The following is a 55,796-nucleotide window of genomic DNA, read 5'->3' as shown; positions in this document are numbered from 1 at the left end:
ATAATTTAAATTTGTATTTATTGTTAAAAAATTACGATTTGTTTAGAACAACTCACTAAATAAAATTATTTAATTTTTATCATTAAATCTAAAAACATAGAGTTTTTTGTCCCCAAACAACATGGTGATCTGTGTTGCTGAGTGCTAAAAATTGTTTAATCAACTTAATTAGTAACTACATATTGGGTAACGTATATGATCATGGAAAATCATCAAATTAAAGCTAGAAAAGTGCATTTCGATTTTTCTGAATCATCAGTCTGTTGGATGCCTAATGATCCGCTATGTTCACACATCGCTAACGGTATAAATATGCTTCTTCCTGTAGGTGAATTTTGGTTTTGTAGAGTGTTTAACAAAGCCCTACCATATATTAAAGATCCGAAATTAAAAGATGATGTGACTGGATTTATTCGTCAAGAGGCTGCTCATGCCCGCGCACATGAAAAAGTACAAGACTTTCTTAAAGAAAATGGTTATGACATTCAAGATTCATTAAATCGTGCCCACCTAATTTTCAACGTTTTGTTAGGTGATAAACCTTTAGGTATTCCCTTTATAAAAGGTGAAAAACTTGATGAATACTGGTTGTTGTTCCGTGTAGGTGTAATTGCCGCCATTGAGCACTTTACAGGTACAATTGGGCAGTGGACACTTGAAAGTAAATCTTGGGATAAAGCGGATCCTGCGATGAGTGATTTATTCCGTTGGCATCTTGCAGAAGAAGTTGAGCATCGTTGCGTAGCTTACGACCTATTTGAACATTTGTTATCAAATAAACTTGGTTTTTATGTCTCACGCCAAGTCATTATGTTAGCGATTTTCCCGCTCTTTATTTATTTTCTAGCAGACTTCGCTCGTAATCTTGGAAAACAAGATCTAGATCATCAAGATATGCAGAAGTTGATGCGTCGAGGATTTTTTACTTTTATTCGGAAATTTGAAGAAACCGCAACGAAAACAGATCATCTACCTACCATAAAATACTTATTTAAAGCCGCCTTACGTTGGGTATCACCACACTTTAATCCTATTCATGAAGGGAATACAGAACAAGCCTTAGCATATATAGCACACTCCCCAGCAGTACAATTTTTTGAAAATGTAGCACAGCAAAAATCATTCAAAGTTTCTACATTTAGTTGACACAAAACGATGATACAGCGCCACTCCTCGGAGTGGTTTTTATTTATTTTAAATTTCAATAAGTTTGATAATTATAAGCTATACAATTTCTATATATATTTTTCTAAAATTATCGTTATATCTTCAAAAATTTGAATGCGAACTCACAACAACATCATTTTATGAATGAATTATGGATAAAAATTACACTCCAATAATACAGTTTCATTGAAATTTCATTGATAAACCGTATATTAGTAGTTGAACTTAAGTCAAATCGTGAAAATAAACATATTTTCTTAATTTATTTGAGTTCATGCCTTTTAACTAGAGGAATACCTCATGAATAAGTTTGCGGTTGCAGTTTTTGCTGGATTGGTAAGCCTTACAGGTTTTAACCTTCAAGCAGCTACACCAGAACAAGAATGTAAAAAGTTGCAAGATGACTATAACCTCATCTATGCATCTAAAGGATTTTGTTTTAAAGATGCAGATGCCAAAGCTAAATATGGTAATGAAAACTGCCATACAACAAAGCCTAAATTTTCTGACAGAGAGCAACAACGCTTAGATGAAATTAAAGAGCGTCAAAAAGAATTAAATTGCAAATAAAAACTTTATCTTTAAGTCTTAGCAATTTATTTTCTATTTTTGTCTGAAAAGCAAAACTTCTCATCTCATTATATTAAAGGACTAATCATGGCGTACGATGACCAAAATATTTTCGCAAGAATCTTAAGAGGCGAACTACCTGCAATCAAAATCTATGAAGATGATCAGGTCCTCGCTTTTATGGATATTATGCCTCAAGCAGATGGTCATGCTTTAGTTATTCCTAAAATACCTGCTGTTACTTTGATGGATTTACCTGCTGATGCAGCAGCCTATACGATTCAAATTGTTCAAAAGATAGCTAAAGCAATTGAAACCGCTTTAGATGCTAAAGGAATCGTACTAATGCAACTTTCAGGAGCTGCTGCTGGGCAAACAGTTCCACATGTGCACTTCCATTTGATTCCTAGCTCAGTTCATGAACTTGGTCGTCATGCAGCACAAATGGGTGATCAGGAAAAGATTAAAGCCTTTGCTGAAAAGATTAAAGCAGTGCTGTAAGCAAAAAATTATCTAAATGATGGGGCTTTTCGCCCCATTTTTATTTATTAAATATATAAAAATCAATAACAAATATAATTATTACTAAATATGAATCGTCATCAAACTGTCATTTTTCTTTCACTTATCTGTCACAAAGTTTGCCGATACTGCATACAAGTCAGTGAGCTGTGTAACTTTATGTACACAAGCAAGCTTATAACAGTAACTAAGGCATCAGCCATTTACAAAAAGTGTTTGGAGAAATCTCAATGAAAAAATTGCTTCTTGCTGCTACTGTAGCAACTTTAGCCATGAATGCAGCGCAAGCAGCACCTACATTGTATGGTAAGCTCAATGTGACTTTAGATCAAATCGACAAAAATGGCTTTAAAGATGAAAGCGTAACAAAAATTAACTCAAATGCTTCTCGTCTTGGTGTGAAAGGCGAAGAAAAACTTACTAATAACCTTTCAGCAGTGTATTTAGCAGAATGGGGCGTTTCTACTGATGGATCTGGTTCAGATACTGACTGGAGTATGCGTAACCGTTTTGTTGGTCTTAAATCTGATGGAGTTGGTACTCTAAAAATTGGTCAATATGATTCTTATTTAAAAACTGCTGCTGGCAATAACCAAGATATTTATAATGACCACACTGAACTAGATATGACAAAAGTTTTAGTTGGTGAAGATCGTTTAAGCAATGTTATTGGTTTTGAAACTGACAAAAAATTATTAGCTGGTTTAGCATTTAATATCATGTTCCAGCAAGGTGAAGAGTCATCAGCTGTAAAAAATGATGCTAAAGGTCAAAAAGGTAGTCGTGATAGCTTTGGTGATGGAATTTCAACATCTATCACTTATGAAAATAAAGATATTGGTTTAGCGGCAGCTGTTGCTGGTAACTTCGGTGTAGCATCAACATTTAACGCATATAATAAAGAACTTGGCGGCAAAATTTATTCTGATGCAATCCGTGTAACTGGTTCTTTAGACTTATCACCAGCTGGCGTTGATGGCTTAGTATTTGGGGCTTTATGGCAAACTGCACAACCTACTGATGATACTGTTGTTGTAGGTACACCAGCTGTTTCATATAAAGGCTTAAAAGAAAATGCTTTCGGTGTAACTGCTGCGTATATCATCCCTTCTACACCAGTGAAGTTAAAAGCAGAATATATTTCTGCTAAAACAGAAGTTGATGGTCTTCAAGATCGTAAAAATGATTTATACGGTGTAGGCGCTGATTACAACATTAATAAACAAGCTCGTTTCTATGGTATTGTTGCTCAACAAAAAATTGACTGGCAGAAAGACAACAACAAGAAAACTGTTATTGGTTTAGGTATGGAATATAACTTCTAATCAGAAGTTTATTTCAAATGTTAATAAAAGGGCGTTTCGCCCTTTTATTTTTATATACTTATCTTTTTAAAAAACCACTCACCAAATTCAATACTTGTTGAATATCTTGATTTGCTTCTTGGGGATTGGTATTACTTCCTTGCGGAGTCAAAGAATCAATCACTTGAGGTAATACAGACGCAATCGCACTGTAAATTTCTTGCTTTGGAGCTTGTGCTTGTTGAGCAACCTGTTCGATATCTTGATCATCAAATAAGCTTTGAATATTTTGGGTTGGAACATCTTGAGCATTTGCTTGTTGAGGATCGACCCAGCTCTGTACCTGATTGGATAAACCTGTACTTTTTAGTTTATCTAATGCCCCTTGTAAGCCCCCCTGTTTTTGAATCCAAGCAAGAACCAACGGCAATACGGCTATTAATAATGTTTGGGCTGTGTTCCCACTAGTATTACTATTTGTCTGAGATGTATTGTTATTCGGACTACCTAACTGACCCAAAACTGAACCTAGGATACCACCTAAACCACTTTGCGACTGATTTTGATTATTTTGTTGTTGACCACTAAGTTGCCCTAAAACTGAACCTAGAATTCCACCTAAACCACTATTTTTCCCAGATTGTTGCTGACCACCTAAGGCCTGTTTCGCTAAAATCTCTACGATATTTGTCAAATCTGTCATGATTTTTATATTCCAGTTAGAATTATTTATTCGAAAAGCATACGCTGCTTTTCAGCATGAAAACAAAGTTAAAGTGTTAAAATTTGCAAGAACATTTCATCAGTTTATTATTATTTTATAACTGCGGCTTATTCAGAGCCGCAGTAAAGTCTAAGAAATCACCAACGAAATTTATTCCAATTTTCTGGATTTGCCCAAAATTTAGAGTTAAACCAATCAGGAACATATTTGTAAGTTAAAATATTGAATTGCCATAGAGCAAAATCACTATCATGAGTAGTCTTATCAATAAGTTGAGTAAAACCTAGTGAACGTAATAGCTTTTCATCGTTTCGTTTACTAACAACAACAATCCTTTTTGCCATGAGGTCGCGTAACTTCACTAAAAGCTGCGCTTTATGTGTTTCAGTGATGTTTTGCATTTGCTCTGTATCAAATAATACAAAACCTAAATCATAACGTTGTGTAAATGGCAGATTTAAAAAGTCAGTTACGTTAAAATGATGCCATTGAATTTCAGCATTTTGATCAATTTGCTGACCGATACAAAGTGCAGTATGAATGGGCTGTTCTTTAGATAAATCGTCTAGCATAGAAGTGATGACATTTTGTTCAGCCATAACTGCAACCCTTGATTGAGAAAGATGAGAGTTTATTGATGGAACTACAAGGCATTTGTCACAAAATGCACGCAGCGCTCAAAACGCATAGTGTAACTGATCAACCAACCAGCAAGGCAAATGTTGAATATAAATTTATATTAGATCGTTCAGAAACTGATCTACCCTTCATATTAGGTCAAGAATTAGAAATTGAATGGACTGGAAATATTTTTTGTACTTCGTGTGGTGCAAAGACTCCAAAATCATATTCACAAGGTCACTGTTTCAAATGCTTCAAGACCAAAGCTGAATGTGATCTTTGTATTATGAAACCTGAGACTTGCCATTATCATCTTGGAACTTGTCGTGAAGATGAATTTGCACATAAGGTTTGTTTCCAACCTCATATTGTGTATCTAGCCAATTCAAGCGCACTAAAAATTGGAATTACTCGTATCGTTAATATGCCGACCCGATGGTTAGATCAAGGTGCGACCCAAGCGTTACCCATTTTGAAAGTTGGTTCTCGCCGCTTATCTGGTCATTTAGAAACTTTATTTGGTACACAAATTGCCGATAAGACGGATTGGCGTAAGCTCCTTAAAGGTGAAGCTGAACCATTGAATTTAATTGAGCAACGTGACCAGATTTTGGAAGAATTTGCACCCAAAATTCAAACGATCCGAGATGAGTTTAGCCAAAACCTAGAATTCAATGAAGAACTTGAATTTTTAGAACATGAATTGCCTAAAGAATTTATTTACCCAGTTGAACAATATCCAGAAAAAATTAAGTCTTTAAATTTGGATAAAACACCCAAAATTCGTGGTGTTTTACATGGCATTAAGGGGCAATATTTATTACTCGATATTGGTGTCATCAATATTCGTAAATACACAGGCTATGAAATGATTCTAAGAGCGTAAATTATAAGGTGGCATTTGAAATGCCACCTTTTTTAACTTAATTTGTTTTTAAACAATTCAGAATTGCATCAACAGGATTTTCAGTATCTCCTGAGATTAATTGTTTGTGCATACTTAAATGTTGCATCATCTGAATATGTGCTGTTTCATTATCCATTAATTTTTCAATTTCAGAAGCAAGGTGTTCTGGTGTCGCATCAGCTTGAATTAATTCTTGGATGACTTTTTTACCTGCAATGATATTAGGTAAAGAGTAGTAAGGAATCTTAACGAGAAACTTAGCGATCATATAAGTTAACCAATGCAACTTATAAAAAGTCACCATTGGGCGATGCAATAACATCGCTTCAAGCGTCGCAGTTCCTGATGCTAGTGCGACAATATCACTCGCATTCATGACCATACGACCTATTTTAGATTCAGCATCGGTATTTTCTAAAATATAAATTTTTGATTTTAAAGTTACATCTAAATTTTGAATACCATGTTCAATTTGTTGTCTTCGAGCATCATTGATTGCTGGAATCAGAAACTCTAGTTCAGGATATTTCTTATGTAGTATTTCCGCAGCCCCAATTAACAAAGGCAATAGTCTGTCAATTTCACCTCTTCGACTTCCTGGTAATAAAGCAACATGCATTTCATGTGCAGATAGACCAAGCTGATGTTTTGCTTCTACAATTGGATTTTTTAAAGGTAATTGTTTGGCTAGTGGATGCCCAACAAAAGCTGCTGGAACATCGTAATTTTCATAAAATGTTTTTTCAAATGGGAATAAACACAACACTAAATCAATACTACGTTTAATGCCATGTACACGTCCTTGACGCCATGCCCAAACAGATGGACTTACGTATTGAACTGTTTTAATTGGTAAATTCTTTTCTTTTATTGTTTTAGAAAGACGTAAATTGAAATCAGGTGCATCAATTCCAATAAAAATATCCACTGGATCTTCAGTCCAACGTTCAACTAGACCATCACGTACAGCAAATAACTTCTTTATATCTTTCAAAACCTCCACAATGCCCATTACTGATAAAATTTCCATTGGATAATAACTATGGAAACCCTCAGCAATCATTTGTGGACCACCAATACCTTCAAATTCAGCATCAATTCCTTGTTCGCGAAAACTGCGCATGAGTTTCACTCCTAGAGTATCTCCAGAAACTTCTCCCACCACGATACCAATTTTTAGTTTTTGCTTTAACAAGACCAATGCCCCACTGAAATATTTGAATGATTCTAACAAAATGATTTTACATCGAATCATAATAAGCTATCCAATTTGTTCAAGATTGGTGAATATGATTTTTGATCTAAAATTCCATTCATTGTTTTAAAAATTATCTTGATTAACGATAGTTAAATGATTGCGAGTTTACTGCCAATTTATTAATATTAACAATAATCATTTTCATTTGAAATTTATTCTCCTATTGGCTACTTAAACATCACTTATGGCAAAATCAACATCACTTACGCTCATCTATCGCCTAAGTATTTTTTACCGCTTTACCTTGAGCTTTGTTGTTGGTTACGTCTGCATGATGTATTTGAGCTTATGTCTGACTGCATTATTTCTTCATTCATTCGCTAAAGCTGAAGCCATTTATTTGGCTGCCTTTATTTCAATAATTTTTTATTTACTATTCATCATTGTTAGTTTCTGCACGAATTCTTTGTTAAAACTCACTTGGATTAGCTTGATTTTGGCAGGTACTTTATTCGGCTTATCTGTAGGTTTAAGTTAATAATGCAAAACAAAAGTGTACGCCAATCTATGGCATGGCTACATACATGGACAGGTTTAATTTTTGGATGGCTTTTATTTGCTATTTTTCTGATGGGAACGAGTGCCTATTATCGTCATCAGATTAATTTATGGATGCAGCCACAACTATCGCAATATCAAATTAATCAAATAACGGCTATTCAAACAGCAACAGAATATTTAGAAAAAAATGCAGCTGATGCTAAATCTTGGTATATCAAAGTTGCGAACAAAGAAGAACCTATCAATAAAATTTATTGGGAAAAAAGTATAGGTGGTTATGAAAGCCGAGACTTGGATGCAAATACTGGTCAAGAACTTAAACTTTCTGCAACACAAGGTGGTGACTTTTTTTATAATTTCCACTTTCAACTGTACGGATTACCTGTCCTTATTGGACGCCTAATCGTTTGTATCGCAGCTTTTATTATGTTGGTTGCATTGGTTTCGGGCATTATTACCCATAAAAAAATCTTTACGGATTTCTTTACATTGAGAACTTTTAAATCACAACGTTCTTGGCTCGATTTTCATAATGTTTGCTCTGTACTAGCTCTTCCCTTTTTCTTGACGATTACTTTTACTGGCTTAGCTATTTTCTTTTACTTATATTTACCGTGGGGTATGAAACAATTATATCCTGACAAGCCATTTCAATATTTCACGGAGATCAGAACGATCTCTCAAACAACTAATATCGATTCTCCCCCAACCCAAACAGATATGCAGCCAATCAATGTGTTATTAGAGAAATTACCACAGCAATGGGAAAATGAAGAATTAGCAACGATTGAGGTTAAAAATCCAAATACCAATCAAGCAAAAATCACTTTTAAACAATTAGAAGATCGTTCCATTACCTTAAATCAAACACAAATTACCTTAGATGGTGCTGGAGAAATTTTAGGCAACACGAGAAATAATAGTCCTGTAGCAACCTTAAATGCAGGCGTTTATGGTCTACATATGGCTACATTTGCGCAACCACTACTACGATTTTCTTTCTTTTGTTCAGGAATACTAGGTTGTTTGATGATTGCGTCAGGACTACTACTATGGAGTCTGAAGCGCCAAATCCAAAATAAATCTGAGAAGTTTCATCTTGGTTTTTATTTAGTGGATCGTTTGAATGTTGCGACGTTTATTGGCTTACCAATCGCCATGCTAGGTTATCTTTTTGCAAACAGATTGATACATATTACTGAAACCACCCCAAATTATGAAATTTATACTTTTTTTAGTGTGTGGATGCTGAGCTTGATTATAGCCCTACTCACCCCTAAACAATATTTATGGAAATCGCAAGTTTTCTTTTTCGGTTTGATTGCAGTTGTTTTACCAATATATAACTTAGTGTATCTCATCAATCATCGATTAATTTCGGACCTTTCAAGTTATTGGTTATTTCTGCGTGTTGATTTATTCCTGCTCATTTGCGCCGTATTCGCTATTTTTATTTTTAGAAATATTCAACCTATTCAGGAAAAGTCCATACAGAAAATTAAAACAAAGTTAGCGCAAAATAAGGTGAAAGCATGATTTTTTTGAGTCTAATTTTGATACTGATTGGGATGACCTTCTTATATAAATGTAGTTCTAAGCAAATCAGCAAAACGAAGCAACTATATCTCATTCGCTATAAAACTCTCTTCAAAATTTTTGCTTACCTCTGCTTTTTAATTGCGGGAAGCCTACTCTGTCTTGAATATGGAAACGCTATAGGATTTGTAAGTTGGTGGCTATTTGCGACACCAATTACATTTCTACTTGTGTTATGGGTTAATGAATTAAAACCTAACAAAAATAAAGTTTTAGCAAAGTAGAGAATTTTTAAATCACTTTACTTTTCAATTAATTATTTTACGTCACTTTGATCAAGCTAAGATTTACTCGACGAACACATAGGGGCAAATTAATGAAACATGGCTGTGTAATTCAGTCAGCTTTTATAGTTTAATTGATATTCTTTAGCTTTTTTTTGCATAAGTAAATCACTATTCATCACAACGAGTTATCTAAAAAAAGCATAAGATATGCTGGTTTTTGCATATTTAGGCATATTGATTATGTTTGGTCCTGTTGAATTTATTCTAGCTGGGGTGTTGGTTGGTTTCTGTGTAGGAATCACTGGTGTTGGTGGTGGCTCATTAATGACCCCTATTTTGATTAGTTTATTCAAAATTGAACCTCATATTGCAATCGGTACAGACCTGTTATATGCCTCTATTTCTAAATTTTGCGGTTCAATGGTGCATGCTAAAAAACTAAATATTGTATGGCCAATTGTACTTTGGCTTGCACTTGGAAGTATTCCTGCATCTTTTGCCACCTCTTGGGTTTTAGAACATTATTTAAGCCAATCAACGCATTATAAAGCTGTGCTGACTATGGTCTTAGGCTTTATGTTGACTTTGACAGGTATCTCGATTGTATTTCGTAGCCAAATTGAAAAGTTCTTTGATCGTTTCCGTAATCGTGAACAAGCAAATATGGAAAGTGAGCAACATGCCCTCCAGCATAAACGCTTATATATCGCAATCATGGGCATGGTTTTAGGTATTTTCGTTACCCTGTCTTCTGTCGGTGCTGGTGCTTTCGGGATTATGGCACTCGTAATTATGTTTCCTAACTTACCGATGATTCGTATTATCGGTTCAGATGTCGTACATGCTGTCTTATTAACAGCTGTTGCTGGTTTAAGTCATATGTCTTCAGGTAATGTCGACTTTCATTTATTAATGTGGTTACTTGTTGGTTCTATTCCTGCAATCATTGTCGGAACTTTAATTAGTTCGCGTATGCCAGAAAGACTTATTCGTAGAATCTTAGGTATTACATTATTTGCCCTTGGTGTTAACTTTATGGTTAATCCAGTTAAGGCAAAACCTAAACCAGTTGAAACCCATAAAGTTGCTGTTGTTCAACAAACAAGCCATTCATCTAGTATGGTTTAATTCTAAAAAAGCCGGTTGTTTTCCGCAATTTTTGCGAATCGATAGTTAATCAATCGGCTTTTCATGCTATATTCGTAGACAAAATAACCTCTTCTTTCGATTGAATTTGTGACAGCAATGAATACTCTACAGTCAAATCCAGTTTCTCAGCCAGATATCGACGACGTTAATATTAAAAGCATTCAAACCTTAATTACCCCTGCGGAACTGAAAGCTGATCTTCCTTTATCTGAAGCTGCATCTCAAACTGTGTTACAAGGACGTGCAACTGTACGTAATATTTTAGACGGCAATGACAAACGTTTGTTTGTGGTGATTGGACCTTGTTCAATCCATGATGTTAAAGCTGCAAATGAATATGCTGATCGCTTAAAAGAATTAAGTGAAAAAGTAAAAGATACTTTATACCTTGTGATGCGTGTATATTTTGAAAAACCACGTACGACAGTCGGTTGGAAAGGTCTAATCAACGATCCAGATATGAATGACTCTTTCAATATTGAAAAAGGTTTACATATTGGTCGTGGGCTTTTACTTGAATTAAATGAAAAAGGTTTGCCATGTGCGACTGAAGCGCTTGATCCAAACTCACCACAATATTATCAAGATTTGATTTCTTGGTCTGCGATTGGCGCACGTACTACAGAAAGCCAAACACACCGTGAAATGTCTTCAGGCTTATCATCTCCTGTTGGTTTTAAAAACGGTACAGATGGTGGTTTAACGGTTGCAACCAATGCAATGCAATCGGTTAAGCACGGCCATAGCTTCCTTGGCTTAAATGAAAATGGTCAGGTTGCAATTATCAATACCAATGGTAATCCTTATGCACACGTTGTTTTACGTGGTGGTAATGGTAAACCAAACTATGATGCTTCATCAGTTGCTGATGCAGAGGCCGCTTTAGCTAAAGCAAAAGTAAGTAACAAAATCATGATTGATACCAGTCATGCGAACTCAAATAAAGACCCATACTTACAACCATTGGTTCTCAAAAACATCACAGAGCAAATTCTTGATGGTAATAAATCAATCGTAGGTATCATGGTTGAAAGTCACCTTAAAGGCGGTCGTCAGGATATTCCTGAAAACCTATGTGATCTGGTATATGGTCAATCTGTGACTGATGGTTGTATCGATTGGGATACAACAGAAAAAGCATTATTGGAAATGCATGAAGCATTAAAAGATGTTTTGCCAAATCGTTAATCTTTAAGTAGATTCAAAAACAGGCTCTCATGAGCCTGTTTTTATTTTTAAATTTTCCATTAAAGTTTCATGACTCACTAGATCTAAAACTACTTTTTCAATATTCGCCCTATTTACGTTTGGGATTACAATTAAATTTTGTTCTATAAAATATTGACTGGAATGCAAATCATCATTTATGGTTTGTATCAAACGAACAGGGTCATAGAAACTTAATTCATAATTTTCATTTTTATAGGTGAATAATAAAATTATCTACCCTTTAGATTCTATTCTCCATTCTTCGTCATCGAAAAAATCTGGAAAATTTATACGGTAATCTGCCATATATTTGTGTTCTTAAATATCTGATTTGTTTTGAACTGTAACATTTTTTTAATTATACTGCTGCCACATTTCCCCAACGACGTATCGCTGATATGAAGTCCAGTTTTCGTCAACACTTGCTAAAGTGGCGTGCCTCATTCGGTGCGATTACTTTGCTTTGTTTACTCTGGCATATCTTCTTACCAACGATGGTACATACTGGCGTCGTACCTGCACTCTATGCAATGCCTACACATTGCCAAGTCACAGATATTAAAAATAGTTTGATGTTGTCTGAATCTCATTCAAGTCACCATCACGCTATGCATGAAATGCATCATCAACAGCATTTACAATCGACTGCGCATGATCAACTGAGTGACTATGCAAAAGAGGTTTTTGCCCTTGCTAGTCAAATCATGAAGCATTGTCCTTTATGTACACATGGTTTAGATGCAGTTGCAATTATTCCTTTAATTGCATTTATTTTAATCTTTGTACTGGCTTGGTTTAGTCGTGTGCGATGCCTATGTTATACGTGGTCAGAAGATCTGCAAATTCCACGTATCTTCTATATCTTTCCAATTAAACAAGCACCACCGCTCGCTCTATAAAAATGCTTTTTTAACATTCCGTATCCAGTGTCTCACTGCGGTACTGCCTCGTTTATTGCTTTTATAGAGTTAAATATGAATACTCAATTTCGTTTGTCAGTATTAACGACTGCATGTCTATCGATTACCTATAGCTCCATCACTCTGGCTGAAACAGCTTCTGAAAATGAAACAAAAACCCTAGCTACAATCGTAGTCACGGCAAGTCGTGAAGGAGAATCGATAAATAATACTCCTGCTGCGATTAGCAAAATTACTAGCCAAGATATAGATGATAAACATGCCACATTTATTGGTCAGTTAGTTAATCAAACCCCAGGTGTGTTAATGAATGACTTGGGCAACGAACAACATATGATGTCGATTCGTCAACCCATCACAACTTCTGCTGTTTATCAATATTTGGAAGATGGCATTTCGATCCGTCCAGTCGGTGTGTTTAACCACAATGCTTTATATGAAGTAAATTTAGCTGGAATTGATAGCATTGAAATTTTGCGTGGCCCAGCAAGTAGCTTGTATGGAAGTAATGCAATTGGTGGCACGATTAATTTTCTAACCAAAGCACCGAGTTTAACCCCAACTGCTGATTTAGGTTTGAGTGCAAGCTCTGAAGGTTATCGCCGTTTAGACTTTGGTGCATCGAATACATTTGATACTGAGTACGGTGAACATGGTTTAAGACTGTCTGCCTATGCCAGTGATCGTGGTGATAGCTGGCAAGATCATGCTGAAAGTAATAAGCAAAGTGTGACTTTAAGACATGATTGGCGTATATCAGATGCCACTCAAATCAAAAATATTTTCAGCTATAACCATTTAAAAACCGATATGACGGGTAGCCTTAATGCTGAAGATTTTAGCAAACGTCCAGGTTATAGTTATCAAACATTTACGTATCGAGAAGTAGACTCAACCCGTCTTTCATCACAGATTAATCATCATTGGGATGATCAGCAGCAAAGCCAATTAACCGTGTATTATCGTGATAATACGACAGATCAAAATCCAAGTTATAACATTCGTAAGGATGCTGATAAGAATGGTATACCTACAGGAACTTATAGTGGGCAAACCACCTATAACGCTTTTCAATCTTATGGATTAAATTTACAGCATTCTATTAATTTGGATCAGGTGAAATTGATCATCGGAGCAATGGCAGATCATTCGCCGAACCAAGCTCAAACCAATGATATTCAAGTTTTTCGTGATCCAAACACGCTAGTTTATACGGGTTTCAAGCAACGTCAGTTGTTACGTGATTTCAAAGTTGATGTCAATAACCAAGCATTGTACACACAAGCAAATTGGCAAGCTTTGCCAAATCTAAATTTGGTTGGTGGTGCACGCTATGATTGGATCGGTTATGACTTTGATAACAAGCTTATCCCCTCTAAAGTTACAGGTGCGCCAGATGAAAAACGTAGTTTTCACAAGGCAAGCCCTCAACTTGGTTTTGTATGGAATATCTCACCTGAATTAGATCTGTATAGCAATTGGTCACAAGGTTTTGTGCCACCAGAGGTTAGTAGTTTATATGGCGCAAATCTGGTCACACCAAACTTAAAAGAAGCTACATTTAATAATATTGATGCGGGTTTACGTTTCAAAGTTTTAGATGACCGACTGGATGGAGAAATTACCTTATATCGTTTACAAGGTAAGGATGAAATAATTAGTTATACAAAAATTGAAAATACACGTGAAATACGTGAACCTCGCAATGCAGGCAAAACCTTACATCAAGGCATCGAAATTGGTGGGACTTGGAAAATCAGTGAACTGTATGACCAGCGTTTGAAGCTATCTGGAAGTTTTGCAGAACATAAGTACAAAGAATGGCAGCCATCTTCAACACTTAATTATAGTGATAATACGATGGCAAACTCTCCAAAAAGTTTTGGTACGATTGAGTATCAAATCAAACCTATTCCAGCATTATTACTTTCGGCTGAAGGTGTTTATGTCGGTTCATATTGGATCGATGATGCTAATACTGAAAAATATGATGGGCATACCATTCTAAATTTACGTGCAAATTATCGTAAAAATGCTTATGAGGTTTATGGGCAAATTCTTAATGTAGCTGATGTCCATTATGCTGACAGTACTTCATATAGCAGTAATCAAGCTAGTTATACGCCTGCAGCACCACGAACCTATTTATTAGGTTTGCGTTATCATTTTGGAAAATAAACAATGAATGCCAATCAACTCAAGAAGTTACTGAAATTTCATCGTAGCTTTGGAATGGTGCTTGGCATTCTGATTTTGATGTGGTCTTTAACAGGTGTGTTGCATCCAATTATGAGTGCAACACAACCTCAACCCGTCAAACGAATGCCTCCACCTCAGCAACTGAATTTAACAAATGCTTTGCCTGCACCTTTGGTTTTACAGCAGCATAAAATTGAAGAATTTTCAGGATTACAAACCATTCAGCTACAACCTGAACTTGTGGCTTATCGAGTTTTACAACCAAATCAAAACATTGCGGAGTATTTTGATAGTCGATCGGGTCAACTCATCACAGATGCAGAGCAACAAGAAGCAAAACGTCTTGCAATTTGGTATACAGGTTTAGCCAAACAACAGATCGTTTCGACTGAACTGATCACTGAGTTTAGTGATGATTATCCAAGTGTGAATCGTTTATTGCCTGTTTGGCGTGTAAGTTTTGACAATGGTTTAAGGGCTTATATCGATCCATCACAATCTCGATTAGCCACGCTATCCAATGACCAAAAAAAGTGGATGGCGAAAATATTTCGTTTAGGTCATACATGGACTTGGGGCGATCAACCGTGGATAGGACAAAGTATACTGATGCAAATTGCCTTAATTGGCATTTTAGTGCTGACTTGTATGGGATTTGGATTGTTTTTTAGGATTCGTAATCGCCAGAACCATCGTTTAGCTCATAAGCCGATTCGCTTTTTACATCGCTATTTGGGCATCAGTTTAAGTGTATTTATCTTATTGTGGGTGTCGAGTGGTTTCTATCATGTTTGGCATAAAAAATCTGAGATTGTGAACATTCAGCCGATGTTTTATACACAGAATTTAAGTGCAGCCGCATGGAAAACTACTGTTCAACAGCCAATACAACGCCTTAACCTTGTACCGATCTCCTTTGATCAAGATCATGCTCAAGCAGGTTGGATGGTTCAATTGTCAGGTAAACCACAGCTACAAGGCAGCATGACCGCAGCCAAAGAACATGATCATAATCATCATGCCAAAAGTGCTGCCCCTGCAATTGAATTGATCGATGCGAATACTGCTACAAAATTAAACACACTTGAACAAAGTAAGCAGTTGGCTGCCGATTATTTACATTTACCATTGCATCATTTTACTCAAAGCTCTTGGGTCACCAGTTTTAGTGGTGAATATGGTTTTATCAACAAACGTTTACCCGTAGTTAAAATTGAAAGCAATTTAAGCGATCAACTTAGGTTGTATATTGAGCCAAGTAGCGGTGTGATTGCAGCGCAAGTCACTCAACAAGATGCTTTAGAAGGTTTTAGTTTTGCATATCTACATAAGTGGACATGGCTACCCCTAGATAAAACACTCAGAGATATCTTGTTAGGTAGTATTGCTGGACTCATCGCTTTATTTGTGATCTTCGGTTGCACATTAGCAGCTCGAAAATCGTCCTAAGTTCTTTGTTGACCCTCCTGAATTTAAGAAGGGTCAATTTTTTAGAATTAAATCCATCAAATATAAAATGAAGCCACCACAAAACTTAGCATTAATCCTGTCTCAATCAACTCAATTGCAGCCCCAACAGTATCGCCAGTAATCCCACCAATTCTTTTGATAAATAAAGCTCTTAAAAAAAACAATACAGCAATAAAGCAGATAAAAGTAACCAATCCCAACCACTTAAACACACAAAGTAATGTAATTGTAATGACAGAAACAGTCCATGTAAGTTTCTTTGGAATAAAATCAGTAATTGAACGTCCTAGCCCTTTATCACGAACATAAGCTGTGGTTAAAAATAAAAATAATGGAACACTACGCCCAAGCATTGGAACGAGAATCAAAAAAGTATTGAGATGCTGCTCAAGCAGTACATACAGCGCAGCAAACTTGAGTAAACAAACCACAACAAGACTCAGCACACCGATTGGACCACAGTTTGGGTCTTTCATAATCCTGAGTGTACGCTCAGGATCACCAAAACCACCCACCCAAGCATCGGCTGTATCGGCTAAACCATCAAGGTGAAGCCCACCTGTGAACCAAATCCATAACACTAAAATGATACTGGCAATCAATAAAATTGGCAGTTTGACTAAAATCAGAGACACACCAAACAGAATGAGTCCGATCAACAAACCCACAAATGGATAAAATAAGATCGCTTGACCATTTTGCTTTGCACTTGGCATTGTTTTTAATTCAATGGGCAAAACCGTCAAAAATTGCAAAGCAATCCAAAAAGCTGTCATGCAAGAAATCTCAGTCAAACAATATTGATGATTTACAGATTATGAAGAAACAAAAATGGGAATAGAACCCTATTCCCAAATTAAAATAATGAATCAACTAGATTATTGAATTTGATAACATTGTTTGAGCTTCAGATAATCATAATAAAAACTGTTGGTACTATATTGTGCATATTTACATGATGATTTAAACAAGGTCTCTTTTTCATTGTAGAGCATTTTTACCAAAGTTGTGCCTTGAGCATTTTGGTAAATATCCCACTGTAAATTCGCAGCCATTGGCGATACTACTTCACCTCTCCACGTACTATTGCTGTAGTTATAGGTTTGACGTAAAAGTAAAGGCTGCATCATGTCATGTAACTCCAAACTGGTCGCCAGTGGAATAATGATTTCTGCATGTGCGAAGCGTAACACAGCGCGGTGGGACTGTTGTTTATCGACAATTGCATCTACTTGCTTAAACAAATCTTGTTTTAGACCTTGAGCAATGTTACTTGTGACAGCATTTGATTCTTGAAAGCTTGGCCCTTTCTCATAAAAATCATTTGCATCGTTAAATTCAGCATAGAATTTTGCTGCATCTACAGGCATATATTGATCAAAATTTACATCTTTTAATTCAAGCTGCATACCACCAGAAATTGAATACAACTCATAAAGATAAGCTGCTGCATCCACAGCACTTGCAATGGTATTTTTCCCTTTCCCTTTTTCTGTAATGGTTTCACCTTTTGGCGATGTCACGGTATAAGCGCCGCTATTACTAAAGGTATAGCCCGTTGTACCTAACTTTTTGATAAATTCAGGTTTAAAAATTGGGTTAAGCACACTTAGCGCAACTTGTTCTGCACGAGTATCTTTTTCAATTTCTTTGAGTTTATTGGCTAAATCGGCATTTTCTTCTTCAAACTGCTGATAAGCTTGGCTAGCATCATAAATTGCTTGTTGCTTAGTTGATAATGGACTCACCAAATCTTGATCTTTATTCAAGCTATGGAAATAAAGTTTAAAACGATCTACGCCACCATCTTCAATAGATGGAATACTGGTACTGACCAAACTTGTATATGACGTAGGTGTAATTTGATTCTTCAATTGCGGTTGTTGTTGAATCAATTCAGCAGTAAAAAACTTGGCGCTATCAACCGCACGATCTACGCCTGAGCTTTGAACTAAGATAGATTCAGGTTGTGTCGCTGCTGTTTTAAATAGATCAGGTAGACGTTGTAAAAGACGGTCTGCGATACCTCGATGTTCTTGAATACCAAGCATCGTTTCATTGCCATATCCATACTGGCGAATCCCATCTATGCCGTAACCCAGCAAAATATTTGCTTTCATCATATTTTCTAAATCAGCACCTAGCTTTTCACCTAAAGGTGTTAAAGCATTCTCAGCCTTGGCTTGTTTCCATAAATTATAAAGTGCCAAATCATATTTAATGCTCGATAACCCTCGAGAACCATGACGTGCGACTAACTCTGTAAAAACAGGTTTGAAACCCTGTGGGATTGCTTCATATTTTTTTAGATCTTGTTGTGGTTGGTATGGAGTTTTAGTCTGATAATATTTTGATACCGTGTTATTTTCTGGGATTGTTTTTGATTCTGAGTGATCGTCGTTATTACATGCCGCCAATAAAATGCTCATGCATAACACACTGCTTTTCAATAATATATTCATAATGAATTAGCTTATAGGTCAAGAAATGACATGTATCATAGGCAGTAGCAATGACAGTTCGATTACATGACCTTAGCAAATACTGGAAATAGAATAAGATTTTATAACTACTAAATTGCTGTCTTTTCAGAAAAATGAATTTGATTATCAACTTGAGTTAGGTTTAAAGCATATAATTTCCCTAACTCTGCGGGCATGGTTAATAAATCATCTAAATTCTGCTGCCGCGCCAAACAAGTCAACAATTTAATCACCCCACCATGCGTCACAACCAATGCCTTGTTCCAGTTGTGTTGCTGCATTTGTACATAAATTTCATCAAAACCATGCATGACGCGTTGCTTGAATTGAAGCAAAGACTCTCCTTTAGGAGCATGATATTGCGTTGGAAATTGCCAGAAATTAGCCAATAGCTCAGGTGCTGTTTCATAAATAGTTTGAGTCGCAATACCTTCCCAATCGCCAAAATGCATTTCTTTAATTTCAGGATAGAGTGATAAAGGCAATTTTAGTTGTTTCGCTAATGCTTGTGCAAATTTATGGCAACGCTGTAAAGGCGAACTAATGATGACATCCCATTGTGTCTGAGTATCTAAATGATGCTGAATAGTTGATTGCATCTGCAACCAACCTTTTTCAGTCAATTCATCATCTAAGTGCCCACGTAAAGTATGACTGAGTGTTGTTTCACCATGTCGTAGCAGTTCAAGGTGCAACTTTATCACCTGTTACAGCAGCTTCAGCAAATGTTGCCATTTGATTATGTAAGACACAGGCAAGCTGAATCATAGATAATGCTGATCCTGCACCACTGCCTTCTCCTAAACGTAAATTCATCGTTAAGATTGGTTGGGCATCCAATTCTTTTAGAACACGCTGATGACCATATTCCGCTGATTGATGTCCAAAAAGCATCCACTCACGGCTTTGTGGTTGAATACGTACTGCACATAAAGCTGCGACCGAACTAATAAAGCCATCGACGATAATAGGTAAACCAATTTGCGCACATCGTAAATAAGCCCCTGTGATTGCAGCGATTTCCAAACCACCTACAGCAGCCAGAATTTTTAATGCATCATTGGCCACATTTGCTCTATGAAACTTTACTGCTTGATCAATCACTTTTATTTTATGTTGTAATTGCTCAATATTGATTCCTGTTCCTAAACCTGTCAGTTGCTGAGCTGATTCACTCAACAATAGACAAGCCAGTGCTGAAGCTGAACAGGTATTACCAATTCCCATTTCACCTGCAATAAAAATATCCGCATCTTTCGCTTTAGCAAGATCAGCGCTATTTTTACCCAACTCTAACGCGGCTAAACACTCTTGATTGGTCATTGCAGCTTGCTCTGCAAAATTTGCAGTGCCAGCACGAATAGTATGGCATTCAACCCCAACATAATTGTAACTATCGCCTACTGTCCCACAATCAATCACTTGTAAATGGGCATGATGATGTTTGGCAATCACACTAATTGCTGCACCACCCGAAGCAAAATTTTGCAACATTTGACGAGTTACTGCTTGAGGATAAGCTGAAATATTTTCTGCCACAACGCCATGATCACCAGCAAAAATAGTAATCCAAGGTTTATTAATTTTAGGGAAAACCGTTCTTTGTAAAGCAGATAAATTAATCGCAATTTGCTCTAAATCACCTAATGCGCCTGTTGGTTTGGTCAATTGAAGTTGACGTTGCTCAGCTTGTTGTTTTACATCTAGATCAGGTTGTTGTACTGCGGCTAAAAACCATTGCGCTTGTTCAGTCATATTATTTCTCATCTTTTAAAATCATTGGAAAGCCTGCCACACAAAACACAACTTTATTGGCGAGTTGACCTAAGTTCTGGTGTAAACGACCTGCTTCGTCAACAAAGCGACGGCTAAGCTCACCCATAGGCACAACACCTAAGCCCGTCTCATTGCTAACCAAAATAATCTTGGATTTTAATTGTGGTAATACATTTAATAATTGCTGTATTTGTTGCTGCTGCAATGCAGAGTCTTCAGCCAATAACAAATTGCTCAGCCACAAGGTCAAGCAATCGACCAAAATTAGCTGATTCGCTTGATCGCATTGCAAGAGTCGATCTGCCAGATAAGTTGGTTCTTCGAACACTTGCCAATGGGCTGGACGTTGCTGCTTATGATGCGCAATACGCTGCTGCATTTCTGTATCTAAGGCCTGCGCCGTTGCAATATAAATGACCGATAAACCTGTCTCTTTGGCTGTTTGTTCTGCCAAACGACTTTTACCTGAGCGCGCCCCACCTAAAATTAGTTGCAACATATCTAACCTAGTTCAATTTGCTGATAAGGATATAGGAATCCTTGTAAAATCTGTGCTTTATAATAACCAAAAGTCAGTTTTTTGACCTCAATATTTATAGTTTTTACCGAAAATTGTTGTATCCGTTCAAGTACAATATCACTCAGCCAAGCTTCACGATACAAGCCTAAAGTAATATGCGGACAATATTCGAGTGCTGCAATTTCCCCAGATACACGAGCAAATTGCTGACGAATTTGAGTTAGTACACCCTGCTGATCTTTAATCTGTAGAAACAAAGCACTACTAAAGCTATCGATCTGTGTGATTTCAAGCTCAAAAGGTTTGAGCTGTAATGCTTCAACTAGCTTGATCTGCTGCTGTAATTGTTGAATCTGAAAATCATCGTCGTATTGCTTTACGGCAGGCTGCAAGAAACCACACACAAATAAAGTAATGTGATATTGGCGTTGCTGTGCAGGAAGTAATAAATCAGAAAATTGTGCTTGAATTTCATCTAAATATTGAATCAGCTCAGGTTGATCAATCTCAATATACCAAAGACCATAATCTGAACGCCCCTTGTACCATTCAGGATAATCGCGTATTTCGGTCGCAATCAACTGGGTGTCTGCTTGTAATAACACAACTTCAGCATTCTGTTTTAAGGTTGTGTTATTCAAACATAAACCCAGATAGAAGTTAAGGTACATTCACCCTGAGCACTGATGTTTATGCAGTTAGAGGTTTCAACTCCTCCAATTGTGACATGAATGCATTATCATTGAGTTCTGCCTGAATCCCGTGATAGAGCTGGTTTAATAAGGCTATCTTCTGATTTTCAGTGATGTCCATATGCTCAATATTAGTCTGGACATGCTTTACAATCTTAATCTCGTCCAGTCCAAGCATTGTCAGTGCATAGGCATAGCCATAAATTGCACCTTGTATTAACTTCTGATAAGGAAGTTGTTGCTGTACATGAGATTCTAAACTGTCTAAAACACGCTCATTCAGATTGAGTTTTCTGAGCGGGTCACGAGCTACACGTTCACAAGGATCTTTATAAGCAGCTCGACAAGAATGCAGGAAACTTTCCGCCATACGATCTAGTTCTTTGGCTTGGTTGGGAATCATATTGGCCAAACCCAATTTAACTTCGTTGACCACCTGCTCTGCATATTTCATGATTTTTAGATCCGCCATAGCAATACCAATGGTTTCATGTCCAAGTGCACTGGCATACCACGCCAACATGGCATGGCAGCCATTCCATAGGCGATTTTTAATGATTTGAATCTCAGAAATCTGATCCACCAAAATCATTTGTCGCATCTTATTCAGTAACGGACTGCGATTTTCGACATAAATCGGCATATCCATTTCGCTATGGAACAGGATCAAATCCATATTTTGTAAGAATTGCCCTGTTTGAAACTGGCCACGCATGTCTTCTAAACAATGGGTAATCTGCTGTTCTTGCTTTTCAGTCAGGGCTGTTTCATCTGAGAGTTCAATGGTTTCCGAATTGAGATCATTTTGATATTGTTTCAATAAATTGTGCTTGATATTGAGCTGACGATATAAGGCTTGATCAGTCAGTTTTGACACCATTCGATTGACCATGGTATCGCAAAAATAATGTTCACTTAAAATATGTTCGGCAATATCTTCATCTGTTATGGCCAGTAAGGCTTCACGGATATGTTTTAAGACCAAATACTTTGCACACACTTTATTGAGAATAATCAAAAAGGTAATAGGCTCATTATTGTCTGCATCTGCTGACATAAAACGCGCCAATAGTCCTTTAGCAATCGTTATAGCCTCAGACTCAATCGCCTGTTCTGGTAAACACAGTGCGATCAGGCTAGATTGCATATACATTTCTAACATCTGCTGTTCATTGTCAGCATCAATCACTGTGAGATTATCAATACGCTCATCATAGGAAGACTGGCCATACCGAATACTATAGCTGCCAAAACTATTCACTGACTCTAAATATAAACGATTTCTAGTTGATGCCAGAATCCTTTTTGGGCGTGTGTAACCATCCCAATACGACAGGATCTGAGCCACATAACCACCACCAATAGCCCCAAAGCCATGAATTCCAACAGTCAATTGATTGGAACTCTGCGGAAATAACTCTTGTAACTGTGGCATGCCCATTTCGGGAATAAACTCATCTAAACCATTCAAAAAGTCATACATATCCTGATAATAGAAATTTGCTTTAGAGAGCATATGATCATTGGGTTCTTTAATATCTTTGAATAAAATCGTGATACCGCCAGCATCATAGGCTGAACAAATCCCATTTTCAGAATCTTCGAACATTAGACATTGTTGTGGTTGTAGATTTAGCTTTTGTGCGGATTTTAAAAAGATTTCTGGATGCGGTTTACCTTTTTCAACTTCATCCCCACAGACCAGAAGATCAAAAAATTTATAAACATTCGCGTTAATTAGATATTCTTCGGCAATTGCTCGACGACTCGAGGTCGCGACTGCCATTTTTAAGCCTGATTTTCTTAGTCGTTCTAAGACCTGAATCAATCCTTTTTTAATTGGTACACCATTGTTACGGACAAATTCTAGTTCCATTTCATCTGCACGTTTGCGAATGGTAGTATAAGGAACATCTACACCATAAAACTTTTGTGCCAGCTGCTCAGATGCTTTCGCACCCAACCCTAAACACTGCATCAAATATTCATCTGAAAATTCCTGTTCAATCAGCTCTTTTGATGCCTGTTTCAATGTCTGGAAGCGTAAGCGCTCGGTATCAAACATTGTTCCATCCATGTCAAAAAGCGCTCCTTGAACAGGATAATCATGAAAAATAAGCATCTTTACTCCTTTATCTATCTTGTTATGATGTTTTATAGGGTACATAAAAAATCCTGTTAAAATCCAAAACGTCAATAAATGAAATAAATTTGATCAAAAAATAAACATAAAGGCGACTCATCATAGCAATATATGTCTGAAACAGTCGGAACACTTGCATTACGAGGAAAAAGATGAGTCATTTTTAGCCAAAATCCCTTTTATTCATCCAGTAGCAATGCAGTTTCACCCTCTTTTCGAATCAACATCCAACTAAAATAAAGGCCGATCGACATGGTTAAGAACAGTAATAAATAGAATGGGAAATGGGTATTAAAGCGGTACAGGAATGTACTGAGTAATGGGCCAACAATTAAGCCCAGTGCTTGTGTCGCCGTACAAAAACTTGCCATTTTAATTTGTGATTGCTGAGATACGGCTTGAGCAGCGCCTGTGGTAAATGCAGGTAATAAACAGGCCACAGAAATACCATAAAAAATATAGCTGGCCTGAAATACAAAAATAGTAGGTGCGTAGAGTGAAAGTAATAGACCAAAACACATGGTGACTAAACCAATAATCACCAAACTATTTAAATTGAGTTTAAGCACTTTCACGATTAAAAGTTGGGTGAGTACGAGACAAATGCCAACGACCAACATGCATTGAGAAAAATAAACTGCACTCTGTTGGCTACTGAGATAAAACTTATCCTGAATATAAAAACCTGCCGTCATATTTAAAGTCACAATTGCAACATAAGTGACAAAACCTAGAGTTAACCAGATCAGACTTTGTTTCAGAATCGGCTCATTCGCTAGTGCATTATCTTTATCTTGTTGAGGATTGAATGAGTCAGCCTGAACTTGCGGACTTTTACTAAATAGGATACCGAGTGCAATACTGACTAAGCCAAGTAAAGCCACAGCAATCCACATCGGGAAAAGTAAACCACCAAACAATAAAACTGAGGTTGCAAACGGACCTACAATCATCCCAAAACTATTCATTGCACCAAACATAGCCATTTGCTTACTACGATCATTTGCTTCTACTGCATGTGTCATCACATAACTTTGCAGACCAATTTGTGGCAAAGCCATAAAAATGCCTGTAGAAGCACGACTCAATACCAGTAAGATAAAAATGAACAACGTGGGTAAAATCGCTTGTGTTCCAAAATATAGAATCAAGGTGAAAATAGCCCAAGTAAAGGTCATTCCCCAAAAACCATAATTGACGAGTTGGTTACTAGATAACTGATTTTTCTTTTTCGCAATCCAGATCGATGCAATTGCCATACAGACTGCCCCTGCTGAAACAATCACACCACCTTGGAATTCAGATAAATGTAATTGTCGAGTCAGCGGTGCTAATAAAGGGAGAATCATGGAAAAACAAGTTCCATTGATCAAAGCAGCTAAAGCTAAAAATTTTAAATTGTTGTTCATCATCAAAATCATCAAAAGAAAAGGCATCTAAACAGATGCCTTTTTGATTGGATTAGTATTTGAGAGTATAGCTCAAACCGTAAGTACGACCTTGTGCAGCTAAGCTAGAAATATCGCCATATACCGTAGAAACGGCTTGGCTATATACAGACTTATAATCGGTATTCCAAACGTTATATACACCAAAACCTAATGTACCTGGACCTGCTTTCGCATTCGCGATCACATCCATCACTGCAAAACCTTTAATTTCTGCTGGTGGACGACTTCCATATTCAATTGCATCTTTACGCGCTTTGTCTGTACCGCCAACTGCAAGAGTTTGAACACGTAAACCTAGACCATCGTTAAACTGCCAATCTGAATAGACAGTACCTTTTAATGGTGCGACACGGATTGCATCCAACTCCTGCCATTTACCATTTGTATTTTTAAATTGACCACGTGTATAAGCCAAAGTCCCACCGATATTCCATGCATCAGTAACGGCATACTTTACGTTGCCTTCTAGACCGTAAACACGCTCATCGGTATCAATGACTTCAATTGCAAAGTTTGGTGGACCAAATTTCAAAGATTTATCTGACTTGTTATAGAACGCCGTAAGCCCTGTCGTTAAAGCATTGTCTTGTAAACGCCAACCTAATTCAAAGCTATTCACTTTAATTGGATCAATTGTTTGATTGCTTACAACAAAGTTTGCAGGAACGTCTCTTAACATACGCTGTACGTCTGGTAAGTTAGCCCCTTGAGAGAAATTGGCGAAGACTTGTTGAGCATCTGTTAAATGATAAAGTGCGCCAACATTAAAAAGTGTTGCATCATGCTTAACAGAACCACCTTTTAAAGTTATTGGATTATAGGTTGGGATAAAATCTGCAACCATCGCTTCAGAATACGGAATAGAGTCCTGTACTTGGCTATCAATCCGCTCATGGCGAACACCAGCTTGTAGGTTTAAGCGATCGGTTAACTCAAATTGGCTTTGTAAGAAGAAACCTAACTTCTCCGTATCGACATCAGGACCAAAGCCATAACTATTTAAAGGTTTGAACTTCAGACCATTACTACTCATAAAGGTATTTAGATCATAAAGCTGGGCTGTTTGCTTCCCTTTTTCTTTGTCATAATCTACGCCATAAGTTAAGTGTAAAGCTCGTTCTGCAAGATTTAATTTGCTTTGTAAGGCTAACCTTGCACCAAATACATCAATATCAGTTTCTGATTGGGTAACAATATATGTTCCACCTCTAGGGATAGATGCATGTGCTAAAGCATTTGCACTCGGATAAAATCTCCCTTTTTCAGTACGATAATAAGCTTCTGCATTTAAGGTCTGACCAAAGAAATCTTGATTTTCATATTGCGCATTTACAGCTGCACGTTTTGTTCTCGGTTGATTGTCTAATTCCAAACCTTTAACTGCTTTCTGGCTTGGTTTTGCACCATTCAATAAAACAGCTAAACCTGGACCGTAGTCTGCACCGTAGTCACTGTCTTGTTCATCATTATAATATTGTGCACCAATGCTGATACTTTGCTTGTCAGCAAACTGCCAACCTAAACGACCATTAACATCGATAGTTTCCGTATCTTGACGGTCAGTCTGAGCAACTTCAGGCCCAATTCGGTCGCCATGACTGTCTTGAATCTCTCCACGTTTGGTATAGCTCGCTCCTAGGAAACCATTCCAGTCGCCTTGTTTAAACGCAGCGGATTGATACGCTTCATAAGCCAAGGCATCATTTTTAAAGTTATCGCCAGAAGTTACGCCGAGTTTCGATTCAAAATGAACCCCATCGGTCGAACCTTTTTTGGTAATAATATTGATAATGCCACCTGTTGCACCAGCCCCATAGATGCTGCTGGCACCAGATACAACTTCAACACGTTCAATTATGTCTGGACTGATGCTATTTAACTGACGTGAGCTATCACGTGAGCCCGTTTGTGGCACACCATCAATCATGTATTGAACTGTGCGACCACGCATGGTCATACCATAGTTACTGGTCGTGCCAGAACTCGGTGTTAATGATGGAACTAACAAACCCAAAATATCTGCCGTACTTTTACCCGCAGCTGCTTGTTTCGCAATATCTTCTTGTTCAATGCGATAAACTGTACCTGCAATTTCAGCAATACTTTGTGCTGAACGCGATGCTGTCACTACAATCGGTGCCAGTTGTGCTGGTTTTTGACTTTCTACTGCAGCAGTCGTTTGAACAGTGGCATCTGCTTCAACCGTTTGTGCATATAGTTGAGTGCTAATTGCTAAGCTTAACAGCGTTAATGATGTCGAAAGTGTACGAACTTTCATAAATTACCTCTAGGTATGTTGTTGCGTTTGTTTTGCTTTGTGAACTAAAAATTGACTGAGTAAGACGCTCAAGACAGATGCAGCTGCGAGAATGAGATAGAAATTTCCATAACCGAATGCTTTGGCCAAGAAACCAGACATTGCACCGCCAATGAAATAAACCAGCAGCTCAAAACAGACCAAAATGGTAAAGTCTGTTCCTGCTTGTTCTTTTGAGCTGGTATGCATGAAATGAGCGTATAATGCTGTCATAGCGATATAGCGAATGGCTAAAATGACAACGACAAATAGCCCCAATAGCATCTGCCACTGGTTAAACCAGCTCAGTAAAATGGCTACACCAAGTAACAGATAGACCAAACTACGCGCCCAGCCAGCCCAAATCAGTAATCGTGTTGCTGCTATTTTTTTTAATAGGAACGCCGCTGATACTGCGGCTAATAAACCAACCCCTGCACCAATCACGGACATTAATACCCCAATCTCTGCCAATGACCATTTTTGATCGATCAGCATTGGGTTCAACATTGCTATTGCTGGTGCTTCGACTACGCGATAACAGACAATTAAGGCCAATGCCCATAACATCTCAGGGCGTTTGAACGCGCGAATCATACTTGGTGGCTGCTTGGCAATTTTTTCAATATTGTTTTTTTCTTTGATTTGAAATACTGCAAGCATGGTCAGTGCTGTCATAGCAGCTAAACAAATCAGTGCGGTTTGCCAACCATACAGTTGATAAAGCCATAAAGTTGCAGCACCACCAATCATACTGCCTAGCGCCACACCAATACTTTGCGCCATACTGCCTAATCGGTATTCGGATTCAGAAAAGGTTTCAACGGTATAACCATCAATCGCAATATCTTGAGTTGCGGCAAAGGTTGAAATCCATAAACCGACAATGACAAAGATACTTAGACCGTAATCGAATTGTGTCAAAGCCAAGGCAACGACACCTAATACCAAGGCAATTTGAGTAAATAAAAGCCAAGTCTTACGTTTACCAAGCGCCTTAAAATAAAAACGATCAATTAAGGGCGCCCAAAAAAACTTAAATGCCCATGGGATATACAGCAATGACAACATGCCAATCCAGCGTAGATCGACCCCTTGATGACGTAAAATCGCAGGTAAGGCAACATTGTAAAAATACAGCGGTAATGCATGTGCAAGGTACAACACCACCACTACAGATAGACTCAGTGCAGAGACTGTTTTGATTGGAAAATCTTGGTCAGGTTTTATTTGTTGATTCATAAGTACCTCTGCATCGCCCATTGCACGGCATCGGTCTTTTCTAAACTGACAAAATAAGGAACATGCCAGGCTTTTTGCAAAGCTGGCGTGTCTAATCGAATACGATCTGCTTCATCTTGGGCAATGCGAGCAAGGCCTAAACAATATTGATAAAAATCTTGTTTATATTGTTTGTACCATTTCCCCTGAATCACCCGATATTCTTCAGGAAATTCAGTGTTCGGCTCGGTTTGCATAATCAGCACAAAACTTCTTTTTTGTTCGAAATATTGTTGAATATGCGTTAACCATTGCTCAAATTCTGCCACTGAGACATGCGCGGCAAAGCGCATGTCCAAGATGTGCATCTCATTGATGGATAAGCTCATGTAACACTCAGTATTTTGGCTGGCTGATCAGCTAGCTGTTGTTGTGAGGTTTGGTAATATTCACCAAACTTGTTATAAAAAGTTTCTCTAAAGCAGTAATACAGCATTGCCGTTTTTTCTGGCATCGGAATTAAACGTTGAGTTTCGTAGCAAAGTTCTGCGACCACAGCAGCATAAGGTTTAACCGTATGGTCTGGTTCACCCACGATTTTTTTCGCTTGTGAATGTTCAAAAATATAGAAACTCAGTAAACGAATTGTTGGACGTAAAAAGCCTTTGCCAAACACAGATTTATCGCCAAATAGCAAATGCCAACCGAGATCATTGTCATCACCTTGGTAATAACGGCCTAAACGATCACGTTTACCTTCATAGATTTCGGTATATCCCACATCTTTGCCATCCACGCCCACAATCAATAAACGTTGATGGTCATCTGCTAGCATTTTGTCGAAGTAAACCTGTAAATCCAGTTCTGACTTATTCAATTGCCACTGTGGAATAACATGTGGCTCATGCATCCATTGATGTAGCAAAGGAATATCTTGTGGGTATTGCACTTGGCGTAAGTAGTATTGTGTGCCATCTTCGTGGTATTCAAAGTAGTCAGGTAATTGCTGAGAAATAGTTTTCATATCGAACCTTTATAAATTTAGAAAAAGACTTAACCCGCTTTCGATTCAGCTTGTTGAGCTGACCATTCAGCCAATGTTTCAGGGCTAACTGGATTTGCGATTGGATCAAGGAAAACAGGCACAGGACGCTCTGCTTCATCGTTATAACTGGTGGTAAATAAACGAACACGGTTTAAACAAATTTTGGTGTAGGTTGGGCGCAACATGGCAAACTTTTCAGCACGTTCAGCCAACTCAGGATGTTGTTGGTTAAACGCAACAATGGTGTTGGAAATGGTCTGCCAGAAATCCTGTTCTGAATATTCTGGGTAATCTTGCAAGAACACATTACAGATATAGCGGTAATGCACCATGAATAGACCAGTGAAAATAAAATGACTTAAATCGGCAGCATCATGGCGCAGTAACAAATCACCTTCAGATGGCAATTGAGCCAACTCAGGGAAATCTTCATCCACCAAATTGATGTCATCAATAAAGTCTTTTAATACCAATGCTTTTGGCACACCATTTTCATGTACCAACATGGTGTTTTCACCATGCGGTGAAAAAGCTAAGCCATAGCGATACAGACACAGTAATAACGGGCTTAAACACACTTGAGCAAACTGCGCCAACCATGTCAAAGGACTTAGACCTGATGCTTGAATCAGTACACTCAGGATTGATTGACCTGAAATATCCCGATGCAATAAGGCTGCTTGAGAGAGCACTTGCTGTGATGGATCAACATAGCGATCGACACTTTCACGCCACAAGCAACCAAACAACTCTTTAAATTGGTAAGGTGCACCTTCAATTCGGTCAAAACATGGCTGATGAATGGTTAAGGTTGCCACTTCACCCAAGAAAACTACACCAGTCTTCTGCAGGTCTTGATCTTGCTGATGGATTTGCTTTAACCATGCCGTCACAGCTGGTGCTGCAAGATTACGTTTTGAAGGTAATCCGCGGTAAACAGCGGTATTAAAAATACTGACTGGCAGTTTAATGTAATGACGTTGTAGGTTCGATGTATTGCATAATGTACGAATAGACTGCATTGGCACATAGCTATCTTGGCTAATATTGAGCTCAATGATTTTCTGGTCGACAATTTCATTGGCATAGGTTGGAACCAGCCATTGATGCCATTGCCAAGCATGTACAGGAATCAAAAAGTAATTTTGAGGGTCGAGATTTTTTTCTTTCAAAATTTGGATGAACTGTTGCAGCTCATTGGCATCAAATTCATGTTGATATAAACCACAAGCATCCCATTGTTCTGTACTGCGGAATTCTGCTAGATCACGATGTACAGCCAACCAGAGTACTTTGACTTCTGGTGAGAGTTCAGGTGCCGACGTCAGATAATCATCATAACCAAAGCCCATGCGGCCTTTACTCATAATCAACCAAGGGTGACCACGCAACATCCCTTCAACTTTATAATGTGGTTCAGTCAGTACTGCAGTGCTTGGTAGGCGTGCTTCATTAAACAGATGTGCTTCTGCCAACCAAGTATTATTCATTTCCTTAATCAAATACGCTTTGGTGAATGGCTTTACATTGGAACTGTCAGCCATTGCAACAATAAACTCATGTAAATTCCAGGCAGGTTGGTCACTCTGCTGACCCTTGCTTACATCACGTACCGAGCCGTCCTGAATATTCCAGTGCCCTAACAAATATTGATGGCCTTGAAACTCATACTGACGATTGCCCAGATCTAAATGATAACGTCCTGCGGATATGGCTTTCACTTCAATAATTTCTTCATATAGAAACTCTGCAATCGCCATTTCAATGAGACGCTGTCCAGCGGCACGCCATTGCTGCTGATTAATTTTTAAAGTTGCAAAGTTCATATCAATTTCTCATAAGTTGAATGTACAGACACAGTTTGTGTACGTGTATTTGCACAACGACTACCTGCATGCGTTGTAATCGTGCTCTGTTCTGTTTTCTTTAAAATAGAGTGGTTTTGGCTCACAGCTTTTTCAGAAACACCATCGACTGAAAGTGCTTGGTCATCTGCCATTTGGATTTTAGGATTCTGAGTGAGCTCAAAATGCTGGAAGGTCTGCGCCTGCTGAGCAAGTTCATAAAGCGACTCACCAAGCAACTGATTGATAATTGTCGCTGCACGATAAGCACCCAGCCCTAAGTCTGGTGTACCGACACCATGGCTATGCATTTCCTGATTTTGAACAAAAATATGGCCATTCAGATGATGTAAAACGCGATAGTCTGCTGTGATTTGCCAACGCTGTTTATGATCAAACTCAATATAAGGTTTCAGCAACTGCATAAAGTCAAAGTCAGGCGTAACGTAACCTGTTGCAGCAACCAGGAAATCACAATCTAAGTGGAAAGCCTGTGCCGTGGCACGATGTTGGAAATGCAGTCGAATTTTTTGCGTATCTAATACTTCTGCATCTTTCAAATCAGATTGGCTATGTAAATGTGTCTGCAAACTTTGACCCGCAATGCTACGGTGATACAATTTTTTATAGATTTCGCGGATGGTCTTTGCACTAATGCCTTTGTATAACAAAGACTGCAGCTGCAATTGCTGTTCTTTCTTCTCAGTTGGCAAAGTATAAAAATGCTGTGCATAGTCTGGGCTAAAATGTTCCAGTCCCAATGGTGCATATTCCATCGGGAAGAAGCCCTGAGAACGCGTAAACCAGTGTAGGTCGAACTGATGATTGGCGGTATCTTGCTGCTCATCAAACAGATCAATAAAGACTTCGGCAGCAGATTGCCCTGAACCAAGTACCACCACATCGCCGTGTAAATCTGTATCGACATGCGTCATATATTGCGCAGAATGCAGACATTTTTGTGGTTGCTGTTGCTGCACTTTGGCCAAACATTCAGGCAAGTAAGGCACATTTCCACTTCCGATGACCAAGTTACGGCATAAATAACTGTGCTGAACACCCTCAGATTCCACCACAACTTTAAAGCCAATGGTTTGAGGTTCAATCTTCAAAACACGAGATTGGTATTCAATACAATCCAGTTGCTCTGCAACCCATTGGCAATAGTGGTTATATTCAAAGCGTGGAATATGCGGCTGTTCCAAAAAGTAAAACTTATATAAACGCTGCTGATGACGCAGATAATTCAAGAAGCTGAATGGACTAGTTGGATCAACCATTGAGACCAGATCCGCCATAAACGGCACTTGCAATATCGTATTGGGTAACTGCATTCCCGCATGCCAGTCAAACTGAGCTTTCTGCTCGAAAATTGCATAGTTCAGTGTGCTTTTATTATGTAGCAGGCTGGCCAGACTCAGATTAAATGGCCCTAGACCAATTCCAATAAAATCAAGCATAACTGACATCCTTCTGTGAAATACGCAGCGGATTTGGCAGTTGTACATAGACAGATTGATTTTCAACTGGTGCGATGAGCTCATCTAGCTCATGCAAACGTGTCAGCAAATTACCTTTATAAGGCAGTGTTGAATTAAACAATAATCCCTGCAACAAGGTACTGTCTGGATATTGCTGCAATTGCTCCTGCAAGAAACTTGTTAAATGTTCGAGCAATTCATCTTCAGTAATATAGCCTGTTGCGCCAATGGCATTGATAATGCCAAACAAGGTATTACCAAAGAAATAATAACTAAAACGTTCATCGACAAAATCTTTAGGACCAACGGCAAATGCTTTTTCTTTCAGTTCAGGCAGTGCTTGCAGAATTTCGGTTGCAAACTCTTCAATATAATAAAAACCTTGGTTATCACGTAACCATAAGGTTTTAGGGAAATGATTCTCTAACTCCAACAGCACATTCTGCTGATGTGACTCAAAAGCCATGCCATAACGATGGTATAGATACATCAACGGTTGCAAACTGACTTCAAGGAAGCGGTTAAACCAATCCAGAGCAATTTCTGAAAAATCGGTTTCATGATGTGCTTTTGCAATTTTTGCGAATAAGGTATTAAAACGATTTAGAGGCTTATCTGGATGATCCTGACATAAGGATGCAATACATGTGACTTGCTGATGTGGATGGAATGGCTGATCTCGGAAAATACAAATACTTTCATTCACCACTTCATCATCAATTTTTAAAGCAATCCACGCTGGGTCATTCACCGCTTTTAAGCTTGGGCACTGCTTTAAAATATTCTGACCAAATTCACTGTGCCATAGACGGTGGGTTAACTCACCACGGTGGCATTCTTTGGCTAAGTTCACCCGAATCGAGTTGGTAATCATCACTGAAAGTGATGGTTTTACCATCCATGGTGCATTAAAACTCGCCAGTGTTCGGATCGATGTTGTTGGCGAAAATTGCCAGCCTCTTAAGCCTACATCAATTAGCTGCCCCGTTTGTTTTAAACGTTCAAACCAAGGCTTACTTTGCAAATAACGGGCTTGCCAAGGATGCAATGGAAGCAATTTATATTCAGTATGGATTTTTAAGAGATTAAGATCATTTTCAGACAAATACCACTGTAACGCTGTTTTGAGTTGAGCTGAAATACTTTCATCCGTAGCGCTGCCTTCTGAAATATAGTCCTGATGCACTAACCAATAATGCAATTGAGTCTTGCCTTTGTGTTCCGGTGAAAACTTTAGCCAATCTTCATGCACAAAACCTGTTCTACTTTTTGGTGCTGGGTGCATACTATGCCCCAGAATAAGCGCCTGCTCAGTTTCAATGAAACTCTGACCTGCTTTAACCAAATCATCAAAATCGGTCTCACGTTGTACTAAAAACTGTTGCAGTGCATCACGACTTTGAATCCACTTCTCTACTAAAGATGCAGCATCTAATGGAATAGACGATTCAAAAACGAGTTCTTCAAGCAATAACCCGACGATTGCAACAGGACTAAATGTCTTGATTTGACCATGAATAATAACTTGTGGAACATCTGCTAAACGGTGTCGCCCGACTCGACTGACATAAGATAAAGGGAAATTACATTGTGCTTGAATAGAATGTATTGGGATTGATAACAGCGTCAAACCTTGGCTAAACGCTTGTTGTTGCGGACTTTGCTGATTTTTATTAAGCAAGTGACCTTTGCCAGTTTCTTGCGTATATGCGTTGACGAAGTGTTGTATCGCCAACCGATTGGCAAGTGATTGCATCTGTCGGTATCCTCTTATAAAGAGAGAGTTAATTTTTTTTCGAATGTTTTGAGCTCTAAACAAACCTTATTACAATGTTATTCACTGCAAATGAGATTTAATTAATGATAATTATTATCATTAATAATAGCAATTACAAATATGGCTTGATTTTTCGCACTTAATACTTTGTTTTTTATGGTGAAAAATTCATTTAGATCAAGAAAAATACAAAAGATAATAATTCTCATTATCAATTATTTTAATTATAATTCATTCTTTTATTGTTTTTATAAATCAAATAAAAAGGGCTTTATGTTTTAAAGCCCTTTTTTTAAAAATATTAACAATCTAAAACATCTGAAAACGTAGCTTCCAGTAACTTAGCTAGATCAATTGGGTTAAGACCAATGTCCAATCCCCTTTTTCCACCACTTACATAAATCTTGTTTAATGATTTCGCTGTTTCATCAATTACGGTTTTGAGTCGTTTTTTCTGCCCTAGAGGACTAATTCCACCTACCAAATAACCAGTTAAACGTTCAGCATCTTTTGGATTAGCCATTTGTAACTTCTTACACCCTACTGCTGATGCAACTTTTTTTAAATTTAATTGATAATTCACTGGCAAAACGGCGATGAAATAATTTTTTTCATCGGTGACCATTAACGTTTTGAATACTTCATCTACATTTAGATTGAGTTTTTCTGCGGCTTCTAAGCCAAAACTTTTTGCATTTACATCATGTTCATATTCATGAATTGTGAATGCTATTTTATTTTTTTTTAATAACTTACAAGCTGGAGTCATTTCTTTTCAGTTCTTTGTTTAAGCGATTAAAGTAGTATAAGTTTAGCATTTAAAAATTAAGGATTAAATTTACTTAGGCTATTTTGAGATAAATCTATTCTTGATAAACACTCAATTACCCTCATATATTTGCTAACAGTAAACAGAATGAGCTCAAGCAACGATGAGTTATAAACATAATAATTTGATGGCAATGCGTCAAAATTATTGGGATGATGAGTCATCTCCTACTGTGCAAGAAGAGAAAATTTTTCTTCGGAATACTTTGATTGAAGAAGGTATTTTTAAAGATGCGACTTTAGACGACACCAAGTATTTTTTCTTTACATTACCCAGTATCATTATTGTGAAAGCTCATGCTTTAGGCTTTCATCATAGTTATGTAAAGCGTATGTTGATTGCTCATATTCATACTAATCGTGCAGCTTTAATGAGAAAATCGACTCTAAAAATTCAGTTTAGGATTTAGGACATTTGTATAGTAAAGCCAACTTTGAAAGTTAAATTTTACTTAGGCTATTCTGATTTATTGACCTAATTCACAAATTTAGACTGATAATTCAAGAGATTGAACTATTTTAATACGTTCAAAAGCTGTAATATCCGCTACAATTTAAGTCTCGGCTTTCAACCCTCCGATTTCAGCATAGGATTTTTCTTTCATGTCAGATCAGAACGATAAGCTTAAGAATCTAAAAACCTCCTCTGTAGATCGTCGCTTATCTATTGCAAAAGCCTCTTTACTCGCTGGAACACGTTGGGCGACTGCTAGCGCTACTTCAATTTTTTCTAGTGAAGAAGAAAAAGAGAAAAAGCGTAAAAAAGCCATGGCTGAACAAGCTCATTATTTAGTTTCTGAAATAGGAAAACTAAAAGGATCAATCGTAAAGATTGGTCAAATGATGGCTTTATACGGCGAACATTTCTTACCTGAAGAAATTACACAAGCATTAAATACATTGAACAATCAAACTGTCGCACTTGCTTGGCCTGCAATCAAAGCTCATTTGCAAGAACAGTTAGGTTCAAAATTAGATGAACTCACGATTGATCATGAACCAATCGGTACAGCTTCACTTGCCCAAGTTCATCGTGCGACACGTAAATCAGATGGTTTAGAACTAGTTCTTAAAATTCAATACCCTGGTGTGGCGGAAGCAATTGATTCTGACATGAATTTATTTAAGAACATGCTTAAACTCACACGTATGGTGCCACAAACTCGTGAATTTGATCAGTGGTTTGATGAAGTTCGTGAAATGATGCATCGAGAAGTCGACTATGGCATCGAAGCCGCAACGACGCGTCGATTTGCTGATCGTTTAAAGAATGATCCACGCTATGTGGTACCAGAAATCGTAAATGAATTTTGCTCTGATAAAGTGTTGTGCATGACCTTCGAGCGCGGTGTACCAATCAATAGTCCGGTAATGCTTTCCCTCCCCCAAGAACGTCGTAACCAATTAGGCGAAGCTTCTCTGGAAATTGCAGTACGTGAATTATTTGAATGGGGGGAAATGCAAACTGATCCGAACTTTGGTAATTACCTTGTTCGTTTGGGCAACGGCGATGATGTAAAGGATAAAATCGTTTTACTTGATTTCGGGGCGATTCGTCAATTTGATGACAACTTACTTGCTGTAGCACGGAATCTTATTCATGCAGGCTATGACCATGATAAAACTGCAATGGTCAAAGCTATGACAGGTTATGAGTTTTTTGATGGAATGCCAGAAAGTATAAAACCTGGTATGGCAGATGTGTTCTTGATTGCGACCGAGGCCTTTAGTTGCCCAAGTAATAATCCGAATATGCCAGCTGGTGTAATGGATGACCAAGACCGCTACGATTGGAAAAAAAGCCAACTCCATAGTCGTGTAATGCAACAAGCAGCACAATCAATGGCATCACGTTATTTCTCTGTTCCACCAAAAGAATTTATGTTTATTAGCCGTAAGTTTATTGGTGCATATACGTTTATGACCGTGATCGAAGCAAAGACAAATGTACGAAAAATGATTCGTCAGTTTGCATAAGCGCTATACCTAAAGTCATTTTGACCAATCTGATTTGTCAGTTTGGTCAATTTTTTTAAAATTTATTTTCCTGATATTTTTTTTATTCATTTAAAAACAATAATATAAAATCCATATACGAATCATTTTACCCTTTATCTTTCTTAATTTAGCACGTCAAACAAGACATAGTTTTTTTGACTAGAGCATGTCAGCATAATTTTACAACCATCCTCTAGGATAAAATCATGTCGAATATGATGAATAAAGCTCAAGGCTTTGGGCTATCTTTGATCACTAAAATCGCAGGAAGCGAAGTATTAGATCAACTCAAATTAAGAAAATTTGTAGAGAAATCATTATATCAAGGATCAAAAACAGGTTTTAAAGTACTGAATAAAACACAAAAAGCTTTTAAACCACAAGCAATTGATAAGCAACGCCTCCCGAATCAAGTTAATAAAAATTTGTTTGATCTCAGCCTTACTGAAGAACAGCAAATGACTGTCGATGCAATGTCTCAATTCGCTGAAGAAGTTTTATATGCTTTAGCGCATGAAGCTGATCATCAAGCACAATTCCCAGAACAACTTTGGCAACATTTGGTCGACTTAGGTTTGAACAACTATGCTTTACCTGAAGCATTAGGTGGTGTTGCCGCTGAACAAAATATTGTGAGTAATATACTAATCGCAGAAAGTTTAGCTAAAGGTGATTTCAGTTTAACAGCAGGTCTGCTCAGCACATTTAGCGTTATTAATGCAATTACCCGTTGGGGTTCAACACAAGTTCAATCGATGTATTTGCCTGTGTTTGCTGAAGATACTGACGTTACCGCAACATTTGCATTTCAAGAAGCGACTCCTGCATTTAATCCATATCAGTTAAAAACAACTGCAACTGAAGCAAACGGTCAATTCTACATTACAGGTGAAAAAACCTTAGTTATTCTAGGTGATACTGCGGATGTATTCCTTGTAAGTGCCGAGTTTAACGGTCAACCTGATATTTTTGTTGTGCAGTCAAATGAAACGATTGCAATCAAAGCTAATCCAGCAATGGGATTAAAAGCAACTGAAACAGCAACACTTCACTTCAATCAAACACCAGCTTTACGCTTAGGCGATGCTGATTTTGATTACACTGCATTTGTCGACCTTGGAAATTTAATGTGGTGCGCCATGGCGATTGGTACAGGTGAAGCAATCAAAGCTTACTGTATTAAATATGCAAATGAACGTACTGCTTTTGGCGAACCTATCTCTCATCGTCAAAGTGTTGCTTTCATGATTGCCGATATGGCCATTGAAATTGATGCCATGCGTATGTTGGTTTTAAATGCGGCAAGCTTGGCTGAAGCTGGTAAACCTTTCCATCGCGAGGCCTATCTTGCTCGATTACTTTGTGCCGAAAAATCAATGAAAATCGGTACAGATGGCGTTCAAATCTTAGGTGGTCATGGTTTTACCAAAGAGCATCCTGTAGAGCGTTGGTATCGTGATCTACGCGCAACCGCTATCTTACATTCTGGCTTACATGCTTAATTTTGGAGAATAAGAATGAACTTACAAAATCCGAAAAAATTTAAAATGTTGATTGATCAGGCGCATGAAACAGCATTGAATGTATTACGCCCTATTTCACGTAAATATGACAAAGCAGAACATGCATATCCAAAAGAACTCGATATGCTCGCTGCGCTATTAGATGGCATGAATGAAAGTGGCGAAGGTGTCGGTGCAGCCAATGCGAGTAAACGAGGTACAGCGAACCCAGATGCCATTGTGAATGGCGGCAACATGTCTGCAGCGCTTGGCATTATTGAAATGTGTTATGGTGATACAGGCTTACTGCTCAGTATGCCACGTCAAGGCTTAGGCAACTCTGCCATTGCAGCAGTTGCAAATGATGAACAACTTGAACGTTTCAAAGGGACTTGGGCTGCTATGGCAATTACTGAACCTGGTTGTGGTTCAGACTCAGCGGCTATTCGTACAACAGCAACCAAAGATGGTGATGATTACATCTTAAACGGTGAAAAAATCTTTGTCACTTCTGGTGATCGTGCAGACTCGGTTGTGGTTTGGGCAACCTTAGATAAAAAACTTGGTCGTGCAGCAATCAAATCTTTCGTCGTGCCAAAAGGTACGGCTGGCATGAAAGTAGAACGCCTTGAACATAAACTGGGAATTAAAGCTTCTGACACAGCCGTGATTAGTTTTATTGACTGTCGCGTACCTGCTGCAAATTTATTGGGTAATCCAGAAATTGATGTTGCTAAAGGTTTTGCTGGTGTTATGGAAACTTTTGATAACACTCGTCCACTTGTTGCAGCCATGGCAATCGGTTGTGCAAAGGCATCTTTAGAACGTATTAAAGAAATTTTTAAAGATCAGCTTGATCCAGACTACAAAACGCCTTATTTGCAAACATCAAATTTAGCTGCTCAAATCTACCGTATGGAAGCTGAGTGGGAAGCTGCTCGTCTACTTATGATTAAAGCCACATGGATGGCTGACAATAAAAAGCCCAATTCTAAAGAAGCTTCCATTGCTAAAGCAAAAGCTGGGCGTGTAGGTAATGAAATTACTCTCAAATGCGTCGAATTAGCTGCAAGCGTGGGCTATGGTGAAGATGAGTTATTAGAAAAATGGGCACGTGACTCAAAAATCCTTGATATTTTTGAAGGTACACAACAGATTCAACAGCTCATTATTGCTCGTCGTGAATTGGGTAAATCTTCGAGTGAATTGAAATAAATACCCATTTAAACAAAAAATTTAAAAAGGACGTTATTTACGTCCTTTTTATTTTCATATAGCGCGCTATCGCATCGTCACAAACTCTTCGGCTGAGGTAGGATGAATTGCAACAGTATTATCAAAGTCTTTTTTCGTCGCTCCCATTTTTAAAGCAACAGCAAAACCCTGAAGAATTTCATCCATTCCAAAACCGATACCGTGGATACCGACAATTTTTTCATTTTCACCCACACAGACTAGCTTCATTTTGGTCGGCTGACGATGTTGCGTAATGGCGCTATACATCGCAGTAAATGATGAATTATAAACTTTCACAGCTTGCTGACCATATTTCTCAATCGCTTCTTGCTCTGTTATCCCTACTGTTCCAATCGGAGGATGGCTGAAAACAACCGTTGGAATATTATCGTAATCTAAATGCTCATCTGGCTTATGATTGAATAATCGCTCAGACAATTTACGACCCGCTGCAACTGCGACAGGTGTAAGCTCCATTTTCCCTGTAATATCTCCCACCGCATAAATGCCTGTTTGGGATGTATTCTGGAATTTATCGACTTGAATATATCCTCGATCATCGAGCTGTATATTGGCTTTTTCTAAATTCAAGCTCGCCGTATTTGGCTCACGGCCTGTTGCCCAAATTAAGCAGTCGACAGTATGACTTTCACCATTTTCTAAATGAAGCACTACAGAGCCATCGGCATTCTTGGTGATTTTTTTAGGAACAGCTTGTGTATGTATAGTAATTCCATCTGTTTGCATCACTTCAACCAAAGTTTCACTCAAGAAAGAATCAAAACGTCGAACAGGTAGATCTTTACGAATAAATAATCCAACTTGTGAACCTAAAGAATTGAGTACCCCTGCCAACTCAACTGCAATATAACCCGAACCAATCACGGCAGTAGTTTTAGGTAAAGCCGTTAGTTCAAAGAAACCATTCGAATCAATGCCATATTCAACACCATCAATATCAGGCAATGATGGCTGTGTCCCGGTTGCAATCAGGATATGATCTGCTGTGAATTTCTCACCGTTGACTTCGATAGTATTTTTATCAATAAAATGAGCCGCACCATGAATAAGATCAATCTTATTATTACTTAGGCTATTTTGATATGACTGATGAATACGATTGATGTAAGCCTGTCTATTGTTAATTAAAGTCTGCCAATCGAAAGATTCAACTTTACTGTTAAAGCCATAATCAGGACCATATTTTTGAATTGATTCAGCAATATGTGCTGCATACCACATGACTTTTTTAGGCACACAGCCGACATTGACGCAGGTGCCACCTATTTCATCTTTCTCAATGAGAGCACATTTTTTTCCATACATTGCAGCACGGTTAACTGATGCAATTCCACCACTACCACCACCAATCGCAATATAATCATAATGTTTTGTCATTACTGCCTCATAGAACCAATTACAAAATTATTTTATAGGTATTAGATATACAGCAACGAAGTTCTGAATCCTTATTTTGTTAAAGTTTTAATACAAGAAAATAAAAAAGCACTGAGGATAAATCATCAGTGCTCTACTTTTGGGAAAGTTTTAAGTTATTCGGCTGCCACGGCTTCAACTGAAGTTTCAACTAAAGATTGATCCACTACACCAAATTTCTTAAATAGTTTTGCACGACGTTTTGGATAGATATTGGCTTTATTCAAATCACCTTTGTAGTGATCAAATACACGCTTATCCATCATTTTTGACCATAGTGGTGGAATTAATGCTGGTAATAACATTGTTGCATAACCACTAGGTAATTCCGGTGCTTCATCAAAATGGCGCAGTGCTTGGAATGGACGTGTTGGATAAGCATGATGATCTGAATGACGCTGTAATTGATACAAGAATAAGTTGGTCACAATATTGTTATTATTCCAGCTATGCTCTGGCATCGTACGTTCATATTTACCATTTTTATCTTTTTGACGTTTTAAACCATAATGTTCAATATAATTAATGATTTCAAACAAGCTAATACCGTAAAAAGCTTGAGTCGCTAAATAAGGAATTACACCTTTACCAAATAATCCAATCATTGAACCATGAAAGGCAGCACTCATTCCCCAGCCTTGCAATAATTCATTTTCAGTTGACCAGAATTCTTTACCTTTACGTTTCAAACGATTGGTTTCAATTTCAATAGCCGATTTAAAAGAACCAATTACTGTACGTGGCCAGAACTCATAGAATGTTTCACCCATTTGTGAAGATGCTGGATCTTCAGGTGTCGCAGCGCGTTTATGGTGTCCATACGGATGTTCTACACGAAAGTGATTATATCCTGTTGGCACAAGAGCAAGATGAGAAAGAATATGATCTATACGATCATGTTTATGGCTAAGCTCATGTGCAGTATTGATTGCGATACCATTGATCGCACCCATTGAAATACCCAATAGGATTTTATCGATAAACGAAGTTTCTTTACGGCTAGATAAATAACATGCGTAAAAATTAGCTGCATATTGTAATGGAAGAAAGCTTTTCACTAAGCGTGAATAATACGGATCTTTTTCAAGTAGTTTAATATCTTCATCAGTTGGGTTATTTGCATCTTTTCCAATCAATGTGTCAATTGCTGGAATAACGATGTGCAAAACAATTGGCCCACCTAATGCAAAGATTTTTTTCAATGGACGAGGCGCAAATTGATAACCTGCTAAAATACCAATGCCAATTGCAGGTAAAGCTGGGCTAATTGCCCATAAATAACGTTTACGATCCAATTCAGTTTTCGATTTTGGAATGCTTACTGGCGTAAGTTCTTGCTCAACATTTACTGGTGCATTCATCATCTTATCCATGTCTTTGTATATATATGTATATTTTGATGAATTATGAGTTTCATGACAGTTGCAAGCGTCCAAAAAACCTATGTGAAAGTCTTTGGCATAATCTTCCATGTTTTTGTCCTAAAAACACATATTGAGTTATTGGGATAGCTCTCTATAATTTACAATGAATACATAATTTAAAAATCATATGGATGCTTTAAGTAAAATATTTGCTGATATTCATTTAAACCATACGGAATATATCTACTTGAAAACTCAAGGAGAATGGAGTTTTACGTGCCAAGATCAAACAGCACTTATCGTATACATTGTTTTAGTTGGTTCAGTTTTCATTCAAATTGATTCACAAAATAGTTTAACTGCTCATGCTGGTGAAATTGTCCTAATTCCTTCTGGAACAGCACATACGGGTGCAGATAACTCCATCACAAAGCTTGTGAATGCAGTCGATATTTCAAAATTGTTTGATGGACATAAAGAAGATGCTATTGAGTTCGGTACAGATTCGTCAGAGAAAAATCTTATTTTAAGTGTTCGTTGTCAGATTGACACCATCATGGCACGCCCTTTTATTCAAGCGTTACCTTCAATCATTCATATTCAACACGGAGAAAATACAGCACCTGAATGGTTACAAATTGGTTTGCACTTTTTAGCGTTAGAGACACAAAATATTCAGGCAGGCAGAGATATTATTATTGATCATCTTGTAAATATTTTATTGATCAAATGTATCAGAGATCATATTCAACAGATCTCAAATCAACATGGATGGCTAAGCGCTTTAAATCATCCTGAACTCAGCAATAGCCTTGCTGCAATTCATAACCATCCTGAAGATGCGTGGACAGTTGAAGCCCTTGCAGAACAATGCTGCATGTCGCGTTCAAAATTTGCAAGTTTATTTCATGAGGTGATCGGAGAATCTCCTTTGGCTTATCTACAACAACATCGTATGCGCTTAGCGAGCCAGTATTTACGTAAAAGTAATTATTCCATTCATCTGATTGCAAATAAAGTGGGCTATTCTTCTGAAACAGCCTTTAGCCAAGCATTCAAACGAACTTTTGAAGTATCACCCAAGCAATATCGACAACAATTTATCGAAGCAGAAAATTAGAAAATAAAAAAAGACACCTCAGTGTCTTTTTTTATTTTCTAAATTTTAACGGACAATACCGCGTGTAGACTTTTCTAGTGAATCAATAAACAATTGTGCTTCAGGCGTCTTCGTCAGTATGTCGCTACGAATCTGCTCAATAGCTTGCTCAGTGGTTAAACCAGCCTTATAAATCAGCTTGTATGCTTCTCTTAAACCTTGAATCGTATCTCGAGTCCAACCTTTACGTCGCATGCCTTCAATATTCATACCGTAAGCATGTGCAGGATTACCAGATGCCATCACGTAAGCAGGAACGTCCTTAAGAATTAAAGCTGCTCCACCAATCATACTATATGAGTCAATACGGCAGAACTGATGAATACCCGCATTACCGCCTACAATAACATGATTACCTACATGGACATGACCTGCAACGCCCACATTATTGGCAAAAATATTGTGATCACCAATTACACAATCATGCGCAATATGGGTATTCACCATAAATAAGTTATGACTACCAATTTTTGTTATTGCATTATCCTGAACCGTACCTCTATGCAAAGTACAATGTTCACGAATAAAGTTATTATCCCCTATTTCTAGCCATGTCTCTTCACCTTGATACTTTAAATCTTGGCAAATTTCACCGACACTCGAAAACTGAAAAATATCATTATTTTTTCCAATTTTCGTAAAACCGCCAATTACCACATGTGAACGTAATTTAGTCCCAGCATCAATCGTTACATTCGGACCAACAATACAATAAGGTCCAATTTGTACATCAGATGCAATTTCTGCAGATGGGTCAATAATTGCGGTTGGGTGAATTAGGTTTTGACTACTCATGTCTGCTCAATTTTTTGGTGGGAAATAATGATCTCTGCTGTTGCAGCGACAATACCGTCGACACTAGCCTTACAATTGTACTTGTAAATGCCACGTTTTTGCATCACTAGTTCTGATTTTAAGACAAGCTGGTCACCAGCAACAACTTGTTTCTTAAATCTTACTTTTTCTGCGCCAGCAAATAAGAACAATGATCCTTCTTTTGGCTTTTGATTTGTCAATACAAAGCCTAATATTCCTGAGACCTGTGCGAGAGCTTCAATAATCAACACACCCGGCATAATTGGGTATGTCGGGAAATGCCCTTGCAAAAACTCTTCATTAATAGAGACATTTTTATAGCCGACAATACTATTCTCAGTTATTTCTGTAACTCTATCAACAAGTAAAAAAGGATAACGATGTGGTAAATATTCACGAATCGTAAGAATATCCATGGGTAATTCAGGCATTGTAAATGCTGGAGATGTAGACTCAGTCATAATAAATTATTTATGTAACTTAAAGGTTGATTCAAGGGACTCTAATTGAGCTTGCATATGATCAAGCCTTTTAGTGATTTGGGTCAATGGCACATCTGCTAATTGTCTTAGGCGAACAATTGTCTTTTTCCAATGACTATTTTCAAATAATCCCATTCCAGAAGAATACGTTCCAGGTTCAGAAATATTTTTTGTGACCATTGACATTGCAGTAAGAGTGACATTATCGGTAATTTCAAGATGACCAACAACCCCTGATGCTCCACCCATGATACAGTTTTTGCCAATTTTAGCACTTCCTGCAATTCCACAATTCGCTGCAATCGCAGTGTTCTCTCCAATTTGAACATTGTGAGCAATTTGCACAAGGTTATCAATAATGACGCCATCTGCTAAAATTGTGTCATCTAATGCGCCACGATCAATACTACAATTTGAACCAATACGGACATCATTACCGATTCTTACCGAACCGAGTTGAGCAATACGGTGCCATTTTCCTTGATAAGGTGCAAAACCAAAACCTTCTGATCCAATCACAGTATTCGCATGAATACGAACCCGATCTTTTAACTTTGCACCACCAGTAATCGTGACATGCGCATCAATGAAACAGTCATTACCAATTTCAACTTCATCATCAATAAAAGCATGTGCTTGGATAATTGTATTATGTCCAATAACACAATGCTCACCAATGACAGCATAGTGCCCTATATAAGCATTATCAGCCACAATTGCAGAAGGATGAATTTGAGCAGTACTTTCGATACCTCTTTGAAAAATTTTCTTCTCAAATAAATGTGTAAGAGTTGCAAAAGCGAGATAAGGATTTTCTACAACGATAAAATTTTGCTTCGATGATAATTGTTGTTTTAATGCAGTTGTCACAATATAAACACCTGCTTCACTTGCTTCAGCTTGTGCTAAATATTTTTCACCATTTACAAAACAAATGTGATGATTTTGTGCCTGTTCCAAACTAGACAAATTAGAAATTTTAAAATCTTTATCACCAAAAAGCTCACCTTTTACAAGATGAGCTATTTCTTCTAAACGATAAGTACGTCTATTCATTGATTATTTCAGTGCGTTAACCTTTTGGATCATTTTATCAGTTAAATCATACTGAGCGTCAGAGGCAATTGTTGAATTTTTATTCAAAATAAGATCTAAATTATTTTCTTTTCTTAATTGCTCAGCTGCTTGCTTCACTTTTCCTTCAAATGCAGTGTTCATTGACTGTAATGTAGACTGTACTTTAGTCTGTAAGCCCTGTTGAGTTGTATTGAACTCATTTAACTTAGCTTGATACAGCGCAGTCATTTTTTGAATATCAGCCTGATTCATCTTAGGACCATCAGTTTGCGCTTTTTGCTGCATAGTTTCCAATTCTTTACCTAATTGTTCTAATCGCGTCGATGTTGGTTTAACTGATTGGCCAAGAGCAGCATTTTGTTGTTTAAGATATGTGCTACTTTCAACTACGCGAGCTAGATCAACAACACCTATACCAGCAGCATTCGTCATAGCAGAAACCGTTAAACCTAAGCCTAACATCAACATCATTAATTTTTTCATTATTTCGTCCTTTTATATTTTAAGAGCTTAAGGGCCGTACTTAGAAAGTACGACCAATTTCGAATTGAATAGATTTGGTATTATCGCCACTCTTATCATTAAGCGGATAAGCATAACTTAATGATAATGGACCAATCATCGTAATCCATGTGAAACCTGCACCAACGCTATAACGCATATTGCCAAAATCGAACTTGTAGTTATCATTACAATATTGTTTGATATCAACAGTACTAGCACCTACTAATATATTACCTTTTGGTACATTACATTGCGTATCAAATACCTGAGCACCCTCGGCAAAAAGTACAGGTCGAACTTGACGTGTCCAATCTCCTTTGAATGGTAAAGGAAGCGCCAATTCTGTTCCAAATTGAACTAAAGCATTCCCCCCAACTTCTTCTGGGCTCGGGTCATTTTTACCAGTTGCTTGGAAAATCACACTTGGGTATTTAGGTCCAAGTGAGCTATTGTCATAACCACGAACAGATCCATAACCACCCGCATAGAAGTTTTTATAGAATGGTAGGTCATTACCATAACCTAATTTACCATAGCCTCTAAGTACAAATCCCATCGGCAATGATTTGAATGCCTGAGCATCATAAGTCATTTTTTGATAGTCAACATCACTACCTGGAAGGCCTACTTCTAGACCAACACGGTGCGACATACCTGAAGTTGGGAAAAGCGGTCTATTTAAAGTATTATATGACCAACCTAGGTTCAAAGTATAAGTTAGGAAACTACCCTCGAAAGCACTATTATAAGTAATCTCACCACCTGGCTTACATTTACCTGTATAGTTACCATCTAAATCTTTATCTAATTGGTCTTCAGGACAATAAGTGTTCTGTGCAGTTGCTTTACCACCATTTGCCAACAAATAATCACGAATGTATGTAGATACACTTGGACCTGTTCTTACTTTAGTTTGATCGATACCTAAAGAAGCGCTAATACTCTGATTTTCATCAATTGGATACCCAAAACTTAAACTACCACCGACACTATCAGTAACATAGTTATTAACGTTATAGTTCTCACTTAACTTCGTTTTTCGATAATAAACGTTGTAACCACGACTAACACCATCAATAGTAAAATATGGGTCCGTCACACTTAAGTTATAATAGTCTTGCGTTTCTGAACGAGATAAATCAATCGCAACACGATTTCCAGTACCCATAAAGTTGGTTTGGCTTAAACCTGCTTGGAAAGTAATACCACCATTCTGAGAATAACCTACTGCTAATGTCGTTGTGCCAGAATGTTGCTCTTCAACATCTACATTTAAATCAACTTGGTCTGGAGAATTAGGTACACGAACAGGTTTTACATCAACAGTTTTAAAGAAACCTGTGCGTTCTAAACGTACTTTTGATAAATCAATTTTTTCATTGCTTGCTAAAGCACCTTCCATTTGGCGCATTTCACGACGTAATACTTCATCCGCTGTTTTACTATTTCCAGTAAAGTTAATACGACGAACTGTTACTTGCTGACCAGGATTAATATAATAATTTAGATTTACAATGCCTGTTTGATTATTAATTTCAGGTACAACATTCACTTCTGCATAGTAATAACCTGCATTACCATATTTGCGAAGTAGCAACTGCTTAACAGCATTTACTTTTTCTTGTGAATAAGTTTCACCATCTTTATATAATTTTAGTGCTTTTAATTCTTCAGGTTTATAGAGTGCATCGCCTAAGAATTTGGTTTCACCAAACTTAAACTGACTACCTTCGTCAACTGAGACCTCAATGAAAATGTGTTTTTTATCTTCACTGATGTTGAGTTGTGAATTGATAATATTAAAGTTGATATAACCTTTATTTAGATATAGAGCTCGTAAGGCTTCTAAGCTTGCTGCCATTTTTTCACGTGCATAGCGATCATTACGTGTAACAATAGAAGCCCAACCGCTTTCTTTAACTGCAAAAGCTTGCTTAATATCACTATCACTAAATACAGTATTACCAATGATATTAATATCAAATACTTTTGCAGCAGTACCTTCATTAAAATTAAGCTTGAGTTCTACACGGTTATTTGGACGAGCAATGGTATCCACCGTTACATCAGCATCATAACGACCTTGTTGCGTATATTGCTGCTCAAGCTCAGTCTCAATGATCTGCAATGCCGACTTCTTAAAGACTTCGCCCTCTGCGATCCCCATTTTCTTTAAGCCTTGCTCTAAGGCTTCTTTAGGAATCAGCTTATTACCTTTGAATTCCAATTTTGAAATGATTGGACGCTCTACAACTTTAAACACCAATACGTCTTTTTCTTTATAGGCTTTAATGTCATCAAATAGACCTGAAGCATATAAAGTACGGATCGCCTCAGCAATCATTGGATCACTTACTCTATCGCCACTATTTATTGGTAACATAGAATAGATACTTGCAGGTGTTAAACGCACGAGGCCATCAATTCGTATATCTTGTGCAAGAAACTCATCTGCTGCGTATGCTTGTTGTACCACTGCCATCGCACTAACCAGTGCCAAAGGCATTAATAAATGTGTGTGACGCATGCCCATATATTTTCCAGTAAGTTAAATTCCGTTTGCGTTTTTTATAAACGCATGAAGTCGTTAAATAAAGCCAAAAGCATCATGCTACCGAGCAGTACCATACCAACTTTTAGACCAAACATCTGTATTTGTTCAGAAACAGGTTTACCACGTATTGCTTCAATAAAGTAATAAACTAAATGACCGCCATCAAGCATCGGAATTGGTAATAAATTTAAAATTCCTAAACTAACACTCATCAATGCCATAAAAGAAATAAAGGTTTGCCACCCCATTTCAGCACTCTGCCCTGCAACTTTAGCAATCGTAATAGGACCTGATAAGTTATCCAATCCAATTAGTCCACGTACCATTTTAGTAATCGAACTAAAAATCATACCTGACAATTGTGTTGTTTTTTCAACAGCAACCCCGAAAGCTTCTACAGGTGAATACTGAATGGTTTGTTTATATTCATTCGGAATTGTGATTTTACCTGCATCACTTTTCACTCCGAGAACACCACTCATATTACCCATATTGTCACGTTGGCCTTGAGGCATCACTTGTAAATGAACCAGTTTGCCTTGACGTAGTACATCAATATTTAAGAGTTTTTCAGGTGAATTTTGTACAACATCAACGACATCAAACCAATCTTTCATTGCAACGTTATTAATCGCAACAATTTTGTCTCCGACTTTCATACCTTGACGTATAGCAGCGCCATCAGTACTCAGTTCTTTTACGATCGCTGGAATCACAGGACGATAAGGTAAAAACCCTAACTCATCTAAAGGCGATTGGCTCTGATCTTTTAGAAAATCTTTAATCGGTAAGCTAAACTGTTTTTCAGTTCCAGTACGCTCAACAACAATTGAAACTTGGCCTGTCTCTCCAACACGATTGACTAAAGCATAGTTTAGTTTTTCCCATGTTGGTGTCGTTTGACCATCAACCATTACTACTTTATCGCCAACATGTAAATTGACTTGAGCAGCAGGTGTATTCGGTACAATCTTACCAATACGTGTATTTAATTGTTCCTGAGCAGGTAAGAATAAAATCCAAAACAATAAAACCGCAAAAATTAAATTAATCAACGGCCCAGCAGCAACAATTGCGATACGTTTCCAAGGTGACTGACGATTAAACGCATAAGGTAAATCTTGCTCTGCAACATTACCTTCACGTTCATCAAGCATTTTAACGTAACCACCTAACGGCAATGCTGAAAGCTGGTATTGTATACCTGATTTTTTCGATTGCCATTTAAGCAAAGTGGGTCCAAAGCCAATAGAATAGACTAAAACTTTAACACCTAATTTACGTGCGACCCAATAATGACCAAACTCATGAATCGCGATCAGTGGGCCTAATAATAAAATCGCTGCAACAATCATAAATAGTGCGCTCATACGATTTACCCCCCTATACCCACGATGTACTTCTCTGCAATACCTCTTGCGATCATATCAGTCTGCAAAATGATGTCTATGCTTTCTGCTTTAGCATTTTGTACAGCTTGTAAAGTATGCTCGACCACTTGCGTAATTTCAGTGAATCGAATTTGCCCTTTTAAAAATGCAGCAACCGCAATTTCATTGGCAGCATTCAAAATTGTAGGAGCCAACCCACCAGCACGCATTGCTTGACGAGCTAAACTTAAAGCTGGGAACTTAATATTATCAGGTGCCTGAAAATTTAATTGAGCTGTTTCAAACAGATTTAAAGCAGGAACATCCGTCTTTAAGCGTTGCGGCCATGCCAATGCGTGCGCAATTGGCGTACACATGTCTGGGTTACCCATTTGTGCCAAAGTTGATCCATCCACATATTGCACCATGGAATGAATAATACTTTGTGGATGAACAACAACTGTAACAAAATGTTCTGATATTGAAAACAAATGACACGCTTCGATCAATTCCAAACCTTTATTCATCAAAGTCGCTGAATCTACCGAAATTTTTTGTCCCATAGACCAATTTGGATGCTTACAAGCCTGTTGAGGCGTTACATCATGTAATTGTTCTAAAGAATGATTAAGAAATGGACCACCAGAAGCTGTTAATAAAACCTGAGACACGCCGAGTTGTGGCTCACCTGTTCTCTCAATCTGTAAATAATTGTGTGGTAATGACTGAAAGATCGCATTATGCTCTGAATCGACAGGAAGCAATAAAGCATTATGATCACGTGCTGCCTGCATCATGATGTCACCTGACATCACCAAGGCTTCCTTGTTTGCAAGTAACACACGTTTGCCTGCTTTGACTGCGGCAAGTGTCGGTAATAAGCCAGCAGCACCGACGATTGCAGCCATAACAATATCAACTGCATCATGTTCAGCAATGGCTATCAAACCCGCTTCATCTGTTAAAATTTCAATATTTTTTAGGTTTTCTTGATTTAAACACTGCTCTAGTTCTAAAGCTTTTATTTTCGGAACAACCACTATTTTAGGGCTGTATTTTTTACATATTTCTACCAGTTCATCTAAACGACTATATGCAGAAACCGCATAAACAGAGTATTGGTCTGGGTGTCGCGCCAATACTTTTAAGGTACTTTGCCCAATAGAGCCCGTAACACCCAATATACAAACAGCCTGTGTCATTTATAGATCTACACCAATAAGTTTTACCAATACATACATACCAGTTGCAAAAATAGGCGCGGCAGCAAGAAGTGAATCAATTCGATCTAATACTCCACCATGCCCAGGAAGTACACGCCCTGAGTCTTTAATGCCTGCACGACGTTTGATCATTGACTCAAACAAGTCACCTAATACTGATGCAAAAACGGTAATAATAGAAAGAATCAGGAATAAGATAAGCTGTATTACAGTTAAGTTTAAATAGAAATATTGTACAACCAACATAATCACAACTGTTGTTGCAATACCACCATACAATCCCTCAACCGATTTATTTGGGCTTACTGTAGGAGCAAGTTTTCTTTTACCAAATTTACGACCAACAAAATATGCACCACTATCTGCCCCCCAAACTAACAAGAACAAATACATCAGCCACCAAGGTGAGCTATGCCAAACTGCATAAAGCGCAGTCACTGCTGCAGAAATTAGAATAAAACCAATTGCATACAGTGATACATTGTACCAATTATCTGATTCTGGAAAGCTTTTAACCCAGTAAATACTACCTAGCCACGTAAGAATAGATGCTGCCCATAGCAACAATGCAACATCATCAAAAAATAATGCGAGTGTTGAAACCGATGCTACACATATACCATATATCCAAGCCTTAGGTTTTGAAACAATAGCTTCTTTATGAGGCATAAGCTTAAACCACTCATAGCCTGCAACCCCAGCTGCTAAAATCATAAGCACAAACATTGGATAATGTGATTGCGTCGCAAACATGCAACTTAAAACAACAGCAACTAACACCAATGCGGTAATAATCCGCTCTAACATTATTAATTCTCTATTTTCGCTTGTTGAATCTGTTCTGTCGTCTTACCGAAACGTCGTTCACGTCCTGAAAAAACACGAAATGCGTAATCCAACTCTTCGACTGTAAACTCTGGCCATAAAGTTTCTGTAAAGTACAATTCAGCATATGCAGCTTGCCACAATAAGAAATTCGAAAGGCGATAATCCCCCCCTGTACGAATTAATAAATCCACAGCAGGCAGGTCATTTAGACTGACATATTTATCAAATAAATCAACATTTATATGATTTGTTTGAACTTTCCCAGCAAGAACATCCTGAGCAATACATTTTGCAGCATGGGCCATGTCCCACATACCACCATAGCTAATCGCAATAGTTAAGGTCATAGAATCAAAGGCTGCTGTTTTTTGTTCTGCATATTGCATCAAATCACTTAAATGATCTGAGAGACGTGATCGGTCACCAATAAAGCGTAGAGCAATATTAAATTTTTCCATACGAGGAAGTTGCTCATGAATCGTATCTTCTAACAACTTCATGAGTAAATCGACTTCATACTGTGGTCGATTCCAGTTTTCACTTGAAAATGCAAAAACCGTTAATGCTTTTACGCCGACACCTTTACAATGCTCGACAATCGGATCCAAGACATTTTTGCCTTCACGATGCCCATCACCTTTTTGCATTTGCATCTTTTTGGCAAAGCGATTGTTGCCATCCATAATGATGGCAACATGCTGAGGAAGAAGTTGATCTTCTTGCAAGGTCATAAAATTAGACCTTCATTAATTCAGCTTCTTTCGCAGCCAAGCGCTTTTCTACTTCAGCAACGAATTTATCCGTAATTTTCTGAATATCTTCTGATGCACGGCGATCATCATCTTCAGAAATTTCTTTTTCTTTCAACAATGCTTTGATATCACCTAATACATCACGACGAATGTTTCGAATTGCAACTTTTGCATTCTCAGCTTCAGTACGTGCAACTTTTTGCATATCGCGACGCGTTTCTTCAGTCAATGCAGCCATTGGCACACGAATTGCGTCGGCTGTAATAGGGTTCAATCCTAAACCAGCTTCACGAATTGCTTTATCGATCGCTGAAACCATTGAACGCTCAAATGGTTGTACTAAGAGTGTACGTGAGTCTTCAAGGCCTACGTTTGCAACTTGGTTTAATGGAACATCAGAACCATAGTAAGGAACCATCACACCATTTAAAATAGATGGGTGCGCACGTCCAGTACGAACTTTTGCAAAACCTTGCTCCAAAGAGTCAAGTGTTTTATTCATGCGCAGTTCGCTATCTTTTTTGAGATCGTTAATCATATGATCTTCCTTACTTATTCATTAGGTATTACAAAATATTTAGACATTAGTATAAAGCGCTTTATGGCTCACGTACATTAATTCGTAACGTGAGTACCCTCTTTTTCACCCATTACAACAGAAAGTAAAGCACCCGATTTATTCATATCGAATACTTGTAATGGGACATTATGATCACGGCATAAGCAAATTGCGGTAAGATCCATCACGCCAAGCTTTTCATCAAGAACTTGATCGAAAGTTAAATTATCATATTTAACCGCATCATCATATTTACTTGGATCTTTATTATAAACACCATCAACTTTAGTTGCTTTTAAGATGAGGTTTGCTTCAATTTCAATACCACGTAAACAAGCAGCTGTATCAGTTGTAAAGAATGGATTACCAGTACCCGCAACAAATACACAAACTTCGCCTTGGCTTAGGTGGCGAATTGCATCACGACTTGAGTAAGACTCAACAACTGTGCCAATCGGAAGTGCTGACATTAAACGTGTTTTGATATTACGGCGAACTAATGCATCACGCATTGCCAAACCATTCATTACAGTTGCCAACATCCCCATTTGGTCACCTGTTACGCGACCTACAAGACCATCTTTTTGTAACTGACTACCACGATATAAGTTACCGCCACCAACAACAATACCAACCTGTACACCCAAACCAACCAAGTGTGCAATTGAAAGTGACATCTGATCTAATACTTGGGCATCAATACCCATATCTTTATTGCCTGCTAAAGCTTCACCAGAAAGCTTTAGCAAGATTCGTGCATAACGTGGATTTTTAGAAGCTGACATACCTTTACTCCAAACCGACCAATCTCAAAATTTCTTCAATTTAATTCAATATCAAGCTGATTTAATCTGAATCAACTTAGCAAATAAATCATATTCATCTGCATCCGTGATTTCGACTTCGAGTAAATCACCCGCTTTAATCACATTTTTATCAATATCTTCAACAAATACGTTGCCATCGATTTCTGGTGCATCTGCATATGAACGCGCAACAGCAACTGGAAACTCTTCTTCCAAGCTATCAACCAA

General features: G+C 37.7%; 51 protein-coding genes (1 of these 51 only partly in view). 18 read left to right on the top strand and 33 right to left on the bottom strand.

Features of this window, described 5'->3' with window-relative positions:
* Positions 1 to 195: 195 nt before the first annotated feature.
* From AAV96_RS13160 to AAV96_RS13145, 4 genes are all read left to right on the top strand, one after another.
* On the top strand, positions 196 to 1,146 hold the full coding sequence (locus AAV96_RS13160) for a metal-dependent hydrolase (RefSeq protein ID WP_046739626.1): 951 nt from the start codon (positions 196 to 198) through the stop codon (positions 1,144 to 1,146).
* A gap of 321 nt (positions 1,147 to 1,467) precedes the next feature.
* A complete protein-coding gene (locus tag AAV96_RS13155; RefSeq protein WP_004662096.1) occupies positions 1,468 to 1,737 on the top strand; it encodes a YARHG domain-containing protein in 270 nt (89 codons plus the stop codon).
* 87 nt (positions 1,738 to 1,824) lie between these two features.
* Positions 1,825 to 2,238: an HIT family protein gene (locus AAV96_RS13150; RefSeq protein ID WP_005216097.1), complete on the top strand. Its 414-nt coding sequence runs from the start codon at positions 1,825 to 1,827 to the stop codon at positions 2,236 to 2,238.
* 251 nt (positions 2,239 to 2,489) lie between these two features.
* Complete coding sequence (locus AAV96_RS13145) at positions 2,490 to 3,584, top strand: porin (RefSeq protein WP_046739625.1); 1,095 nt, start codon at positions 2,490 to 2,492, stop codon at positions 3,582 to 3,584.
* Between the two features lie 58 nt (positions 3,585 to 3,642).
* Here AAV96_RS13145 and AAV96_RS13140 read toward each other — a convergent pair whose 3' ends face one another.
* Positions 3,643 to 4,266: a YidB family protein gene (locus AAV96_RS13140; RefSeq protein WP_046739624.1), complete on the bottom strand. Its 624-nt coding sequence runs from the start codon at positions 4,264 to 4,266 to the stop codon at positions 3,643 to 3,645.
* A 158-nt stretch (positions 4,267 to 4,424) separates the two neighbouring features.
* Entirely contained in the window at positions 4,425 to 4,886 is a 462-nt protein-coding gene (locus AAV96_RS13135) for a DUF6231 family protein (protein ID WP_046739623.1), read from the bottom strand.
* A gap of 38 nt (positions 4,887 to 4,924) precedes the next feature.
* On the opposite strand from AAV96_RS13135, the gene AAV96_RS13130 reads away from it, so the two are divergent.
* Entirely contained in the window at positions 4,925 to 5,794 is an 870-nt protein-coding gene (locus AAV96_RS13130; RefSeq protein ID WP_046739622.1) for a DUF2797 domain-containing protein, read from the top strand.
* 37 nt (positions 5,795 to 5,831) lie between these two features.
* Here AAV96_RS13130 and lpxB read toward each other — a convergent pair whose 3' ends face one another.
* Positions 5,832 to 7,010, bottom strand: a complete 1,179-nt coding sequence (gene lpxB, locus AAV96_RS13125) for a lipid-A-disaccharide synthase (protein ID WP_171249154.1) — start codon at positions 7,008 to 7,010, stop codon at positions 5,832 to 5,834.
* A 247-nt stretch (positions 7,011 to 7,257) separates the two neighbouring features.
* On the opposite strand from lpxB, the gene AAV96_RS13120 reads away from it, so the two are divergent.
* The 8 genes from AAV96_RS13120 (at position 7,258) to AAV96_RS13085 (ending at position 16,323) form a co-directional block, all read left to right on the top strand.
* Positions 7,258 to 7,551 carry a hypothetical protein gene (locus AAV96_RS13120; protein ID WP_046739620.1) on the top strand — a complete coding sequence of 98 codons (294 nt, stop codon included), beginning with the start codon at positions 7,258 to 7,260 and terminating at the stop codon, positions 7,549 to 7,551.
* 2 nt (positions 7,552 to 7,553) lie between these two features.
* A complete protein-coding gene (locus AAV96_RS13115) occupies positions 7,554 to 9,110 on the top strand; it encodes a PepSY-associated TM helix domain-containing protein (protein WP_046739619.1) in 1,557 nt (518 codons plus the stop codon).
* The gene (locus AAV96_RS18495) at positions 9,107 to 9,394 is read left to right on the top strand and encodes a hypothetical protein (protein ID WP_046739618.1); all 288 of its coding nucleotides are present in this window, start codon (positions 9,107 to 9,109) and stop codon (positions 9,392 to 9,394) included. The genes AAV96_RS13115 and AAV96_RS18495 overlap by 4 nt, the downstream gene beginning before the upstream one ends.
* A 243-nt stretch (positions 9,395 to 9,637) precedes the next feature.
* Positions 9,638 to 10,525, top strand: a complete 888-nt coding sequence (locus tag AAV96_RS13105) for a sulfite exporter TauE/SafE family protein (RefSeq protein ID WP_004662082.1) — start codon at positions 9,638 to 9,640, stop codon at positions 10,523 to 10,525.
* Between the two features lie 117 nt (positions 10,526 to 10,642).
* Positions 10,643 to 11,734 (top strand): 3-deoxy-7-phosphoheptulonate synthase, encoded by a 1,092-nt coding sequence (locus AAV96_RS13100; protein WP_004662080.1) that lies wholly within the window; start codon positions 10,643 to 10,645, stop codon positions 11,732 to 11,734.
* Between the two features lie 419 nt (positions 11,735 to 12,153).
* Positions 12,154 to 12,654, top strand: coding sequence for a hypothetical protein (locus AAV96_RS13095; protein WP_005216086.1), 501 nt, complete (start codon positions 12,154 to 12,156; stop codon positions 12,652 to 12,654).
* A 75-nt stretch (positions 12,655 to 12,729) separates the two neighbouring features.
* Entirely contained in the window at positions 12,730 to 14,853 is a 2,124-nt protein-coding gene (locus AAV96_RS13090; RefSeq protein ID WP_046739617.1) for a TonB-dependent receptor, read from the top strand.
* Between the two features lie 3 nt (positions 14,854 to 14,856).
* The gene (locus AAV96_RS13085; protein ID WP_046739616.1) at positions 14,857 to 16,323 is read left to right on the top strand and encodes a PepSY domain-containing protein; all 1,467 of its coding nucleotides are present in this window, start codon (positions 14,857 to 14,859) and stop codon (positions 16,321 to 16,323) included.
* Positions 16,324 to 16,379: 56 nt separating this feature from the next.
* Here AAV96_RS13085 and AAV96_RS13080 read toward each other — a convergent pair whose 3' ends face one another.
* The 16 genes from AAV96_RS13080 to ybaK form a co-directional block, all read right to left on the bottom strand.
* Positions 16,380 to 17,120 (bottom strand): adenosylcobinamide-GDP ribazoletransferase, encoded by a 741-nt coding sequence (locus AAV96_RS13080; protein ID WP_046739615.1) that lies wholly within the window; start codon positions 17,118 to 17,120, stop codon positions 16,380 to 16,382.
* A gap of 102 nt (positions 17,121 to 17,222) precedes the next feature.
* Positions 17,223 to 18,806, bottom strand: coding sequence for a histidine-type phosphatase (locus AAV96_RS13075; RefSeq protein ID WP_046739614.1), 1,584 nt, complete (start codon positions 18,804 to 18,806; stop codon positions 17,223 to 17,225).
* Positions 18,807 to 18,916: 110 nt separating this feature from the next.
* Positions 18,917 to 19,522 (bottom strand): histidine phosphatase family protein, encoded by a 606-nt coding sequence (locus AAV96_RS13070; RefSeq protein ID WP_046739613.1) that lies wholly within the window; start codon positions 19,520 to 19,522, stop codon positions 18,917 to 18,919.
* Positions 19,512 to 20,582 (bottom strand): nicotinate-nucleotide--dimethylbenzimidazole phosphoribosyltransferase, encoded by a 1,071-nt coding sequence (gene cobT / locus AAV96_RS13065; RefSeq protein WP_046739612.1) that lies wholly within the window; start codon positions 20,580 to 20,582, stop codon positions 19,512 to 19,514. The genes AAV96_RS13070 and cobT overlap by 11 nt, the downstream gene beginning before the upstream one ends.
* 1 nt (position 20,583) lies before the next feature.
* The gene (gene cobU / locus AAV96_RS13060) at positions 20,584 to 21,102 is read right to left on the bottom strand and encodes a bifunctional adenosylcobinamide kinase/adenosylcobinamide-phosphate guanylyltransferase (protein ID WP_005216074.1); all 519 of its coding nucleotides are present in this window, start codon (positions 21,100 to 21,102) and stop codon (positions 20,584 to 20,586) included.
* 2 nt (positions 21,103 to 21,104) lie between these two features.
* On the bottom strand, positions 21,105 to 21,728 hold the full coding sequence (locus AAV96_RS13055) for a 2'-5' RNA ligase family protein (RefSeq protein ID WP_046739628.1): 624 nt from the start codon (positions 21,726 to 21,728) through the stop codon (positions 21,105 to 21,107).
* Positions 21,729 to 21,813: 85 nt separating this feature from the next.
* The gene (mtlD, locus tag AAV96_RS13050) at positions 21,814 to 23,937 is read right to left on the bottom strand and encodes a bifunctional mannitol-1-phosphate dehydrogenase/phosphatase (RefSeq protein ID WP_046739611.1); all 2,124 of its coding nucleotides are present in this window, start codon (positions 23,935 to 23,937) and stop codon (positions 21,814 to 21,816) included.
* A gap of 200 nt (positions 23,938 to 24,137) precedes the next feature.
* Positions 24,138 to 25,307 carry an MFS transporter gene (locus AAV96_RS13045; protein ID WP_264673822.1) on the bottom strand — a complete coding sequence of 390 codons (1,170 nt, stop codon included), beginning with the start codon at positions 25,305 to 25,307 and terminating at the stop codon, positions 24,138 to 24,140.
* Positions 25,308 to 25,419: 112 nt separating this feature from the next.
* A complete protein-coding gene (locus tag AAV96_RS13040; protein WP_046739609.1) occupies positions 25,420 to 27,687 on the bottom strand; it encodes a TonB-dependent receptor in 2,268 nt (755 codons plus the stop codon).
* A gap of 9 nt (positions 27,688 to 27,696) precedes the next feature.
* Positions 27,697 to 28,947 (bottom strand): MFS transporter, encoded by a 1,251-nt coding sequence (locus AAV96_RS13035; protein WP_046739608.1) that lies wholly within the window; start codon positions 28,945 to 28,947, stop codon positions 27,697 to 27,699.
* Positions 28,944 to 29,315 carry a hypothetical protein gene (locus AAV96_RS13030; protein ID WP_016540230.1) on the bottom strand — a complete coding sequence of 124 codons (372 nt, stop codon included), beginning with the start codon at positions 29,313 to 29,315 and terminating at the stop codon, positions 28,944 to 28,946. The genes AAV96_RS13035 and AAV96_RS13030 overlap by 4 nt, the downstream gene beginning before the upstream one ends.
* Positions 29,312 to 29,950 carry an acinetoferrin biosynthesis acetyltransferase AcbD gene (gene acbD, locus AAV96_RS13025; protein WP_016540231.1) on the bottom strand — a complete coding sequence of 213 codons (639 nt, stop codon included), beginning with the start codon at positions 29,948 to 29,950 and terminating at the stop codon, positions 29,312 to 29,314. The genes AAV96_RS13030 and acbD overlap by 4 nt, the downstream gene beginning before the upstream one ends.
* Positions 29,951 to 29,979: 29 nt before the next feature.
* On the bottom strand, positions 29,980 to 31,797 hold the full coding sequence (locus AAV96_RS13020; protein ID WP_046739607.1) for an IucA/IucC family protein: 1,818 nt from the start codon (positions 31,795 to 31,797) through the stop codon (positions 29,980 to 29,982).
* Positions 31,794 to 33,275 (bottom strand): lysine N(6)-hydroxylase/L-ornithine N(5)-oxygenase family protein, encoded by a 1,482-nt coding sequence (locus AAV96_RS13015; RefSeq protein ID WP_046739606.1) that lies wholly within the window; start codon positions 33,273 to 33,275, stop codon positions 31,794 to 31,796. Before AAV96_RS13015 ends, AAV96_RS13020 begins: the two co-directional genes overlap by 4 nt.
* Entirely contained in the window at positions 33,268 to 35,052 is a 1,785-nt protein-coding gene (locus AAV96_RS13010; protein WP_046739605.1) for an IucA/IucC family protein, read from the bottom strand. Before AAV96_RS13010 ends, AAV96_RS13015 begins: the two co-directional genes overlap by 8 nt.
* A 322-nt stretch (positions 35,053 to 35,374) precedes the next feature.
* Positions 35,375 to 35,842: a Cys-tRNA(Pro) deacylase gene (ybaK, locus tag AAV96_RS13005; protein ID WP_046739604.1), complete on the bottom strand. Its 468-nt coding sequence runs from the start codon at positions 35,840 to 35,842 to the stop codon at positions 35,375 to 35,377.
* A gap of 163 nt (positions 35,843 to 36,005) precedes the next feature.
* Here ybaK and AAV96_RS13000 point away from each other — a divergent pair, with 163 nt between their 5' ends.
* The 4 genes from AAV96_RS13000 (at position 36,006) to AAV96_RS12985 (ending at position 40,616) form a co-directional block, all read left to right on the top strand.
* Positions 36,006 to 36,311, top strand: a complete 306-nt coding sequence (locus AAV96_RS13000) for a hypothetical protein (protein ID WP_004662048.1) — start codon at positions 36,006 to 36,008, stop codon at positions 36,309 to 36,311.
* 193 nt (positions 36,312 to 36,504) lie between these two features.
* On the top strand, positions 36,505 to 37,878 hold the full coding sequence (locus tag AAV96_RS12995) for an ABC1 kinase family protein (RefSeq protein WP_005216053.1): 1,374 nt from the start codon (positions 36,505 to 36,507) through the stop codon (positions 37,876 to 37,878).
* Positions 37,879 to 38,114: 236 nt separating this feature from the next.
* Positions 38,115 to 39,401, top strand: coding sequence for an acyl-CoA dehydrogenase family protein (locus tag AAV96_RS12990; protein WP_171249157.1), 1,287 nt, complete (start codon positions 38,115 to 38,117; stop codon positions 39,399 to 39,401).
* A gap of 15 nt (positions 39,402 to 39,416) precedes the next feature.
* The gene (locus tag AAV96_RS12985; RefSeq protein WP_046739602.1) at positions 39,417 to 40,616 is read left to right on the top strand and encodes an acyl-CoA dehydrogenase family protein; all 1,200 of its coding nucleotides are present in this window, start codon (positions 39,417 to 39,419) and stop codon (positions 40,614 to 40,616) included.
* A gap of 66 nt (positions 40,617 to 40,682) precedes the next feature.
* Here the strand turns inward: AAV96_RS12985 and gorA are convergent, their stop codons facing one another.
* Positions 40,683 to 42,035, bottom strand: a complete 1,353-nt coding sequence (gorA, locus tag AAV96_RS12980) for a glutathione-disulfide reductase (protein WP_046739601.1) — start codon at positions 42,033 to 42,035, stop codon at positions 40,683 to 40,685.
* Between the two features lie 155 nt (positions 42,036 to 42,190).
* Positions 42,191 to 43,435, bottom strand: a complete 1,245-nt coding sequence (locus AAV96_RS12975; protein WP_046739627.1) for an alkane 1-monooxygenase — start codon at positions 43,433 to 43,435, stop codon at positions 42,191 to 42,193.
* A gap of 190 nt (positions 43,436 to 43,625) precedes the next feature.
* On the opposite strand from AAV96_RS12975, the gene AAV96_RS12970 reads away from it, so the two are divergent.
* Positions 43,626 to 44,558: an AraC family transcriptional regulator gene (locus AAV96_RS12970; protein ID WP_004662040.1), complete on the top strand. Its 933-nt coding sequence runs from the start codon at positions 43,626 to 43,628 to the stop codon at positions 44,556 to 44,558.
* A 45-nt stretch (positions 44,559 to 44,603) separates the two neighbouring features.
* Here AAV96_RS12970 and lpxA read toward each other — a convergent pair whose 3' ends face one another.
* The 12 genes from lpxA to rimO all read right to left on the bottom strand — a co-directional run.
* Positions 44,604 to 45,392, bottom strand: a complete 789-nt coding sequence (gene lpxA, locus AAV96_RS12965) for an acyl-ACP--UDP-N-acetylglucosamine O-acyltransferase (protein ID WP_046739600.1) — start codon at positions 45,390 to 45,392, stop codon at positions 44,604 to 44,606.
* Positions 45,389 to 45,874: a 3-hydroxyacyl-ACP dehydratase FabZ gene (fabZ, locus tag AAV96_RS12960; protein ID WP_046739599.1), complete on the bottom strand. Its 486-nt coding sequence runs from the start codon at positions 45,872 to 45,874 to the stop codon at positions 45,389 to 45,391. Before fabZ ends, lpxA begins: the two co-directional genes overlap by 4 nt.
* A 6-nt stretch (positions 45,875 to 45,880) precedes the next feature.
* Positions 45,881 to 46,951 (bottom strand): UDP-3-O-(3-hydroxymyristoyl)glucosamine N-acyltransferase, encoded by a 1,071-nt coding sequence (gene lpxD / locus AAV96_RS12955; RefSeq protein ID WP_046739598.1) that lies wholly within the window; start codon positions 46,949 to 46,951, stop codon positions 45,881 to 45,883.
* A 3-nt stretch (positions 46,952 to 46,954) separates the two neighbouring features.
* Complete coding sequence (locus AAV96_RS12950; protein ID WP_046739597.1) at positions 46,955 to 47,455, bottom strand: OmpH family outer membrane protein; 501 nt, start codon at positions 47,453 to 47,455, stop codon at positions 46,955 to 46,957.
* A 40-nt stretch (positions 47,456 to 47,495) separates the two neighbouring features.
* Positions 47,496 to 50,009 carry an outer membrane protein assembly factor BamA gene (gene bamA / locus AAV96_RS12945; protein ID WP_046739596.1) on the bottom strand — a complete coding sequence of 838 codons (2,514 nt, stop codon included), beginning with the start codon at positions 50,007 to 50,009 and terminating at the stop codon, positions 47,496 to 47,498.
* Between the two features lie 35 nt (positions 50,010 to 50,044).
* A complete protein-coding gene (gene rseP / locus AAV96_RS12940) occupies positions 50,045 to 51,400 on the bottom strand; it encodes an RIP metalloprotease RseP (RefSeq protein ID WP_046739595.1) in 1,356 nt (451 codons plus the stop codon).
* 5 nt (positions 51,401 to 51,405) lie between these two features.
* Positions 51,406 to 52,602 carry a 1-deoxy-D-xylulose-5-phosphate reductoisomerase gene (gene ispC, locus AAV96_RS12935; protein WP_046739594.1) on the bottom strand — a complete coding sequence of 399 codons (1,197 nt, stop codon included), beginning with the start codon at positions 52,600 to 52,602 and terminating at the stop codon, positions 51,406 to 51,408.
* Complete coding sequence (locus AAV96_RS12930) at positions 52,603 to 53,430, bottom strand: phosphatidate cytidylyltransferase (protein ID WP_004662030.1); 828 nt, start codon at positions 53,428 to 53,430, stop codon at positions 52,603 to 52,605.
* Between the two features lie 2 nt (positions 53,431 to 53,432).
* Complete coding sequence (gene uppS, locus AAV96_RS12925) at positions 53,433 to 54,182, bottom strand: polyprenyl diphosphate synthase (protein WP_046739593.1); 750 nt, start codon at positions 54,180 to 54,182, stop codon at positions 53,433 to 53,435.
* A gap of 4 nt (positions 54,183 to 54,186) precedes the next feature.
* Complete coding sequence (gene frr / locus AAV96_RS12920; RefSeq protein ID WP_004662028.1) at positions 54,187 to 54,741, bottom strand: ribosome recycling factor; 555 nt, start codon at positions 54,739 to 54,741, stop codon at positions 54,187 to 54,189.
* A gap of 77 nt (positions 54,742 to 54,818) precedes the next feature.
* Positions 54,819 to 55,547, bottom strand: a complete 729-nt coding sequence (gene pyrH / locus AAV96_RS12915; protein ID WP_004662027.1) for a UMP kinase — start codon at positions 55,545 to 55,547, stop codon at positions 54,819 to 54,821.
* 51 nt (positions 55,548 to 55,598) lie between these two features.
* A protein-coding gene (rimO, locus tag AAV96_RS12910; RefSeq protein WP_046739592.1) for a 30S ribosomal protein S12 methylthiotransferase RimO crosses the window boundary here: on the bottom strand, positions 55,599 to 55,796 show its final stretch. It continues 1,146 nt past the right edge of the window; the window shows 198 of its 1,344 coding nt (coding positions 1,147–1,344); its start codon lies beyond the right edge, outside the window; the stop codon is at positions 55,599 to 55,601.

This window comes from Acinetobacter sp. AG1 (genome assembly GCF_001005525.1).
GTDB lineage: Bacteria > Pseudomonadota > Gammaproteobacteria > Pseudomonadales > Moraxellaceae > Acinetobacter > Acinetobacter modestus.
Note: the sequence above shows the minus strand (reverse complement) of the source record. Positions and strands in the feature narration are given on the sequence as shown.

What these genes read in the sequence shown, in the direction of transcription:
- AAV96_RS13160 (WP_046739626.1), top strand. Translation starts at nt 196, where the DNA reads ATGATCATGGAAAATCATCAAATTAAAGCTAGAAAAGTGCATTTCGAT.
- AAV96_RS13155 (WP_004662096.1), top strand. Translation starts at nt 1,468, where the DNA reads ATGAATAAGTTTGCGGTTGCAGTTTTTGCTGGATTGGTAAGCCTTACA.
- AAV96_RS13150 (WP_005216097.1), top strand. Translation starts at nt 1,825, where the DNA reads ATGGCGTACGATGACCAAAATATTTTCGCAAGAATCTTAAGAGGCGAA.
- AAV96_RS13145 (WP_046739625.1), top strand. Translation starts at nt 2,490, where the DNA reads ATGAAAAAATTGCTTCTTGCTGCTACTGTAGCAACTTTAGCCATGAAT.
- AAV96_RS13140 (WP_046739624.1), bottom strand. Translation starts at nt 4,266, where the DNA reads ATGACAGATTTGACAAATATCGTAGAGATTTTAGCGAAACAGGCCTTA.
- AAV96_RS13135 (WP_046739623.1), bottom strand. Translation starts at nt 4,886, where the DNA reads ATGGCTGAACAAAATGTCATCACTTCTATGCTAGACGATTTATCTAAA.
- AAV96_RS13130 (WP_046739622.1), top strand. Translation starts at nt 4,925, where the DNA reads ATGGAACTACAAGGCATTTGTCACAAAATGCACGCAGCGCTCAAAACG.
- AAV96_RS13120 (WP_046739620.1), top strand. Translation starts at nt 7,258, where the DNA reads ATGGCAAAATCAACATCACTTACGCTCATCTATCGCCTAAGTATTTTT.
- AAV96_RS13115 (WP_046739619.1), top strand. Translation starts at nt 7,554, where the DNA reads ATGCAAAACAAAAGTGTACGCCAATCTATGGCATGGCTACATACATGG.
- AAV96_RS18495 (WP_046739618.1), top strand. Translation starts at nt 9,107, where the DNA reads ATGATTTTTTTGAGTCTAATTTTGATACTGATTGGGATGACCTTCTTA.
- AAV96_RS13105 (WP_004662082.1), top strand. Translation starts at nt 9,638, where the DNA reads ATGTTTGGTCCTGTTGAATTTATTCTAGCTGGGGTGTTGGTTGGTTTC.
- AAV96_RS13100 (WP_004662080.1), top strand. Translation starts at nt 10,643, where the DNA reads ATGAATACTCTACAGTCAAATCCAGTTTCTCAGCCAGATATCGACGAC.
- AAV96_RS13095 (WP_005216086.1), top strand. Translation starts at nt 12,154, where the DNA reads ATGAAGTCCAGTTTTCGTCAACACTTGCTAAAGTGGCGTGCCTCATTC.
- AAV96_RS13090 (WP_046739617.1), top strand. Translation starts at nt 12,730, where the DNA reads ATGAATACTCAATTTCGTTTGTCAGTATTAACGACTGCATGTCTATCG.
- AAV96_RS13085 (WP_046739616.1), top strand. Translation starts at nt 14,857, where the DNA reads ATGAATGCCAATCAACTCAAGAAGTTACTGAAATTTCATCGTAGCTTT.
- AAV96_RS13080 (WP_046739615.1), bottom strand. Translation starts at nt 17,120, where the DNA reads ATGACAGCTTTTTGGATTGCTTTGCAATTTTTGACGGTTTTGCCCATT.
- AAV96_RS13075 (WP_046739614.1), bottom strand. Translation starts at nt 18,806, where the DNA reads ATGAATATATTATTGAAAAGCAGTGTGTTATGCATGAGCATTTTATTG.
- cobT (WP_046739612.1), bottom strand. Translation starts at nt 20,582, where the DNA reads ATGACTGAACAAGCGCAATGGTTTTTAGCCGCAGTACAACAACCTGAT.
- cobU (WP_005216074.1), bottom strand. Translation starts at nt 21,102, where the DNA reads ATGTTGCAACTAATTTTAGGTGGGGCGCGCTCAGGTAAAAGTCGTTTG.
- mtlD (WP_046739611.1), bottom strand. Translation starts at nt 23,937, where the DNA reads ATGCTTATTTTTCATGATTATCCTGTTCAAGGAGCGCTTTTTGACATG.
- AAV96_RS13045 (WP_264673822.1), bottom strand. Translation starts at nt 25,307, where the DNA reads ATGATTCTCCCTTTATTAGCACCGCTGACTCGACAATTACATTTATCT.
- AAV96_RS13040 (WP_046739609.1), bottom strand. Translation starts at nt 27,687, where the DNA reads ATGAAAGTTCGTACACTTTCGACATCATTAACGCTGTTAAGCTTAGCA.
- AAV96_RS13035 (WP_046739608.1), bottom strand. Translation starts at nt 28,947, where the DNA reads ATGAATCAACAAATAAAACCTGACCAAGATTTTCCAATCAAAACAGTC.
- AAV96_RS13030 (WP_016540230.1), bottom strand. Translation starts at nt 29,315, where the DNA reads ATGAGCTTATCCATCAATGAGATGCACATCTTGGACATGCGCTTTGCC.
- acbD (WP_016540231.1), bottom strand. Translation starts at nt 29,950, where the DNA reads ATGAAAACTATTTCTCAGCAATTACCTGACTACTTTGAATACCACGAA.
- AAV96_RS13020 (WP_046739607.1), bottom strand. Translation starts at nt 31,797, where the DNA reads ATGAACTTTGCAACTTTAAAAATTAATCAGCAGCAATGGCGTGCCGCT.
- AAV96_RS13015 (WP_046739606.1), bottom strand. Translation starts at nt 33,275, where the DNA reads ATGCTTGATTTTATTGGAATTGGTCTAGGGCCATTTAATCTGAGTCTG.
- AAV96_RS13010 (WP_046739605.1), bottom strand. Translation starts at nt 35,052, where the DNA reads ATGCAATCACTTGCCAATCGGTTGGCGATACAACACTTCGTCAACGCA.
- ybaK (WP_046739604.1), bottom strand. Translation starts at nt 35,842, where the DNA reads ATGACTCCAGCTTGTAAGTTATTAAAAAAAAATAAAATAGCATTCACA.
- AAV96_RS13000 (WP_004662048.1), top strand. Translation starts at nt 36,006, where the DNA reads ATGAGTTATAAACATAATAATTTGATGGCAATGCGTCAAAATTATTGG.
- AAV96_RS12995 (WP_005216053.1), top strand. Translation starts at nt 36,505, where the DNA reads ATGTCAGATCAGAACGATAAGCTTAAGAATCTAAAAACCTCCTCTGTA.
- AAV96_RS12990 (WP_171249157.1), top strand. Translation starts at nt 38,115, where the DNA reads ATGATGAATAAAGCTCAAGGCTTTGGGCTATCTTTGATCACTAAAATC.
- AAV96_RS12985 (WP_046739602.1), top strand. Translation starts at nt 39,417, where the DNA reads ATGAACTTACAAAATCCGAAAAAATTTAAAATGTTGATTGATCAGGCG.
- gorA (WP_046739601.1), bottom strand. Translation starts at nt 42,035, where the DNA reads ATGACAAAACATTATGATTATATTGCGATTGGTGGTGGTAGTGGTGGA.
- AAV96_RS12975 (WP_046739627.1), bottom strand. Translation starts at nt 43,435, where the DNA reads ATGAATGCACCAGTAAATGTTGAGCAAGAACTTACGCCAGTAAGCATT.
- AAV96_RS12970 (WP_004662040.1), top strand. Translation starts at nt 43,626, where the DNA reads ATGGATGCTTTAAGTAAAATATTTGCTGATATTCATTTAAACCATACG.
- lpxA (WP_046739600.1), bottom strand. Translation starts at nt 45,392, where the DNA reads ATGAGTAGTCAAAACCTAATTCACCCAACCGCAATTATTGACCCATCT.
- fabZ (WP_046739599.1), bottom strand. Translation starts at nt 45,874, where the DNA reads ATGACTGAGTCTACATCTCCAGCATTTACAATGCCTGAATTACCCATG.
- lpxD (WP_046739598.1), bottom strand. Translation starts at nt 46,951, where the DNA reads ATGAATAGACGTACTTATCGTTTAGAAGAAATAGCTCATCTTGTAAAA.
- AAV96_RS12950 (WP_046739597.1), bottom strand. Translation starts at nt 47,455, where the DNA reads ATGAAAAAATTAATGATGTTGATGTTAGGCTTAGGTTTAACGGTTTCT.
- bamA (WP_046739596.1), bottom strand. Translation starts at nt 50,009, where the DNA reads ATGGGCATGCGTCACACACATTTATTAATGCCTTTGGCACTGGTTAGT.
- rseP (WP_046739595.1), bottom strand. Translation starts at nt 51,400, where the DNA reads ATGAGCGCACTATTTATGATTGTTGCAGCGATTTTATTATTAGGCCCA.
- ispC (WP_046739594.1), bottom strand. Translation starts at nt 52,602, where the DNA reads ATGACACAGGCTGTTTGTATATTGGGTGTTACGGGCTCTATTGGGCAA.
- AAV96_RS12930 (WP_004662030.1), bottom strand. Translation starts at nt 53,430, where the DNA reads ATGTTAGAGCGGATTATTACCGCATTGGTGTTAGTTGCTGTTGTTTTA.
- uppS (WP_046739593.1), bottom strand. Translation starts at nt 54,182, where the DNA reads ATGACCTTGCAAGAAGATCAACTTCTTCCTCAGCATGTTGCCATCATT.
- frr (WP_004662028.1), bottom strand. Translation starts at nt 54,741, where the DNA reads ATGATTAACGATCTCAAAAAAGATAGCGAACTGCGCATGAATAAAACA.
- pyrH (WP_004662027.1), bottom strand. Translation starts at nt 55,547, where the DNA reads ATGTCAGCTTCTAAAAATCCACGTTATGCACGAATCTTGCTAAAGCTT.